Here is a 55,401-nt window from a genome sequence, read left to right as displayed (position 1 = left end):
GGTAGCCAGCACCACGCGCTTGGCGCGTACCCGGTGCATGCGCTGACGTACCTGGCCGATCGGCGCGCGATCGCCCAGATGGTCGGTCAGGCGCTCGTGAATGGTGAGGAAGTTATGGTCGTGGTAGCCATTGACCGTCGCCCGTGGCAACAGGGTAACTTCCGGCAGTTCCTTGAGCTCGGCGACGACTGCCGCGACCCAGTCGGCGGCCGGTTTGCCGTCGAGGGTTTCACGGCTGTCGAGCAGGCTGCCGCCAAACTCTTCCTGTTCATCGGCGAGGATCACCCGCGCGCCGCTGCGCCCGGCAGCAAGGGCTGCGGCCAGGCCGGCAGGGCCTGCGCCGACCACCAGCACGTCGCAGTGATGGCTCATGTAGTCGTAGCTGTCCGGGTCGTTCTGCAGCGGCGCACGGCCAAGGCCGGCAGCTTTGCGGATGTACTTCTCGTAAGTCATCCAGAACGACTGCGGGTACATGAACGTCTTGTAGTAGAAGCCCGGTGGCATCAGCTTGCCGCCGACCTTGCCGAGAATACCCATGACGTCGTTATTCACGTTCGGCCAGCCGTTGGTGCTGGTGGCCACCAGGCCGGCGTACAGCGCCTGCTGGGTGGCCCGTACGTTGGGCACCTGGGTGGCTTCGGTGGCGCCGATCTGCAGGATGGCGTTGGGCTCTTCGGAGCCTGCGGCGATGATCCCGCGGGGGCGCGAGTACTTGAAGCTGCGCCCGACGATGTCAACACCATTGGCTAGCAGCGCGGCGGCCAGAGTGTCACCGGCAAAGCCCTGGTAAGTCTGGCCGTTGAAGGTGAAGTTCAAGACTTTGCTGCGATCGATACGACCGCCGTTGGACAGGCGATAGACCTGGCTCATACCTTTTCTCCCTGACCACTGACTGCCAACTGCGGGCTGGTGCTTTTGCCGGTGACCTGCGGCTTGGCGCCGATCGGATAGGTTTCCAGAATTTCGTAGGTCAGCGTGTCACGCGTGGCGTTGAAGTACTGGCGGCAGCCCGCAGCGTGAATCCACAGCTCGTGGTGCAGGCCACGCGGGTTGTCGCGGAAGAACATGTAGTCGCCCCACTCCTCGTCGGAGCAGGCGTTGGGGTCCAGCGGCCGGGGAATGTGCGCCTGGCCTGCGGCGTGGAACTCCTCTTCGGAGCGCAGTTCGCCGCAGTGGGGACAGAAGATATGCAACATGGGGATTTCTCCTGTTAGTGGGCGACAGCGGCGGCGCCGTGTTCGTCGATCAGTGCACCGTTGTGGAAACGGTCGATGGAAAAGGGTTTGGCCAGCGGGTGCATTTCGCCCTTGGCCAGGCTTGCGGCGAAGACGTTGCCCGAGCCCGGGGTGGCCTTGAAGCCGCCGGTGCCCCAGCCGCAGTTGAAGAACATGTTCTTCACCGGGGTCTTGGAGATGATCGGGCAGGCATCTGGCGTGGTATCGACGATGCCGCCCCACTGGCGGTTCATGCGCACCCGCGAGAGGATCGGGAACATTTCGACGATGGCCTGCAGGGTGTGCTCGATCACCGGGTACGAGCCGCGCTGGCCGTAACCGACCCAGCCGTCGATGCCGGCGCCGATGACCAGGTCGCCCTTGTCCGACTGGCTGATGTAGCCGTGTACGGCGTTGGACATGATCACGCTGTCGATGATCGGCTTGAGCGGCTCGGACACCAGCGCCTGCAGCGGATGCGATTCGATCGGCAGGCGGAAACCGGCGAGCTTGGCCATGTGCCCGGAATTGCCGGCCGTGACCACGCCGACGCGCTTGGCGCCGATAAAGCCCTTGTTGGTCTCGACACCGATGACCACGCCGTTTTCCTTGCGAAAGCCGATCACTTCGGTCTGCTGGATCAGGTCCACGCCCAGGGCGTCGGCGGCGCGGGCAAAGCCCCAGGCCACGGCGTCGTGCCGGGCCACGCCGCCACGGCGTTGCACGGTGGCGCCGATGATCGGGTAGCGGGTGTTCTTCGAGCAGTCCAGGTAGGGAATCTCTTCGGCCACCTGCTGGGCATTGAGCAGCTCACCATCGACACCGTTGAGGCGGTTGGCGCTGACCCGGCGCTCGGAATCACGCATGTCCTGCAGGGTGTGGCAGAGGTTGTAGACGCCGCGCTGGGAGAACATCACGTTGTAGTTGATGTCTTGCGACAGCCCTTCCCAGAGCTTCATCGCGTGCTCATACAGGTGCGCCGACTCGTCCCACAGGTAGTTGGAGCGGACGATGGTGGTGTTGCGCGCGGTATTGCCGCCACCCAGCCAGCCTTTCTCGACCACGGCCACGTTGGTGATGCCGTGCTCCTTGGCCAGGTAGTAGGCGGTGGCCAGGCCATGCCCGCCACCGCCGACGATGACCACGTCGTAGACTTTTTTCGGGGTGGGCGTGCGCCACATGCGCTGCCAGTTTTCGTGGTGGCTGAGCGAGTGTTTGAAGAGGCCGAAGCCTGAGTAACGTTGCATAGTCTTTACTCCTGGACCACTCAGCGATAAACCGGGAAATCTGCACACAGTGCCGACACGTTCTTCGCAACATCGGCCTCGACATCGGCATCGCCGAGGTTATCGAGGATGTCGCAGATCCAGCCGGCCAGTTCCACGCACTGGCTGACCTTGAAGCCGCGGCTGGTGACCGCCGGGGTGCCGATGCGCAGGCCGGAGGTGACGAACGGCGACTGCGGGTCGTTGGGCACGGCGTTCTTGTTGACGGTGATGTGGGCGCGGCCCAGGGCGGCGTCGGCATCTTTGCCGGTCAGGCCCTGGCGGATCAGGCTGACCAGGAACAGGTGGTTGTCGGTGCCGCCGGAGACCACGTCATAACCGCGCTTGATGAACACCTCGGCCATGGCCTGGGCGTTGTCGATCACCTGCTGTTGATAAGTCTTGAAGCCAGGCTCCAGCGCCTCCTTGAAGCACACCGCCTTGGCGGCGATCACGTGCATCAGCGGGCCACCCTGAGCGCCGGGGAACACCGCGGCGTTGAGCTTTTTCTCGATTTCTTCGTTGCTGCGCGCCAGGATCAGGCCGCCACGCGGACCGCGCAGGGTTTTGTGGGTGGTGGTGGTGACTACGTCGGCGTAGGGCAGCGGGTTCGGGTACAGGCCAGCGGCAACCAGGCCGGCGACGTGGGCCATGTCGACGAACAGGTAGGCACCCACCTTGTCGGCAATCTGACGAAAACGTGGGAAATCGAGGGTTTTCGAGTAGGCCGAGAACCCGGCGACGATCATCTTCGGCTTGTTTTCCACCGCCAGGCGCTCGACTTCGTCGTAGTCGATCAGCCCGGTGTTGGTGTCGATACCGTACTGCACGGCGTTGTACAGCTTGCCCGAGGACGACACCTTGGCGCCGTGGGTCAGGTGACCGCCGTGGGCCAGGCTCATGCCCAGGATGGTGTCGCCGGCTTGCAGCAGAGCCAGGTACACGGCGCTGTTGGCCGAGGAGCCGGAGTGCGGCTGGACGTTGGCGTAATCGGCGCCGAACAGCTGCTTGGCGCGATCGATGGCCAGTTGCTCGACTTTATCCACATGCTCGCAACCGCCGTAATAGCGCTTGCCCGGATAGCCTTCGGCGTATTTGTTGGTCAGGCCGCTGCCCTGGGCCTGCATGACGCGCTTGCTGGTGTAGTTTTCCGAGGCGATCAGCTCGATGTGATCTTCCTGGCGTTGCTCTTCGGCATTGATCGCCGCCAGCAGTGCATCGTCATAACCCTGGATCTGGTCTTGCTTGCTGAACATCGCAGTCTCTCCCGGCAGCGGCATCGGTTCTTGTCAGGCAATTGCCCTTTTGCAGCGATGGTATGACCGACGCAGACAGCCCAGATGCCTACGGACGCCACGCAAAGGTGCGTTTACGACATGCAGCCTCATCGCGGGGCAAGCCCGCTCCCACTGGGCTCGGTAGGAGCGGGCTTGCCCCGTGATGCTTTGTATAGGCGACGCCACAATTCTTGGTTTAGAGTGCTCACCTGCGTCGTTCACAGGACCGTGTCATGCCAGATAAAAGCCAGCAATTCGCCAGCGACAACTACTCAGGTATCTGCCCGGAAGCCTGGGCCGCCATGGAAAAGGCCAACCAGGGCCATGAGCGCGCCTACGGCGACGACCAATGGACGGCTCGCGCCTCGGAGTATTTCCGCAAACTGTTCGAAACCGACTGCGAAGTGTTCTTCGCCTTCAACGGCACCGCGGCCAACTCCCTGGCGCTGTCGTCGCTGTGCCAGAGCTATCACAGCGTGATCTGCTCGGAGACCGCCCACGTCGAGACCGACGAGTGCGGCGCGCCGGAGTTCTTCTCCAACGGCTCCAAACTGCTTACCGCGCGCAGTGAAGCCGGCAAGCTGACCCCCGACTCGATCCGCGAAGTCGCTCTCAAGCGCCAGGACATCCACTACCCCAAGCCACGGGTGGTCACCATCACCCAGGCCACCGAAGTCGGCAGCGTCTACCGCCCGGAAGAACTCAAGGCCATCAGCGCCACCTGCAAGGAACTGGGCCTGAACCTGCACATGGACGGCGCCCGCTTCAGCAACGCCTGCGCGTTCCTCGGCTGCACCCCGGCCGAGCTGACCTGGAAAGCCGGGGTCGATGTGCTGTGCTTTGGCGGCACCAAAAACGGCATGGCGGTAGGTGAAGCGATCCTGTTCTTCAACCGCGAGCTGGCCGAAGACTTCGACTACCGCTGCAAGCAGGCCGGGCAGTTGGCGTCGAAGATGCGCTTTTTGTCCGCGCCGTGGGTCGGTTTGCTGGAAGACGGCGCCTGGCAGCGTCACGCTATCCACGCCAATCGCTGCGCGCAGCTGCTCAGCGAGCTGGTAGGCGATGTGCCGGGCGTTGAGCTGATGTTCCCGGTGGAAGCCAACGGGGTGTTCCTGCAGATGTCGGAACCGGCGCTGGAAGCCTTGCGCAACAAGGGCTGGCGCTTCTACACCTTTATCGGCAGCGGCGGCGCCCGGTTCATGTGCTCGTGGGATACCGAAGAGGCGCGGGTGCGTGAACTGGCGGCGGATATCCGGGCGGTGATGGGGGCTTGAGGGTCTTATCGCGGGGCCAGCCCGCTCCCACAGGGCTCAGTGGGAGCGGGCTTGCCCCGCGATAATTTCAAAGGCGAAACCCACCCATCTGCCGCGCCAGATCATCGGCCAAGCCGCGTAACGCCTGACACTCCTGCCGACAACCCTGCACATCCACCGCCGTCTCTCGCGCCAGGTCGGAAATCCCCTGCACCGTGCGGTTGATTGCCTCGGTGACCGCCGACTGCTCTTCAGTCGCCGTCGCCACCTGATGGTTCATATCGCTGATGTGCTCGACCTGATCGGTGATGGTGCCCAGCGAAGCGCCGGTCTGCTGGCTCGACTCCACGCCCGTCCCGGTTGCCGCCTGCCCGGCCTGCATCGACGCCACCGCACTGCCCGCGCCATGCTTGAGGCGCAGGATCATCTGCTGCACTTCATCGGTAGACACCTGGGTACGCCGCGCCAGAGTCCGTACTTCATCGGCGACCACGGCAAAACCGCGACCCATTTCACCGGCCCGCGCCGCCTCGATGGCGGCGTTGAGCGCCAGCAGGTTGGTTTGCTCGGAGATGCTGCGGATCACCGCCAACACTTCGTCAATCGACGCGACTTCCGTGGCCAGCTCACGGACCGCACTGGCCGCCTGGCCAATCTCCTCGGACATGCCCTCGATATGAGCGATCGAGCGGCGCACCACTTCGCGGGCCTGCAGCGCTTCGGTGCGCGCGGTTTCCGAGGCCACGGCAGCGTTGCCGGCATTCTGGGCAATGTCCTGCACGGTCAGGCCCATCTCATGCACGGCCGTAGCGACCATTTCGGTCATTTCCTGCTGGCGGCCGGAACGTTCGGCAGTGTTCGCTACCACGTGGGTCACTTGCTCCACCGACGCGTGCAGGCGTTCGCTGGTGCTCAACACTTCACCGATCAGGTCACGCTGGCTGTCGAGAAAACGGTTGAAGCCACGGGCCAGGTCACCCAGTTCGTCAGCGCGGTTTTCGTCCAGGCGCTGGGTCAGGTCGCCGCCGCCATTGCCAATAGCCATCAAGGCGCCGGTCACACGCCGGATCGGCCGCACGATACCGCGGGCCAGCAACACCACCAGCAGCAACGACACCAGCGCCACGGCGCCGCCGATCAGGCTGGTCAGCCAGACGGTCTCGCGCACCTGGGCGTAGATCTGTGCTTCTGGCACTTCGGCGACCAGCGTCCAGTTAAGGTCACGCAACGGCAGGCTGAGGGCCAGGTAGCTCTCGCCATCGCGCTCGAAACGGCTACTGTGCAGGCCCTGTTCACGACTGAGAACCCGCTTGGTAGCCTCGCCGCCAATCTGCTCGGCCAACTGGCGCTTGCCGCTGAACTCCGCTTGCGGATGCACCTGGATCAAACCGTCGCCGCGCACCAGCATGACCCGCCCACGCTCACCAAAACTGAAGTTGTGGATCAGCTCGGACAATTCGGTCATGCGCAGGCCAAGGCCGGCGATGCCCACCAGTTGCCCGGCTTTCTCCACCCGATAGTCGATGAACAGCGCCAGTTCGCCGGTACTGCCATCGGTGTCGATGTTCAGCAGGCGCGGGTTGCCACTGTCGATGAAGCCGAAGAACCACTTGTCTGCCGGGTTGCTGCGGCTGAGGGTACGGTCCAGGCCCTTCTCGTTGTAGTAGTGGTTGCTCGCGGTCGCGGCAAACAACGCGGTAAAGGCCTGATTGTGCTTGCGCAGGGCTTCGAGGTACTCGATGAATTGCGGTGCCTGGGCGCTGTCTTCACCCGCCGCCAGCCAATCGCGCAGCATCGTGTTGTTGGCGATATCGGCCGCCGCCGTCAACGGCCGGCCCAGCATGCGCTCGATGTCGTTACGAATCGCCTCAATGCTCGCCGGCAAGGCAGTGTCGACCAGGTAACGTTCGGTCAGGCGATTGACCGCCAGGCTGTAGATGCCGACCACGATCAGAATGCTCAGCAACAGCGCTGCCCCCATGCTTGCGATCAGTTGCCACTGGATACTGCGTCGCCAGAACTGCATGTATTTCCCCTCGGTAAATAAGCCCTGCGGTGCAAGAGATAGGCCAATTGTATACAACAGGAAATACAATTATTACAGTGATCCACAGCAATGCCGGCCCACCTTCCCGAAGGTGATGAGCTGGCAAAAAGTTGAAGCGAGGGAATCGGCGCGATCAGCTGTTGCTGATGGTCCGGGCAATCACATCGACCGTGGCGTTGACTTGCTCTTGGTAACGGTCGAGGGCCTGCTGGTGCTGCTGTTGCAGTTCGATCTGCTGCGAGCACAGGTTCAGGGCTGCCAGTACCAGCAGCTTGTCACCGATCAGAGTCGGGTATTTACGCTTGGTATCGGCCAATGAGGCATTGAGCATCTGCACCGCTTGCGCCAGCGCCTGCTCCTGGCCTTCGGGGGCCTTGATCGAATAATCGCTGCCGAGGATCGACACGACATTGATCGGCTGCGCTGAGGTTTTCATGCGTTCACGGCACCAGCGCTGGCACGCTCAACCAGGGCCTGAATGCGCGCGGCGGTAGCGCCCTGCTTTTCTTCCTGCTCCAGCAGGCTCAATTGCAGGCTGTCGTTTTCATCTTTGGCCTGGGCCAGTTCGGTACTGATTTGCGCGTTGCGCTCGGTCAGTTCCTGATTCTTCTGCACCAGGTCGCTGACCAGTTGCTCCAGTTGACTAAGGGAAGTTTCCAACATGATTGCCTTCTCGGGGTGTTTCAGGGGGCGCACACGATAAAGAAAAGTCCGCGTGCTCGCCAGGGATATCGGGTTTAGACGCTTCGGCCTGGTGCAGATTGACCCACCGATCCGGGTCCGGTTCCCCGTTATAAGCACCGCCCGTCAGGAAAAAAGATAGCTGCCTCACAATTTCATCTTCGCCCGCTCAAGTCTTTACCCGGCCGACCGATAGGCATGGCAGTCCTGACTTCGGCGCACGGATCGCGTGCCCTTTTCCCCCCTGGATACCACCATGTCCCTACGCAACATGAATATCGCCCCGCGCGCGCTTCTGGGTTTTGCTCTGATCGGTGCGCTGATGCTGGCCCTGGGTTTGTTCGCCCTGAACCAGATGAGCAAGATTCGCCAAGCCGGCGAAACCATCGAAACCTCGACGGTACCGAGCCTCACCAACCTCGACCAACTGACCCAATTGACCCTGCGCCTGCGCACCTTGTCGTATCGCCTGCTGCTCAACCGCGAAGCCGACACCCTGCAGGCCACCCTCAAGCTGATCGACCAGCGCAACCAGCAGATCGACGAAGCGCGCCGGGTTTACGAGCCGTTGATCTTCGGCAACCAGGAGCGCTCGGCGTACAACCAGTATGTGCAGTTGCTGGGCCAGTACCGCCAGCTGGAAAACCGCATGCGCCTGGCCTCGCAGAACAATGACCTGGACACCCTGCGCACCCTGATCAACCGCGACATGCTCGACAGCTCCGAGCAGATCAACAGCGTCATGGATCAACTGGTCAGCATCAACACCGAGCAAACCAGCGAGATCAACCGCACCGCTGCCGAGCAGTATTCCAATGCCGTCACCCTGGTGATCGGCCTGCTGCTGGCCGCCACCGCCCTGACCCTGATCTGCGCACTGCTGCTGACCCGCAGCATCGTCAAACCGATCGAGGAAGCCCTGCAGGCCGCCGAGCGCATTGCCGAAGGCGACCTGACGCGCACTATCGAAGCCGAAGGCCAGGACGAAGCCGCGCGCCTGCTCAAGGCCATGGCCAAGATGCAGAACAAGTTGCGCGATACCCTGCAGCAGATTTCCGGCTCGGCCACCCAGCTGGCGTCGGCGGCTGAAGAGCTCAACTGCGTCACCGACGAAAGCGCCCGTGGCCTGCAGCAGCAGAACAACGAAATCGAACAGGCCGCCACTGCCGTCACCGAGATGACCAGCGCCGTGGAAGAAGTCGCGCGCAACGCTGTGAGCACTTCAGAAGCCTCCAAGGAAGCCACCCGCTCGGCCGGTGACGGTCGTGACTTGGTCATGGAAACCGTCAGCGCCATCGAGCGTATGAGCACCGACGTGCAAGGCACTGCCGAGCTGATCGGTAACCTGGCAGAAGAATCGCGCGATATCGGTAAGGTGCTCGACGTGATTCGCGGCCTGGCCGACCAGACCAACCTGCTGGCGCTCAACGCCGCCATCGAAGCGGCGCGTGCCGGCGAAGCCGGTCGTGGCTTTGCCGTGGTGGCCGACGAAGTGCGTGCCCTGGCCCACCGTACCCAGCAGTCGACCAGCGAAATCGAACGGATGATCGGCAGCATCCAGGGCGGCACCGAGCAGGCGGTCAACTCCATGCGCAACAGCACCGAACGCGCCGAGTCGACCCTGAACATTGCCCGCGGCGCCGGCCTGGCGCTGGAAACCATCACCGGTGCGGTCGCCGAAATCAACGAGCGCAACCTGGTGATCGCCAGCGCCGCCGAAGAGCAGGCGCAGGTCGCCCGCGAAGTCGACCGCAACCTGGTCAACATCAACGACCTGTCGGTGCAGTCGGCCACCGGCGCCCACCAGACCAGCGCGGCCAGCGCCGAACTGTCGCGCCTGGCGGTGGACCTGAGCGGGCTGGTGGCGCGCTTCAGCGTGTAAACCATCGAGGGGCAAGTCGAGGCGTCGCACCGACTTGCCACGCGATTAGCGGCGGCTCAATATTCGATCCGCACATCCCCTTTCGGCACACTGCAGCACGAAAGGATGTACCCCTCGGCCTCATCCTCTTCGGTGATGCCGCCGTTGTGCTCCATCTCCACTTCGCCGCCCAGCTTTAGCACCTTGCAGGTGCCGCAGATGCCCATGCCGCAGGCCTTGGGGATCATCAGGCCGAGCTTGGCCGCTGCCGCGTGCACAGTCTCGCCCGGGGCTACGCGGATGCTCTTGCCGGTGGCGGTGAACTCCACCTGGTGCAGGTCGCTGGCGTCCACCTCGGCGGCTTCGGCAGCCTGTTCCGCGTGTTCTACAGCATCGGCCTTGACCTCGGCCGGGGTCGCACCGAACGACTCCTCATGGTAGCGGCTCATGTCGTAGCCGCTGCTTTCCAGCAGGCGCTTGACCGCATTCATGTAGGGCGTCGGGCCACAACAGAAGATTTCCCGCTCCATGTAGTCCGGGGCGATCAACTCCATCAGCTTCTGGTTCAGGTAGCCCCGGTAGCCTGCCCAGGGCTCGCCCAGGCCGTGCTTCTCGCAAATGATGTGCAGGCTGAAGTTGTCGATCCGCGAGGCCATGTGCTCCAGTTCGCGGTGATAGATGATGTCTTTCGGTGAGCGCGCACTGTGCACGAAGACCATGTCGACATTGCCGTTGGTGTCGTAGAACCAGCGGGCCATGGACATCACCGGGGTGATGCCGACGCCGCCGCTCAGGTACAGCACCTTGGGACTGGGGAAGTCCATGGCGTTGAATAACCCGACCGGCCCGTGCACTGCCAGCTCCTGGCCCTCGTGCAGGGTGTCGTGCAGCCAGTTGGACACTTTGCCACCCGGTACCCGTTTGATGGTCACAGAGAAGCTGTAAGGCACCGACGGCGAGCTGGAAATAGTGTAGGAGCGCATGATCGGCACGCCGTCGATCTCAAGCTCCAGGGTGACGAACTGCCCGGGCTTGAAGAAGAACATGATCGGCTGGTCGGCCATGAAGCAGAAGGTGCGCACGTCCCAGGTTTCCTGGATCACCTTGACGCAACGGACGATGTGGCGGCCGTTGGCCCAGGTCTGGGTGCTGACCGGATTGAGGAAGCTGTTGGACATGCTCGTCTCCACGGCCGACTGCGGCCTGATGGCTGCGATTCTGCTTAAGCCGCGCAGGCAACACTTACCCATCCGCGACATTGGCGTGCTTATCGCGACCAGCCCCCGGCTACAGGGGCTGGCGCGTCGGAAACGGATCTGATCATGTCGCCCATGGATATGGTTCGCGCGCACTTCGAACGCACACTCCATCGCAAATGATCCTGCTGTATTTGAGCCTTGCGTCGCCATAACAACGATTAGCCACTTTCACCGGCCACAAGCACTGGCCATGAGGACCTACACGATGGACGTCACCGCAACTTTGAGTCTGGGCGATCCACTGGAACCTGCACGCAAGGCCACCGCCGAAATGCTGCAGAGCCGCGAGCGGACCTACTCGCTGTCACAGCCGTTCTACTGCGACGAGCGCCTGTTCCAGATCGATATGGAAGAGATCTTCCAGAAGGAATGGCTGATCGCCGGGATGACCTGCGAAATCCCGACCAAGGGCAACTTCATCACCTTGCAGATCGGCAAGAACCCGATCCTGGTGGTGCGCGGAGCCGAAGGCCAGGTGCATGCCTTCCATAACGTCTGCCGCCATCGCGGTTCGCGCCTGTGCACCAGCGACAAGGGCAAGGTCGCCAAGCTGGTCTGCCATTACCACCAGTGGACCTACGAGCTGGACGGCCGTCTGCTGTTCGCCGGCACCGAGATGGGCGCCGATTTCGACATGAAGCAGTACGGGCTCAAGCCGGTCAACATCAAGACCGCCGGTGGCTACATCTTCATCAGCCTGGCCGAGAACCCGCCGGCGATCGATGACTTCCTCGCCACCCTGACCCACTACATGGAACCCTATGACATGGAGAACACCAAGGTGGCGGTGCAAACCACCTTGATGGAAAAGGCCAACTGGAAACTGGTGCTGGAAAACAACCGCGAGTGCTACCACTGCAGCGGCTCGCACCCTGAACTGCTGAAAACCCTGCTGGAATGGGACGACGTCACCGACCCGCGCGCCGACCAAGCGTTCAAGGACCATGTCGCCGCCTCGGCCGCCGCCTGGGATGCCGAGAAGATCCCCTACGCTCACGCAAGCTTCGGCCTGCGCAACCGCATCGTACGCATGCCGCTGCTCAAAGGCACGGTATCGATGACCCTGGACGGCAAGCAGGGCTGCCAGAAGCTCATGGGCCGGATCAAGAACCCTGACCTGGGCTCGATGCGCATCCTGCACCTGCCGCACTCGTGGAACCACTGCATGGGCGATCACATCATCGTCTTCACCGTGTGGCCAATCAGTGCGCAAGAGACCATGGTCACGACCAAGTGGCTGGTGCACAAGGATGCGGTTGAAGGCGTGGATTACGACCCGGCGCGCATGCGCCAGGTGTGGGATGCCACCAACGATCAGGACCGCCGCCTGGCGGAAGAGAACCAGCGCGGGATCAACTCCACGGCGTACCAGCCAGGGCCTTATTCGAAGACCTATGAGTTTGGTGTGGTCAACTTTGTCGATTGGTACAGCGAGCGGATGCTGAGCAACCTGGGGGCGGCGCCGGCGCCTTATCTCAAGGGTGTGGCTGCGCAGTAGGCCCTACCGCGGGGCAAGCCCGCTCCCACCGGGATGGTGAACCGGTGGGAGCGGCGGTGCGACGCCTCGACTTGCCTCGCGATGCTGTACAAATTTTGACCACCCGCCGCAATCCCCCGGCCCCATTGGGCCCGTCCACACAGCAAACACTTTATCCACAGGACAGCCCACAGCTAATGTGGGCAAGTCCTTGTTTTTTCCGCTAATTTTTATTGGTCAATATTTGATCAAATCTCTGAAAGCCTTTAAATACAAGGCTCATAGCGGAAGGCGAACACCTTATCCACAGAGACGCCAACAGACTTTGTGTGCAAAAGTCTAAGCGGTAGAAAACCGTTGTGGATAACGCCCTGAGCAACCGAAATACCGGGCTTGGGCAGGCACAAACAAGGCAATTGGCTAGTTTTTGATCAATACTGCGCAGCCCTTGCCACACGGGCCTCTCAGCCATGGGCGAACATATTATCCACAGACCCGCCAACAGCGATTGTGGGCAAACTCAGCAGTGCCTGGGGAAGAAAACCTCGAAAAATCCGCAACTTAGCCTGATCATTTTTTGATCATAACGCCGAAGGGCACGCAATGCGTGCCCTCCAGCCATACACAAACACTTTATCCACAGATCGGCCAACAGACTTTGTGAGCAACTCTCAGCGCAATACGCCCTCTTCCAGCAACAGCTTGAGGATGGCTTGCGCACCGTCCTGCGGGCTGAGGTCCTTGAGCACTTGTCCACCGCCGCCACTGGCCTTGGCGGTGGCGGCTTTCATGCGGTCGGCGCCGCTCTTGGCCTTGATCACTTTCAGGCGCTTGGGCCGTGGCTTGGCCGGTTGCAGTTCGGCACTTGTGAATAACTCGTCTTCGACGATAGCCACCTGGCGCGCCGCCAATACCCCACGCCGCGCCGGGCCAAACGCGCTCTGGCGCGGCTTGGGCGCGGCGTTGTCCACAGTAGCGAGCAACGGCAGGCGCACCTTCAAGCGGCGCCGCTGGCCCCGTGGCAGGGCCTGCAGGACCTGGGCCACGCCGTTGTGGATAGACTCCACTTCGGCAAGGCCCACCACCAGCGGCCAGCCCAGGCGTTCGGCCAGCAGGAACGGCAGCATCCCCGAGCCTTCACCGGTTTCTGCCTGGCTGCCGGTCAGCACCAGTTGGGCCCCGGCGTCGCGCAGATAGTCGCCAAGCACCCCCAGGGCATCGGCGCCTTGCGGTTGTTCGAGTACGTCGATGTGTTCCAGGCCCATGCCCAGGTAGGCACGCAAGGCCGGCTCCCGCGGGTCGCCGGCATGCAGCACTTGCAAGTTATCCCCAGCCAGCTGCAGGCCCAGTTCCACTGCCCGGGCATCCTGCTCGGCACGGCGGGTGCGGCCGGAGCTGGGGTGGGCACCGATTGAAACCAGACTGATGACCTTGGTGTGCATAGTTATCCCCTGCCCTTAGGCCGCATCGCGCTTGGCGTCGTTGCGGTAGTTTTCCACAGCCTCGATCAGCGCCTGGAGAATCGCCGCGCTGTCGCCGATCACCGACAGGTCGGCACGCTTGATCATGTCGCAGCCCGGGTCCATGTTGATCGCCACCACCTTGTCGCAGGCCCCGATGCCCTGCAGGTGCTGGATCGCCCCGGAAATACCCACAGCCACATAAACCCGCGCGGTCACCCAGGTACCGGTAGCACCGACCTGGCGATTGCGCGGCATGAAGCCGTCGTCCACGGCCACCCGCGAAGCGCCTTCGGTAGCGCCCAGCGCAACGGTGGCGCGGTGGAACAGGTCCCAGTCCTTGACGCCGTTGCCGCCCGAGACGATGAACTCGGCCTCGGCCATGGCAATGGCGGCCGGGTCGACGGCCACAGGGCCGAGGTCTTCAATTCGCGACAAGCTGCGCACAGCGCTTGTGGATAACTGCACCGGCAAGGCTTCGTGGCGAGTTTCGCTGACCGGTTCCGCGCATTCGGCAGCCGCCAGGATCAACCGTGGCAGGCCGCGGATCAGGTCCTGCTGGCCAGCGCCGGCGCGGCCGCTGCATTGCCCGTCCTTGACCTGCCAGACGCGCGTAGCCGGGCGTTCGCCAATGGCCGCGGCAAAGCGCCGGCCCAGCTCACCGCCACCGGTACGACTGTCCGGCAGCAGCCAATGGCGTGGGCTGTACTGGTTATCCACAGCGCGCAGACCCTGCACCAGTTGCTCCGGCGCATAACCTGCGAACTCGTCACCTTCGATCACCAGTAAGCGATCGACGCCGGCTGTGGAAAAGTTGCTTTCCTTGTGTTCGCCAAACACCATCGCCAGCACCGCACCGTCACTGCCGGCCAGGCTGCGGGCCAGGCCCAGCAGATCGCGGTCGTGGCTGCCCAGGCGGCCGCCGACCATGTCCGGGACCACGGCGATGTAGAACGCCGGCTGCGCCACCTGGTGCAGCGGCAATTGCACCACGGCTGCTGCAGTGCGCTTGCTGCTGCCGCCCTGCTGGGCGCCGCTACGATCGATGCGCTTGATACCGTTGGGGCCAATGAAACCGACCCCGTGCGGATTCTTGCGGATGATGCCGTTGGGCCCCATCCAGCTGTGCTGCTGAGTCTGCTGCATGGCCGCGTGCAGCGGGTGCAGGCGGTTGCGGGCGATCCACTCGGCGCGCGGATCACGGCGAATAATGTCGCTCATCAGTGCACCTCCGCAGGTTCACGCTTTGCCGGGGCGGGTTTGCTCGCCTGGGCCTGTTCTTCGAGAATGGCGTCGGCGACCAGCTCCGCCAGGTCCTTGATCAACGGACGCGGTTCGACCACGCCTTCGAGCATCGCCGTGCACTGTGGACAACCCACGGCCACCAGCTCGGCAGCGGTTTCGCGGATGTCGTCCATGCGCATGTCGGGGATCCGTTGCTTGCCAGGAATATCGGTAATCGGCGCACCGCCGCCACCGCCGCAGCAGCGCGAGCGGAAGCCCGAACGCTGCATCTCCTTGACCTCGATACCGAGGGCGCGCAGCACTTCACGCGGCGCCTCGTACTCGCCGTTGTAACGACCCAGGTAGCACGGGTCGTGATAGGTCACGCTGCCGCCCTTGTGCTGGCCGAGGTTGAGCGCGCCAGCGGCGATCAGTTCGGCGATATAGGTGCTGTGGTGCTGCACCAGGTAGTTGCCGCCGAAGGCACCGTACTCGTTCTTGAGCACATGGAAGCTGTGCGGGTCGCAGGTAACGATGCGCTTGAAGCTGTACTTGGCCATGGTCTGGATATTGCGCCTGGCCAGTTGCTGGAAGGTCGCTTCGTCGCCCAGGCGCCGGGCCACGTCGCCGCTGTCGCGCTCTTCCAGGCCGAGCACGGCAAAGTCTACTTGCGCAGCTTTCAGCACTTTGACAAAAGCCCGCAGGGTGCGCTGGTTGCGCATGTCAAAGGCACCATCGCCGACCCAGAACAGTACTTCGGCGGTCTTGATGTCGCCGAGCAGGTTGAGGTTGAGGTCCGCCGCCCAGTTCATCCGCCCGCCCGGGGCAAAACCGCCGGGGTTGTCGGTGGCGATCAGGTTGTCCAGCACCTCGGCGCCCTTGTTCGGCGTCGCGCCTTTTTCCAGGGTCAGGTGACGGCGCATGTCGACGATGGCATCGACGTGCTCGATCATCATCGGGCACTCCTCGACGCAGGCGCGGCAGGTGGTGCACGACCACAGGGTCTCGGCGTCGACCAGGCCGTTGACGATCGGCTGGTGCGGGTTGCCGCCATGCTCGCCGATCGGTTTGCCAGGGTACGGGCTGCCAGCGAACTTGGCATCGGTGCCGCCGGCCAGGCCGACGACCATGTCCTGGATAAGTTTTTTCGGGTTCAACGGCTGACCGGCAGCAAAGGCCGGGCACACCGCTTCACATTTGCCGCACTGCACGCAGGCGTCAAAGCCGAGCAGTTGGTTCCAGGTGAAATCCTTGGGTTTTTCCACCCCCAGCAACGCTTGCGGGTCTTCCAGGTCGATGGGCGTGAGCCCGGTCGAACGGCCACCGCCAAAACGCTCGGCACGGCGGTGCCAGGCCAGGTGCAGGGCACCGGCAAAGGCGTGCTTCATCGGCCCGCCCCAGGTCATGCCGAAGAACAGCTCGGACACGCCCCACAGCACGCCAATACCCAGCAGCGCCACCAGCAGCCAGCCGCCGAAGCCCTCAGGGAGAATCCCGGCCACCGGCAAGGTGGCGATGAAGAAGCTCACGGCAAACACCAGCAGACTTTTCGGCAGGCGCATCCACGGGCCCTTCGACAACCGTGAAGGCGGGTTGAGGCGACGTTTGTAGACGAACAGCGCACCGGCAAACATCAGTACGGTGGCGAACAGCAAGGCATAGCCAAGAATCTTGTTATGCAGGCCAAAGCCATGCACCAGGATCGCCAGTACCGCTGCCAGGACGAAGCCGCCAGCCGTGGCCACGTGGGTGTTGGCCATGTACTTGTCGCGGGCGACCACGTGGTGCAGGTCGACCATATAGCGCCGTGGCATGGCCAGCAAGCCGCCCAGCAGATCGACCTTCGACGGCCGACCCTGGCGCCACATCCGCACGCGCCGCAGCGCGCCAAGGACGGCAAGGCCCAGGGCGGCGAACAGAAGGATGGGGATAAGGGTGTTCAACATCAGAGGCACCTTTCAGGTGCAAGCCTCAAGCCTCAAGCCGCAAGCAAGGGCAACACCGCGTTGCTCTTGCTTACCGCTTGAAGCTTGCCGCTTGCAGCTGCCTTAGAAATCCTTACAAAGCCGAAGTGCGTCGTAAATGGCCGCGTGTGTATTGCGCTGCGCCACGCAGTCACCGATGCGATACAGCAGGTAACCTTCGCCCGGCTGGCTGAGGATCGGCTGCGGCTTGATCGCGAACAGCGCCTCAATGTCGATCTGGCCCTTGTTGCGCGAACCTTCCTTGAGGCCGTAGTACAGCGCCTCGTCCGGCCGCACGCCGTTCTCGATCACCACCTGGTCGACCACCCGCTCCTCTTTGGCGCCGGTGTATTCGTTCTCCAGCACCGCCACCAGCTTGTCGCCCTCGCGGTAGACCTTTTCCAGCATCAGGTCGCCGGTCATGATCACTTCCTTGGGGTACATGCTGCGGTAGTAGGTCGGGAACGACGTACCGCCGATGGCCACGCCCGGCTTGATGTCGTCGGTGACGATCTCGACCTGGCTGCCCTTGTCGGCGATATAGTCGGCCACCGACATGCCGGTGAATTCGCAGATGGTGTCGTACACCAGCACGTTCTTGCCCGGCGCCACCTTGCCGTCGAGCACGTCCCAGCTGCTGACCACCAGCCCTTCGGCGGCGCCCCAGTGTTCGTTCTGCTCGATGAACGGATGGCCGCCCACCGCCAGCACGATGATGTCCGGGCGCAGGTCCTGAATGGTGTCGATATCGGCCGCCGTACCCACGCGCAGGTCGACCTTCAGCCGCGCCAGCTCCAGCTGGTACCAACGGGTGATACCGGCGATCTGGTCACGTTGCGGCGCCTTGGCGGCAATGCTGATCTGCCCGCCGATGGCGTCTTTCTTCTCGAACAGGGTAACGTCATGACCGCGTTCGGCGGCCACGCGCGCAGCTTCCATGCCCGCAGGCCCGGCGCCAACCACCACCACCTTGCGCTTGGGCCCGGTGCTTTTCTCGATGATGTGCGGTACGCCCATGTACTCACGGGAAGTCGCAGCGTTCTGGATGCACAGCACATCCAGGCCCTGGTACTGGCGGTCGATGCAGTAGTTGGCACCGACGCACTGCTTGATCTGGTCGATCTGGCCCATCTTGATCTTGGCGATCAGGTGCGGATCGGCAATGTGCGCGCGGGTCATGCCGACCATGTCGACATAGCCGCCTTCAAGGATGCGTGTGGCCTGGTTCGGGTCCTTGATGTTCTGTGCATGCAGCACCGGAACCTTGACCACTTCCTTGATGCCGGCCGCCAGGTGCAGGAACGGCTCGGGCGGGAAGCTCATGTTGGGAATAACGTTGGCCAGGGTGTTGTGGGTGTCGCACCCCGAGCCGATCACGCCGAAGAAATCCAGCATGCCGGTGGCATCGTAGTACTTGGCGATCTCCTTCATGTCCTCGTGGCTGAGGCCATCGGGATGGAATTCGTCACCGCAGATCCGCATGCCCACGCAAAAATCCGGGCCGACTTCGGCGCGCACGGCCTTGAGCACTTCCAGGCCGAACTTCATCCGGCCTTCAAAGGTGCCGCCCCATTCGTCGGTACGCTTGTTGACCCGCGGGCTCCAGAACTGGTCGATCATGTGCTGGTGCACTGCCGACAGCTCGACCCCGTCCAGACCGCCTTCTTTGGCCCGGCGCGCGGCTTGCGCATAGTTGCCGATCACCCGCCAGATTTCTTCCGGCTCGATAGTCTTGCAAGTGGCGCGGTGCACCGGTTCACGCACGCCTGATGGTGACATCAGGGTCGGCCAGTTGAAGCCGTCCCAGCGCGAGCGACGGCCCATGTGGGTAATCTGGATCATGATCTTGGCGCCATGTTTGTGCATGGCATCTGCCAGGTTCTGAAAGTGCGGGATGATGCGGTCGGTCGAGAGGTTCACCGAAGCCCACCATTCCTGCGGGCTGTCGATGGCCACCACCGAGGACCCCCCGCAGATGGCCAGGCCGATACCGCCCTTGGCTTTTTCTTCGTAGTACTTCACGTAGCGGTCGGTGGTCATGCCGCCATCGGTGGCATAGACCTCGGCGTGCGCGGTGCTCAGTACCCGGTTGCGGATGGTCAGTTTGCCGATCTGGATCGGCTGGAACATTGCTTCGAAAGCCATGGCGGGATCCTCGACTTACAACGGCTTGACGATGAACAGGCCGTCGTCGTGGCCTTCTTCCGAACCGCCGTAGACCTGCTCGGCGACCGTGCGAATGTTGCTGCCGCGGGCCGCCAGGATCTGGTCCATGGCCCCGGCGAACCAGCCGGTGAACATGTAGTCGACCTTGCGCCCGACCTTGCCGTACACATACACGAACGCCGAATGCTCGAGCTTGACGCTGGCGGTGCCCTTGTCGAGGTCGATGTCCTGAATCTTGAACAGGCCCCAGCCTCGCTGGGACAGGCGCTTCATGTAGTGTTCGAACACCGCCACGCCTTCCAGGCCGTGGCATTCAGCTTCTTTCTCGCACCAGTGCCAGGCGGACTTGTAGCCGGCCTTGTAGAGAATCTCGGCATAAGCGTCGGCGCCCAGCACTTCCTCGATGCCCATGTGGTTGTTGACGAAGAAATGCCGCGGTACATACAGCATCGGCAGGGCATCGCTGGTCCAGACACCGGTTTCGCTGTCGACTTCGATAGGCAATTGCGGGGCGATCTTGGCCATGGAAACTGAACTCCAGAAATTTTGGTTGGCTGCCCCTGCGCCGGTGGCAGGGGTCGGAAGACGGTTACTGGCGGCTTATTCGCCCCAGACATCCTTGAGCACGTTGACCCAGTTCTCGCCCATGATCTTGCGCACCACGCGCTCGGAATGGCCGCGCTTGAGCAGGGTCTCGGTGAGGTTGGGGAACTCGCCCACGGTGCGGATGCCCAGCGGGTTGATGATCTTGCCGAAGCTGGTCAGACGCCGGGCGTAGCCCTTGTCGTGGGTCAGGTATTCGAAGAAGTCCTGGCCGTGGCCCTGGGTGAAGTCGGTGCCGATACCGATGGAGTCTTCACCGACGATGTTCATGGTGTATTCGATGGCTTCGGCGTAGTCGTCGATGGTCGAATCGATACCCTTGGCCAGGAACGGCGCGAACATGGTCACGCCGACGAAACCGCCGTGGTCGGCAATGAACTTGAGCTCTTCGTCGGACTTGTTGCGCGGGTGCTCCTTGAGCCCGGAAGGCAGGCAGTGGGAGTAGCACACCGGCTTTTTCGATTCGAGGATGACTTCTTCGGAGGTCTTGGAACCGACATGGGACAGGTCGCACATGACCCCGACGCGGTTCATCTCGGCGACGATCTCGCGGCCAAAGCCCGACAGCCCGCCGTCACGCTCGTAGCAGCCGGTACCGACCAGGTTCTGGGTGTTGTAGCACATCTGCACGATGCCCACGCCGAGCTGCTTGAACACCTCGACATAGCCGATCTGGTCTTCGAAAGCATGGGCGTTCTGGAAGCCGAAGAGGATGCCGGTCTTGCCCACTTCCTTGGCCTTGCGGATGTCGGCGGTGCTGCGCACCGGCATCACCAGGTCGCTGTTCTCACGGATCAGCTTCTGGCTGGCGGCGATGTTGTTGACCGTGGCCTGGAAGCCTTCCCAGACCGACACCGTACAGTTGGCCGCGGTCAGGCCGCCCTTGCGCATGTCTTCGAACAGCTCGCGGTTCCATTTGGCAATGATCAGCCCGTCGATAACGATGCTGTCTGCGTGTAATTCGGCTGGGCTCATCAGGCTGTCCCCTTTATTGGTAAAACCTGCGCCGAATCGTCTGCCGGCGCTTTGGAGCCAGCATATGCCTAGGGGCAATGTCGCCCAGATGCAAAAACGACAGGGGAATTGCCGAAAGCGTCAAAGAGCGACAAAGGGCTGCTTTGACCGCCTGCGCCACAGTCTTTAACAGTTTTCCGACAATCCGCTCAAAGATTGCCGACCGCCTCTGCCCTAGCATGAACTGCCCCCCATTGCGCCCAGGTGCCCCATGCTTCGCCTTGCCTTTCTGTTCAGCCTGCTGCTCGTCAACTCCGGCTGCAGCGAACGGGCACCCGCAAGCCTGCCGCCGATCCGCCAGGGTGACTATCAAGCGGTGATCGAACAGTTGCGCCAGAGCATCCCCGAGCAGATGCGCAAGAACCATGTGCCGGGCCTGTCCCTGGCGCTGATCGACGGCCAGACGCTGGTCTGGGCCGAAGGTTTCGGCCTGGCTGACGAGGCGCTGCAAATACCCGTGACCCCCGCCACGGCGTTCCGCGCCGGCTCGCTGTCTACGCTGTTCACCGCCAGCGCCACTTTGCAACTGGTCGAACAACAGCGCCTGAACCTGGATGCCCCGCTGTCGCAGACCCTGCCGGAGTTTCGCGTGCGTTCGCGCTTTCATGCCGATGCCCGCAGTGCTGACCGGGCTATCACCCTGCGCCGTTTGCTCAGCCACCAGGCTGGGCTACCCAGCGAATTTTTGCCGAACCTGCACAGCGCTGATCCATTGATGCACCTGCCGCAAAAAGCCGGCGAGCTGTGGCTTAACCATCCCCCCGGCATGCAGATGGCCTATTCCAACCTGGGCTTCACCCTGCTCGGCGCCGCCATCGAGCGCAGCAGCGGGCAACCCTTCGAAACCCGCCTGCAGCAGCACTTGTTGAAACCCCTGGGCATGGCGCACTCAAGTTTCATCGGCACCAGCAGCCTGCAGCCCTACCGCGCCCGCGGCTACCTGCAGGGCCAGCGCAGTAAGGACCCGGAAATTAGCGACCTGCCGGCTAGCGGCTTGTGGACCACGCCTCGGGATGTCGGCCAGTTCGTGCAAATGCTGTTCTCCCAGGGGCGCTTCGACGGTCGGCAAGTGCTCAATCGCCAGTCGATCGAACAGATGTTCCGCCAGCACAATCGCGCTAATGGGCCGGACGTCGATTGCCCGATTGGCCTGGCCTGGTACCTGGGCCCTTGCGGTGATCCACGTATAGGGCCGCAACTGCAGCAATGGCAACACAGCGGTTCGACCGGAGATTTTGCTGCGCAACTGAGCGTGCTGCCCGAGCCGAAACTGGCAGTGGTGGTGATGGCCAATGCCGATACCGCCGAAGCGCTGGTCAGCGACCTGGCCACCCAGGCCCTGCGCCTGATGCTGCAGGCCCACGGTAGCCAGCTGGCTTGCCCGCGCGACTGTCAGCCGAGCTTGCCGCCGCTGCGGCTCTGAACCTCAGGCCTCGTTGTGCGGCCAACTCAAGACGAACAAGGCGCCACCACTGACGGAGTCTCGTACCTGGGCATGCCCCTCATGCCATTGCGACACTCGGCGCACCAGGGCCAGTCCGAGCCCGTAGCCACCGGTCCGGCGGTCGCGACTGGTGTCCAGCCGGGTAAACGGCTCGAAGATTTTCTCCCGGGCGACCAACGGCACGCCCGGGCCGTCGTCCTCAACAAACACCTGATACAGGTTGCCTTCACGCACCAGGCTTACCCGCACTTCGCGCTCGGCATAACGGATGGCATTACGCAGCAGGTTGATCACCGCCCGCGCCATGAACCGCGGCTCGATGCGAATGCTCTCGACGGCACAGACGCTCAGTGTCAGCGCCACACCTGCGGCTTCCGCTTCCAGGGCGAGGCTGCCGAGCACACTGTCGATCCACTCGGCAGCCTGGATGGTTTCGCGTTTGATCTGCGCAGCGCCATGCTCAAGGCTGGCGTAGGTCAGCAGCTCCGAGACCATCTCTTCAAGGTCGCCCAGGTCGGCATGCATGTCGTCCAACAGCGGGCCACAGGCATTCTGGTCGGCCAGGCGGCGTAACTGCTCCAGTTCGAAGGTCAGCCGCGCAATCGGCGTACGCAGTTCATGGGAAACCGCATTGGTCAGTTCGCGCTGGTTGGCGATCAGGCCTTCGATACGCCCGGCCATCTGGTTGAAATGCTCGGCGAGTTGGCGAATGTTCGAGCGGCGCGACAAGTGGATGCGCGAACTCAGGTCGTTGGCGCCAAAGCGCTGTGCCGCCAGACGCAATCGCTCCAGGTCGCGCCAATGCGGCCAGACCCAGCAAAACACGGCAATGCCAAGCAGGCTGGCGAACATGCCGTAGGCAATGACAACAAAGCCAGTGGACATCCTCAGATCAGGCGGCAAGCTGACACTCAGCAGCTGGTGGCCTTCATCAATGGGAATGATGAAGCGGCTGACATCATCGAGAATCAGCATCTGGTTACTGGCCAACAGCTCACGATCGTGCTGACTGAGCGGCAACGACTGGGCCTCAACCAGCTTGAGGGTCATCCCGTAGTGCGGCTGAAGCTCGTCCAGACGTTGTTGGCGCGCGGTAGCTGAAAGTGGACGCAATTGCTCCAGCAAGCTGTAGGCCGGCCCACGCATCGATTCGCGGTAATAAACATCGTCGCTGGTCTTCAGGTACCAGTCAAAAAACGTGTTGATCGACGGCACCGCCAAAGCAAAGGCAATGACCATGGTGGTGAACAAGCCGAGAAACAGCCGCAGCATCTACAGCTCCCAGGCGAAAGGATTGAACAGGTAGCCTTTGCCCCAGACCGTCTTTATGCACACCGGCTCGCGAGGGTTGTCGCGCAGCTTGCTGCGCAGCTTGCTGACATAGACATCGACGCTACGGTTGAAGCCGTCAAAGGCAATGCCGCGCAAGCGATTGAGGATGTCATCGCGCGACAGGGTCTGCCCCGCAGCACTTGCCAACAGCCAGAGCAGTTCGAACTCCATGGTGCTCAGCTCGATGGGCTCATCACCCAGATGCGCTTCACGGCTGGCCCGATCAATGTTCAATTGTCCAAAGCGCAAGCTGTCGCGCCCGATCGGCTCGCTCCCTTGGCGACGCTGCAAAGCGCGCAGCCGAGCCAGTAATACCGGGGGCTTGATGGGTTTGATCACATAGTCGTCGGCCCCGGACTCAAGGCCAAGAATATGGTCGAGATCGTCTTCGCGGGCCGTCAGAATCACGATCGGCGTGGCCGCCTGGCTACGGATTGCCCGGCACACCTGCAGGCCGCTCAGCCCCGGAAGCATCAGGTCGAGGACCACCAGCGCCGGCTTGTAGCTCAGAAAGGCTTCCAGCGCCTGGTCGCCCCGGTGCACGCAGTGCACCTCGAAGCCATGCTCGGCTAGATAATGCGCAACCAGGCCGGCCAGTTTGAGGTCGTCTTCGACCAGCAGTACCTTGATCAGTCCGGGGCTTTCCATCGCGTTTCCACAGGCTAAAAAGACTGGATTAGTGGGAAAACGCCGAGTTTATGTGCGCTTTTATGAAACGTCTGTGAATAAGTGTTCACGCCGCCCGCACGCTTTTTCACAGGAGCACCGACTACCCTGTTCTTTGCTGCGGCGCTGAGCGAGAATCGGCGCCCATGTTCGCGCAAGCTTTCGGAGGATGTCGCAGATGAGAACGATGGTAGGGCTGGCCCTGGTATTGCTGGCATTCGGCGCCCATGCCGAGGACGACGAGAGCACCCCGTGCGACAACGTCGAGAGCGACCAGCAAACTTATGAATGCGCTCAATACAGCCGCACTACCGCCGAACGCGAACTTAACGCCGCTTTCGATGACTTGCTGCAACGCATCGGCGAACAATACGACGGCCAGCCGGCCAAGGTCGCCGAACTGAGCAAGCGCCTGCGTGACGCCGAAGCCATCTGGAAGCAATTACGCGACGCCGACTGCAAGGTCGAAACCTTTGACGAAAAACCCGGAAAGGCCTTCGACGCTGCATTGAACACCTGCCTTGCCCAACGTAGCGATGATCGCTCCGAATACTTGCAGTCCCTGGGTCTGCAAAACTCCGATTGAGAACAGCATGAAAATCTGCGGAATTGAAATCAAAGGCAGCGAAGCGCTGCTCGCCGTTGCCACCCTGGACGGCGCCAGCCCTGTGCATCTTGCCCTGGCCACGAAAAAAATCGCCCTGGAAGACGATGAGCTGGCGAACAACGTCAAAGCCTTTGCCAGCCAGGCCCGGCAATTTATCGCTGAACATGGCATCAGCCACCTGGCGATCAAGAAACGCAGCAAGAAAGGCGACTTCGCGGGTGGCCCGACCACTTTCAAGATCGAAGGCGTATTGCAGCTGCTGGATAATTGCGAGGTGGAGCTGGTTTCACCGCAGACCGTCAGCGCCCAGGCCAAGAAACACAACATTGAACTGCCAGCTTCGCTGAACAAGTACCAGCACGAAGCCTACAAGAGCGCCTGCGCGCTGTTGCTCAAGCGCCGCTGAGGCTGACAGCCCCGACCTTGCGGTCTTCTCGCGGGCAACGCGCGAATCGCCCCCGGTAGCAGCGGGTGAAGTACGAGGCTGACTCAAAGCCGCAGGCGATGCCCACCTCCAGCACGCTCAGATCGGTCTGGCGCAGCAGTTGCCGGGCCTTGTCCAGGCGCAGGCGCAGGTAAAAGCCACTGGGCGTGTCGTGCAGGTAAAGCTTGAACAAGCGCTCCAGCTGGCGCCGGGTGACCTGCACCGACTCGGCCAGCACCAGGGTGTTGAGCGGTTGCTCGGTGTTGCGCTCCATCTCGCCGATCACCTGCACCAGTTTCTTGTTGCTGATGCCATAGCGTGAGGCGATCTGCATGCGCTGGTGATCCTGGCGCGGGCGGATGCGGCCCAGCACGAATTGCTCCGACACCTGGATCGCCAGCTCCGGGCCGTGGGCCTGGGCGATCAGGTCGAGCATCAGGTCGATCGAGGCAGTGCCCCCCGCCGAGGTGATACGGCGCCGATCCACTTCGAACAGCTCCTGGGTTGCCTGCAACTGCGGGTAACTTTCCTTGAAGGCCTCCAGCGCTTCCCAGTGCAGGGTCACCCGGTGACCGTCGAGCAACCCGGCCTCGGCCAGCACCACGGTGCCGGTGTCGATACCGCCCAACACCACGCCTTCGTGATCGAGCTTGCGCAGCCAGTGCTGCAAGGCCGGGCCAAAGCTGCGCAGCGGCTCGAAACCGGCCACCAACAACAGCGTCGCGCCCTTGCCAAGCGGCTGCAGCGCGGCGTCGGCATTCACCGACATGCCGTTGCTGGCCTGCACTGCACCGCCATCTATGCTCAGCACCTGCCAGCGATACAGCTCGCCACGAAAGCGGTTGGCCACCCGCAGCGGCTCTATCGCGGAAATAAAGCCAATGGCGGAGAACCCGGGCAACAGCAAGAAATGGAAATCCTGGGGCATAGCGATAACTCGACGGCCACCGATGCTCGGTTAATAGCGCGCTGGTCGCCACTGTGCAAGTGCCGGTCGCCACAGTGCGATTTTTAGCCAGGGCACCGGCGTAGTTTGGTCACACGGCACGCAGAGGCCGCCCCCTATAACAATTAGAACTGCCGTTGGAGGAGCCACCATGAACAGAATGATCAGCCGTAGCCTGCTGATGCTCGTCGGCACCGCAATCCTCAGCACCAACGTGATGGCCGCAGAACCGGCCACCTGCAAGAACGTGCGCCTTGGCGTGGTGAACTGGACCGACGTGATGGCTACCAGCGCCATGACCCAGGTCCTGCTCGATGGCCTGGGCTACAAGACCAAGCAGACCAGCGCCTCGCAACAGATCATTTTCGCCGGCATCCGCGACCAGCGCCTGGACATGTTCCTGGGCTACTGGAACCCGATCATGACCCAGACCATCACCCCGTTCATCGATGCCAAACAGGTCAAGGTCCTCGACCAGCCGAGCCTCGACGACGCCCGCGCGACCCTCGCGGTACCCAAGTACCTGGCCGACAAGGGCCTGAAAACCTTCGCCGACATCGCCAAGTTCGAAAAAGAGCTGGGCGCCAAGATCTACGGCATCGAGCCCGGCTCGGGTGCCAACACCCAGATCAAGGCGATGATGAGCAAGAACCAGTTCGGCCTGGGCAAGTTCCAGCTGGTCGAGTCCAGTGAAGCCGGCATGCTCGCCGCCGTCGACCGCGCGGTGCGCCGCAAGGAGGCGGTGGTGTTCTTCGGCTGGGCGCCGCACCCGATGAACGTCAACATCGACATGGCCTATCTCAGCGGCAGCAACGGCGCCCTGGGCCCGGACGAGGGCCGCGCCACAGTGTGGACCGTCACTGCCCCGGACTACGCCCAGCGTTGCCCGAACGTCAACCGCCTGCTGACCAACCTGACCTTCAGCGCCGAGGACGAGAGCCGCATGATGCAACCGCTGCTCGAGCATAAAGACGCACTGGAATCCGCCCGCCAGTGGCTCAAGGACCATCCGCAAGACCAGAAGCGCTGGCTTGAAGGGGTGACCACCTTTGACGGCAAGACCGCCGCCGACAACCTTCAGCTCACTGCCAACTGACAGACCCTGTGGGAGCGGGCTTGACCCGCGATGGCCCCAACTCGCCCGAAGGAAACCACACATGAACCACGACGTCATCATCACCTGCGCCCTGACCGGCGCCGGCGACACCGCCAGCAAGAGCCACCTGGTCCCGGTAACCCCGAAACAGATCGCCGCAGCCGCCGTGGAGGCCGCCAAAGCCGGCGCCACGGTGGTCCACTGCCATGTTCGCGACCCGCAAACCGGTCGCTTCAGCCGCGACGTCAACTTGTACCGGGAAGTGATGGAGCGCATCCGCGAGGCGGATGTCGACATCATCGTCAACCTCACCGCCGGCATGGGTGGCGACCTGGAGATCGGCCCGGGCGAAACCCCGCTGGAATTCGGCGTCGGCACCGACCTGATCGGCCCGCTGGAGCGCCTGGCCCACGTCGAGGCGCTGCTGCCGGAAATCTGCACCCTGGACTGCGGCACCCTCAACTTTGGTGACGGCAACAGCATCTACGTCTCGACCCCGGCGCAATTGCGCGCTGGGGCCAAACGCATCACTGAACTGGGCGTTAAAGCCGAGCTGGAAATCTTCGACACCGGCCACCTGTGGTTCGCCAAGCAGATGATCAAGGAAGGCCTGCTCGACAACCCCTTGTTCCAACTGTGCCTGGGCATTCCCTGGGGTGCGCCGGCCGATACCACCACCATGAAAGCCATGGTCGACAACCTGCCGCCAGGCGTGACCTGGGCCGGCTTCGGCATCGGCCGCATGCAAATGCCGATGGCCGCACAAGCGGTGCTACTGGGCGGCAACGTGCGGGTGGGCCTGGAAGACAACCTGTACCTGGACAAAGGCGTGCTGGCCAGCAATGGCCAACTGGTGGAACGCGCCGGCGAGATTCTCAGCCGCCTTGGCGCACGGGTGCTCAGCCCTGCCGAAGGCCGCGCAAAAATGAACCTGACCCGTCGCTGATTGCTGGAGAAACCGATGAGCTTTATCACCGAGATCAAGACCTTTGCAGCCCTGGGCAGCGGCGTAATCGGCAGCGGCTGGGTGGCCCGCGCCCTGGCCCATGGCTTGGATGTAGTCGCCTGGGACCCCGCCCCCGGCGCCGAAGCGGGCTTGCGCAAGCGCATCGCCAATGCTTGGCCAGCCCTGGAAAAACAAGGCCTGACCCCCGGCGCCTCGCAGCAGCGCCTGCGCTTTGTGGCGACCATCGAGGAATGCGTACGCGATGCCGATTTCATCCAGGAAAGCGCCCCCGAACGTCTGGACCTCAAGCTTGACCTGCACAGCAAGATCAGCGCCGCAGCCAAGCCCAATGCGTTGATCGGCTCCAGCACTTCAGGCCTGTTGCCCAGTGAATTCTACGAGTCCTCGACCCACCCCGAACGCTGCGTGGTCGGCCACCCGTTCAACCCGGTGTACCTGCTGCCGCTGGTGGAAATCGTCGGCAGCAACAAGACCGCGCCCGAGGCCATCGAAGCGGCCAAAACCGTCTACACCAACCTCGGCATGCGCCCTCTGCATGTGCGCAAGGAAGTGCCCGGGTTTATTGCCGACCGCCTGCTCGAAGCGTTGTGGCGCGAGGCGTTGCACCTGGTCAACGACGGCGTGGCAACCACAGGCGAAATCGACGACGCGATTCGTTTTGGCGCCGGTTTGCGCTGGTCGTTCATGGGCACCTTCCTCACCTATACCCTAGCCGGTGGCGATGCCGGCATGCGCCACTTCATGGCCCAGTTCGGCCCTGCCCTGCAACTGCCCTGGACCTACCTGCCCGCCCCAGAGCTGACCGACGGTTTGATCGATGCCGTGGTCGAGGGCACGGGTGAACAACTGGGCGAACGCAGCATCAGCTCGCTGGAGCGCTATCGTGATGATTGCCTGCTCGCCGTGCTGGATGCGGTAAAAACCACCAAGGCCAAGCACGGCATGGCTTTCAGCGACTGACCGGAGTGCAGCGATGCCCGCATTGATCACCTACCAAACCCCAGTCCAGGCGGACTGGGTCGACTACAACGGGCATCTGCGCGATGCCTTCTACCTGCTGATCTTCAGCTATGCCACCGATGCCTTCATGGACCGCATGGGCCTTGACAGCGACAACCGCAGCGCCAGCGGCAATTCGTTGTTTACCCTGGAGTGCCACCTGAACTACCTGCATGAGGTCAAGCTTGGTACCCAGGTATGGGTGCAGACTCAGGTCATCGGTTTTGACCGAAAGCGCCTGCAGCTGTATCACAGCCTGCATCGCGAGGGGTTCGACGAGGCGTTGGCGGCCAGTGAACAGATGCTGCTGCATGTGGACCTGGCCGGGCCAAGCTCGACGCCGTTTACGCCTGCAGTGGTTGAACGCTTGCAGGGGATTGTCGATGAGCAGGTGGATCTGCCGGCGCCCGAGTTTGCTGGCCGGGTGATCGGCTTGCCAACGATTCAAAAGCAAAAAAATAACCCCGGCAAGCCGTGAAGCAACCGGGGCCAAGAGCGAGCATGAACATGCTTCAAGCGGAGGGTGACCAAACCTTCCTTTTCTGTGCATGGCCCCAGTGTGCAGCCTCCCTTCCCCGTGGATTTGCCCGAAAACGACCTGTGCTTAGGTAAAGCGGCCATTGCGACATTCTGCCCTTGCCGCAGTGGCTCGACGCCCACAGAATCGAATGACGATCACACCTGCAAACAAGGACAACAACCATGATGCATGCGGATTTGATTGATCAGGACGACCTGCTGGGCCAGCTGCGCGCGCTGGGTTTCGAGATGCCGCCTGGGGCCAGTGCCGAGCAGGCCTGCGAGTGTGCGGTACGGGGCTTGAGTGAGCCGCGGGCAAAAGCCCTGAAGGGCATGGTCGAGCAGATGTACACCGGCAATGCGACCATCCTGCCGGCCGTGCGCCAGGCCATCGAAAAGCAGCTATTGCCGGCGTTGGCGCAGTTCCAGAATCGCTAAAAGCATCGCGGGGCAAGCCCGCTCCCACAGGTGTAGGAGCGGGCTTGCCCCGCGATGAATGCAACTCGGTCTAGAGCCTCACACTGGCAAACGTCGACTCATTGCGCGCCTGGCTCAACGCCGACATCGGCCCGGCCAGCGGCGACAGCACCAGCGCCTGCGGGATCGGCATCATCGCCACCTGCTGCGCGGTGTTGGAGCCAACACGCTCGTCACGCGGCGGAATGCCGAAGTATTCGCGGTAGCACTTGGAGAAATGCGGCGTCGAGACAAAGCCGCACACCGAAGCCACTTCGATGATCGACATCGGCGTTTGCTTGAGCAACTGCCGGGCGCGGATCAGGCGCAGCTTCAGGTAGTAGCGCGACGGCGAGCAGTGCAGGTATTTCTGGAACAAGCGCTCAAGTTGGCGCCGCGAGACCGCTACGTACACCGCCAGTTCGTCCAGGTCGATCGGCTCTTCGAGGTTGGCCTCCATCAGCGCGACGATTTCCTGCAGTTTCGGCTGGTTGGTGCCGAGCATGTGCTTGAGCGGCACGCGCTGGTGATCCTGTTCGTTGCGGATGCGCTCGTAGACGAACATCTCGGAGATCGCCGCCGACAGCTCGCGACCGTGATCACGGCTGATCAGGTGCAGCATCATGTCCAGTGGCGCAGTGCCGCCGGAACTGGTGAAGCGGTTGCGGTCGAGGGTGAACAGACGGGTACTCATGCTCACCCGCGGAAAGGCTTCCTGCATCGCCGCCAGGCATTCCCAATGCACGCTGCAATCAAAGCCATCGAGCAGGCCAGCACAGGCCAGGGCCCAGCTGCCGGTGCACACCGCACCTAGGCGGCGGGATTGGCGCGCCTGGCTCTGCAACCAGGTGACGTGCTCGCGGGTGACGGTGCGCTGGATACCAATACCGCCACAGACAATCACGGTGTCCATGGCCGGTGCCTTGTGCATGGCCGCATCGGGGGTGATCTGCAAGCCGTCGCTGGCCCATACCTGGCCACCATCCACGCTCAGGGTGCTCCAGCGGTACAGCTCGCGGCCGGACAGCTGGTTGGCCATGCGCAGCGGCTCAACAGCGGAAGCCAGGGAAATCAGCGTGAAATTGTCCAGCAGCAGAAAGCCGATGGATTGGGGCGTGCGGTTCTGGGTTGGGGTCCCGGAGTTGTACGACGTCATCGCGGTATCTCCTCACACAATGCAGGTTGCGCCTCAGGCAGGCACGGGCTTTTTTTGTCACGGCCCCGATTCGGATGCAGGGGCTTTGCCAATCACAACGCAAATGCCATGCCTGAAATTGAATGGCCATTCAATAAAACCCAAAAACGACGTCGCGCAGCGTCTATATAGCCCTTGTTCCAAGGCGCGGTTATAAACGCAAACGACCGGCCTAGTGCCGGTCTGTAGGACGCGTGAGCAATTCGGTAGCACTTGTGTGAAGGATGCCCAGAAACGACATGGGCAACTGTCACCCAAGGCGCCAGGCGCCGGGGTAACAGCTGATGATTCGCGGTGGGATCGGCCTGCGCGCCAAAAGGCAGCGCGCAGGCCAAAGGTGAACAAAAACGGCGCAGGCGACTTACCGTTTCAACATTCGATGGCGCTGACCGCCAGGCCACCGCGCGAGGTTTCCTTGTACTTGTCGTGCATGTCGGCGCCGGTATCGCGCATGGTGCGGATCACCCGGTCGAGGGAAATAAAGTGCTCGCCGTCGCCACGCAAGGCCATTTGCGCGGCGTTGATGGCCTTGACTGCGGCAATCGCGTTGCGCTCGATACACGGCACCTGCACCAGGCCGCCGACCGGGTCGCAGGTCAGCCCCAGGTTGTGCTCAAGACCAATCTCGGCGGCGTTTTCCAATTGCCCGGGGGTAGCCCCGAGCACTTCGGCAAGGCCGGCGGCGGCCATGGCACAGGCCGAACCGACTTCACCCTGGCAACCCACTTCAGCGCCAGAGATCGAAGCGTTCTTCTTGCACAAGATGCCCACTGCGGCGGCGCCAAGGAAGAAGTCGACAACGTTGGCTTCGCTGACTTCGTCGCTAAAGCGCATGTAGTAGTGCAGCACCGCCGGAATGATCCCGGCCGCGCCATTGGTCGGTGCGGTGACCATGCGCCCGCCGGCGGCGTTTTCTTCATTGACCGCCAGGGCATAGAGGTTGACCCACTCCATCGCGCTCAGGGTCGAGCCGATCACATTGGGCTTGCCCAGCTCCTGCAGGCTGCGGTGCAGCTTGGCCGCACGGCGCTTCACATTGAGCCCGCCGGGCAAAATGCCTTCGTATTTGAGGCCGTTTTCGACACAGGCCTGCATGGCGTGCCACAACTTCAGAAGCCCGGCGCGAATTTCAGCTTCGCTGCGCCAGACCTTTTCGTTTTCCATCATCAATTGCGACACGCGCAGGTCGTTTTGCTTGCACAGCTCAAGCAGCTCGACGGCACTGTCGAAATCGTAAGGCAGCACGGTGTTGTCGGCGTCAAGGACGCCGCTTGCAGCCTGGGCCGCATCGACGACAAAGCCGCCGCCCACCGAGTAATAGGTGTCGCGATGCAGCTCGCCAGCAGCACCTTCAGCGATCAGGGTCATGGCGTTGGGGTGATACGGCAGGTTCTCGTCGAGCAACAGCATGTCGCGGGCCCAAACGAAGCCGACCTCGAGCCGGCCGTCGAGCAGCAAGGTGTCTGTTTCGCGCAGGGCGGCGATACGCGGGCCAATCTGCGCGGGGTCGATGGCGTCCGGCCATTCGCCCATCAGGCCCATGATCACTGCGTTATCGCTGCCATGGCCGATGCCGGTGGCCGACAGTGAGCCATACAGGCGAACTTCGACGCGCCGAACCTGCGCAAGCTCGCCGCGCTCGCGCAGGCCCTGGACGAACAATGCCGCGGCGCGCATGGGCCCAACGGTATGGGAACTGGATGGACCAACGCCGATCTTGAACAGGTCGAACACACTGATGGCCATGCCATCTACCTCCTGAATGTACAGCCCCGCAGCCCAAGCCAAGGACGGCGCAACTGCTACGCTAAATAGGCGGCAATCCGCCGATTCCGCGCATCATCAGGCTTTTACCAGGACCTCTGACGTCTGCAACCGACGCGTTCTTGCCCAGCAACGCCGCCAGCTGTCAGCCGTGCTTGTGCGCCGTTTTTTTGCGGTGCACAAGTACCGAAACTGCGTTTACAGGGTGGGATAAATCTGTAAACGACCTCATCGACACTGGATGCGACCCTGTCTGTACTGGATACGACGCACCCTGTAGGCGTTTGATTTTCGCTGTTAGATGATCGGTATCGACTCGATTGCACGGCAGCCGTCCCGCTATCGCCCGATAGTCAGGCCCGACCGAATGCAAACCATAAAGCACGGCGGTCCCGTGGGACATCCGAGAAAAAAACCCAGGAGTCCATCGAATGAAAGGTTCACCCTCGCTATTGCTGGCCGCAGTGCTGAGTCTGCCGGTGCTGGCCCAGGCCGCCGAGCCCGAGCAGTGTCACACCGTCAACTTCTCCGATGTCGGCTGGACCGACATCACCGTGACCACCGCGGTCACCAGCGTCGTGCTCCAGTCGCTGGGCTACAAGACCAAGACCACGATGATTTCGGTACCGGTGACCTACAAGTCGCTGGCCGATGGCAAGAACATGGACGTGTTCCTCGGCAACTGGATGCCGACCATGGAAAACGACATCAAGCAGTACCGTGATGCCGGTACCGTGGAAACCGTACGGGCCAACCTTGAGAACGCCAAGTACACCCTGGCCGTGCCCCAGGCGCTGTACGACAAGGGCCTGAAAAACTTCGCCGACATTGCCAAGTTCAAGAAGGAGCTGGACGGCAAGATCTATGGCATCGAACCGGGCAACGACGGCAACCGCACCATCCAGAGCATGATCGACAAGAACGCCTTCGGCCTGAAAGACGCCGGCTTCAAGGTGGTCGAGTCCAGCGAGGCTGGCATGCTCTCGCAGGTTGATCGCGCCGCTCGCCGCGGCACCGATGTGGTGTTCCTGGGCTGGGAACCACACCCGATGAACACCCGCTTCAAAATGAAATACCTGGACGGCGGCGATGACTTCTTCGGCCCCGAATACGGCAAGGCCACCGTCCTCACCAACACCCGCAAGGGCTATGTGCAGGAATGCAGCAACGTCGGCCAGTTGCTGAAAAACCTGTCCTTTACCCTCGACATGGAAAGCACCCTGATGGGCAACGTCCTGGACGACAAGATGAAACCCGACGTTGCAGCCAAGGCCTGGCTGAAAAACAACCCGCAGGTGCTCGACACCTGGCTGGCCGGGGTCACCACTGTTGACGGCAAGCCTGGCCTGGAGGCAGCCAAAGCCAAACTCACGCAGTAAGCACTGCCTGCGGCGGGCTGGCCCCGCCGCAGGCTGTCTTCAAACTTTTGCAGGTGGACGCTCGCTATCATGCTGATCGATGAAAAACTCCCTCTGGGCCAGTACATCGCAGGCTTCGTTGAATGGTTGACGCAACACGGCGCCAACTACTTCGATGCCTTCGCGGCAGCACTGGAATACATGATTCATGGTGTGACCGGGGCACTGACCTGGTTCAATCCCTTCGTCCTGATCGGCCTGATTGCAGTGATCGCGCACCTGATCCAGCGCAAATGGGCGCTGACCGCATTCTGCGTGCTGTCATTCCTGCTGATCTTCAACCTCGGTTACTGGCAAGAAACCATGGAGACCCTGGCCCAGGTGCTGTTTGCCACCCTGGTCTGCGTGGCCATCGGCGTGCCGCTGGGCATCCTCGCCGCACACAAGCCGATGTTCTATACCGCCATGCGCCCGGTCCTCGACCTGATGCAGACGGTGCCCACCTTCGTTTACCTGATCCCGACCCTGACCCTGTTCGGTCTGGGGGTAGTCCCCGGGTTGATCTCGACGGTGGTGTTCGCCATCGCCGCGCCGATCCGCCTGACCTACCTGGGTATCTGCGACGTGCCCCAGGAACTGCTCGACGCCGGCAAGGCCTTTGGCTGCTCACGCCGCCAGCTGCTGTCGCGCATCGAGTTGCCCCACGCCATGCCGAGCATCGCCGCCGGTGTCACCCAATGCATCATGCTGTCGCTGTCGATGGTGGTGATTGCCGCGCTGGTGGGGGCCGACGGCCTGGGCAAACCTGTGGTCAACGCATTGAACACTGCCGATATCGCCTTGGGCTTCGAAGCGGGACTGGCGATCGTGTTGCTGGCGATCATGCTCGACCGTATCTGCAAACAACCCGACGCGCCGGTAAGGAGTGAAGCATGAGCATTATTCGCTTCGAAGACGTAGACGTTATTTTCTCCAGCCGACCGCGCGAGGCCCTGAGCCTGCTCGACCAGGGCATGACCCGGGAACAGATCCTGAAGAAAACCGGCCTGGTGGTCGGCGTCGAAAAAGCCAACCTGGACATCAACAAGGGCGAGATCTGCGTGTTGATGGGCCTGTCCGGTTCGGGCAAATCCAGCCTGCTGCGTTGCATCAACGGCCTCAACACCGTCAGCCGCGGCAAGCTGTTCGTCGAACACGAAGGCTCGCATATCGACATTGCCCACTGCACTCCGGCGGAACTGAAGATGATGCGCACCAAGCGCATCGCCATGGTGTTCCAGAAGTTCGCCCTGATGCCCTGGCTGACGGTGCGCGAGAACATCAGCTTCGGCCTGGAAATGCAGGGCCGCCCGGAGAAGGAACGGCGCAAGCTGGTCGATGAGAAGCTCGAACTGGTGGGCCTGACCCAGTGGCGCAACAAGAAGCCCGACGAACTCTCTGGTGGCATGCAGCAGCGGGTCGGCCTGGCCCGGGCGCTGGCCATGGACGCCGATATCCTGCTGATGGACGAACCCTTCTCGGCCCTTGACCCGCTGATCCGCCAGGGCCTGCAGGACGAACTGCTGGAACTGCAACGCAAGCTGAACAAGACCATCGTCTTCGTCAGCCACGACCTGGACGAAGCCCTGAAGCTCGGCAGCCGTATTGCGATCATGAAAGACGGGCGGATCATCCAGTACAGCAAGCCGGAAGAAATCGTCCTCAACCCGGCCGACGACTACGTGCGCACCTTTGTCGCCCACACCAACCCGCTCAATGTGCTGTGCGGCCGCAGCCTGATGCGCACCCTGGACAAGTGCAAGCGCATCAATGGCTCGGTATGCCTGGACCCGGGCGGTGATTCCTGGCTGGACCTGGCCGAAGGCAACACCATCAAGGGTGCGCGCCAGGGCGCCAATGGCATGGACCTGCAGAACTGGGCACCGGGTGAAGCCGTGGAAGGCTTGGCTCGCAGACCGACCCTGGTGAATGCCAATATCGGCATGCGCGAAGCCCTGCAGATCCGTTACCAGACCGGCAACAAGCTGGTGCTTCAGGAAGGCAATACAGTGGTGGGGATTCTTGGCGACAGCGAGCTGTATCACGCGCTGCTGGGCAAGAACCTGGGTTGACAGCTATCGCGGGGCAGCCCGCTCCCACAGGGTCTAGATGATCTCTGTGGGAGCGGCGGTGCGGCGACCCGACTTGCCCCGCGATAGAGGACCGTCAGCGAACGACGATACCCTGCTTGGCCATGAACGCCTTGGCCTCAGGCACGGTGTACTCACCGAAGTGGAAGATGCTCGCCGCCAGCACTGCGCTGGCATGGCCTTCGATGATCCCGTCGGCCAGGTGCTGCAGGTTGCCCACACCACCGGAAGCGATCACCGGAATGCCCAGGGCATCGCTGATGGCCCGGGTCACGCCCAGGTCAAAGCCGTTCTTCATGCCGTCCTGATCCATGCTGGTCAGGAGGATCTCACCGGCGCCCAGGCCTTCCATCTTCTTTGCCCACTCCACCGCGTCCAGGCCGGTCGGCTTGCGCCCGCCATGGGTGAAGATCTCCCAGCGCGGGGTTTCGCCCGGGCCCGAGACTTTCTTGGCATCGATGGCCACCACGATGCACTGCGAGCCGAAATGCGCGGCTGCTTCGCCGACGAACTCCGGGTTGAACACCGCAGCAGTGTTGATCGAAACCTTGTCGGCACCGGCGTTGAGCAGGTTGCGGATGTCCTGCACAGTACGCACGCCACCGCCCACGGTCAGCGGGATGAACACCTGGCTGGCCATGCGCTCGACGGTATGCAGGGTGGTGTCACGGCCATCGACGCTGGCGGTGATGTCGAGGAAGGTGATCTCGTCAGCGCCCTGTTCATCGTAGCGCCGGGCGATTTCCACCGGGTCGCCGGCATCGCGGATATTCTCGAACTTGACGCCCTTGACCACCCGGCCGTTGTCCACGTCCAGGCAAGGGATGATGCGCTTGGCCAGTGCCATGTGGGAGTCCTCAGCCTTTGTAGCTGTCGCAGAAGGCTTGCGCCTCGGCGACATCCAGGGTGCCTTCGTAGATGGCGCGGCCAGTGATCGCACCGATGATGCCCGGCGCCTTGGCGTCGAGCAGGGCCTTGATGTCACCGAGGTTGTGGATACCGCCGGAGGCGATTACCGGGATCTTGGTGGCAGCGGCCAGGGCGGCGGTGAACGGCACGTTGCAGCCCTGCATCATGCCGTCTTTGGCGATGTCGGTGTAGACGATGGCCGAGACGCCGTCGGCTTCGAAACGCTTGGCCAGGTCGATGACCTGCACCGAACTGACTTCTGCCCAGCCGTCAGTGGCGACGAAACCGTCTTTGGCATCCAGGCCAACGATCACTTTGCCCGGGAAGGCGCGGCAGGCCTGGGCAACGAACTCAGGCTCCTTGACCGCCTTGGTGCCGATGATCACGTAGCTGACGCCGGCCTTGACGTAGTGTTCGATGGTTTCCAGCGAGCGGATACCGCCACCGATCTGGATCGGCAAGTTCGGGTAGCGCTTGGCGATCGCGGTGACCACTTCACCGTTGACCGGCTGGCCTTCGAAGGCGCCATTGAGGTCAACCAGATGCAGCCGGCGGCAGCCCCCGTCAACCCATTTGGCGGCCATGCTCACCGGGTCGTCGGAGAATACCGTGGAGTCTTCCATGCGGCCCTGGCGCAGGCGTACGCAAGCACCGTCCTTGAGATCGATAGCGGGGATAATCAGCATCTGCAAAACCTGTCTATTCGGTAAACAGTGATGCTCGAAAAGTCAGTTCTTCTCGAGCGCCCACAGGTCGCTTTCAATGCTCTCGAACCGTTCCTTGAGGTGGTTCTGCACATCGAAAATCGCCCTGTTGTAGTAGTGCGGGGCAATCTCTTTGGTGAACAGCTCCAGGACCTCGGCCACCTCGAACGACCCCAGCTGCAGCTCGAAACGGTCTTCGAGAAAGCGCTTGAGGGTATCGAGCGCTTCGCGTTCCTGTTCCGGCGCCAGCGTGAGGATCGGCGGCTTGGCCCTGGACTTGCCCATTACCAGCGCCCGTCCCAGGCGGCGAAATTCTGCAGCAGCTGCAGGCCATGGGTATGGCTCTTCTCCGGGTGGAACTGCACGGCAAAGCGCGAGCCTTCGGCCAGCGCTGCGGCGAAGTCGACGCCGTAGTGGCCGCTACCGACCACCTGGCCCGGCTTGCCGGCGGTGATGTAGTAGCTGTGCACGAAGTAGAAGCGCGCACGCTCGGGGATGTTGTGCCACAGCGGGTGATCGATGCTCTGGGCGACTTCGTTCCAGCCCATGTGCGGCACCTTCAGGTGCTCGCCGTCTTCATGCAGATCTTTGCCGAAGAAGCGCACATTGCCCGGGAACAGGCCGATGCAGTCGACGCCGTCGTTCTCTTCACTGTGATCGAGCAGCGCTTGCATGCCGACACAGATGCCGAGGAACGGCCGGTCCTGGCTGACTTCGCGCACCAGGCTGTCAAAGCCCAGGCGGCGGATTTCGGCCATGCAGTCGCGGATCGCACCGACGCCCGGGAACACCACGCGGTCGGCTTCGCGAATCACATCGGCGTCGCTGGTGATCAGGACCTTGCCGGCGCCCACATGCTCGAGGGCCTTGGCCACCGAGTGCAGGTTACCCATGCCATAGTCGATAACGGCAACCGTCTGCATTACAGGCAACCCTTGGTCGATGGCATCTGCCCGGCCATACGCTCATCCAGCTCGATGGCCATGCGCAGTGCGCGGCCGAAGGCCTTGAACACGGTTTCGATCTGGTGGTGGGTGTTGTGCCCACGCAGGTTGTCGATGTGCAGGGTGACGTTGGCGTGGTTGACGAAGCCCTGGAAGAACTCCTGGAACAGGTCGACATCGAAGCCGCCCACCGACGCACGGGTGTACGGCACGTGCATCTGCAGGCCCGGGCGGCCGGAGAAGTCGATGACCACCCGCGACAGCGCTTCGTCCAGCGGCACATAGGCATGGCCGTAGCGGCGGATGCCCTTCTTGTCGCCGATGGCCTGGTTGAAGGCCTGGCCCAGGGTGATACCGACGTCTTCGACGGTATGGTGATCGTCGATATGCAGGTCGCCCTTGCATTCGATATCGAGGTCGATCAGCCCATGTCGGGCGATCTGGTCGAGCATATGTTCAAGGAAAGGCACACCGATATCGAATCGGGCCTTGCCGCTGCCATCCAGGTTGATCGAGGCCTTGATCTGGGTCTCCAGAGTATTGCGCTCGACGGAAGCCTTACGTTCGACCATCACCAGCTCCGCAAAATCATTGGGCGAAAAAGGTGATCATTATAGGCCCAGAAGCGCGCGGCTTGAAACGCAGATGACGCGTGACAGGGAATTTACCTGCGACCCGGCAATTTTCAGCTATTTCTGTAGGAGCGGGCTTGCCCCACGATGAGGTCTACACTCAATCGCGGGGCAAGCCCGCTCCTACAGGGCAGGCCTAATTGAACAACACCGCAGTCTTCTGCAATGTCACCCATATCCCCCAGGCCAGCGGCACCCCGACCACCAGCCAGGCCGCCAGCACCAGCGGCTTGCTGGCCGGATCTGCCTTCCACTCCAGCACCCGCTCGCTAACGCTGCCCTGGTCGTGGCTCAGGGCCCGCTCGGCGGCAAGCTCGGCATCGGTCATGAAGTACTTGTCGGCCACCGGCCGCACCAGCGCATTGCAGACAAAGCCCAGCACCAGCAAACCGGCAAGGATGTACAAGGTGATGTCATAAGCCGCCGCCCGCGGCACGCCCAGCGCCAGTTGGTACTCGCGCAGGTAGGTGATCAGCACCGGCCCCAGCACCCCGGCCGCAGCCCAGGCGGTCAGCAGGCGACCGTGAATGGCGCCGACCATCTGTGTGCCGAACAGGTCGGCCAGATAGGCCGGCACCGTGGCAAAGCCGCCGCCGTACATCGACAGGATGATGCAGAACGCCGCCACGAACAGGGCGATGTTGCCCAGGTGGCCCATGTTCGGCACCAGCGCATACAGGGCCACGCCCAGGGCAAAGAAGGCGAAATAGGTGTTCTTGCGCCCGATATAGTCGGAGAACGACGCCCAGAAGAAGCGCCCGCCAATGTTGAACAGGCTGAGCAAACCGGTAAAGCCTGCGGCAATCGCCGCGATCTGGCCCAGTTGCGTGGCATTGAGCTGGCTGAAGCTCAGGTCATTGCCCAGCAATTTGCCGGCGAAAACTTCCTGCAACAGCGGCGAAGCCATGCCGAGAATGCCGATGCCCGCCGACACGTTCAGGCACAAAACCAGCCAGATCAACACAAATTGCGGGGTTTTCCACGCCACACTGACGTGCACATGGCGATGGGTGATCATCGCATTGTTGGCTTTTTTTAGCGGTGCGCTCCAGCCCTCAGGCTTCCAGCCGGTGGGTGGTACCCGATAGGCCAAGGCGCCGCCGAGCATGAACACGAAGTAGATCACCGCCATCACCACGAAACTCTGCCAGACGCCGACGTCTTCAGGAGTGGCGAAGTGGTTCATCAGCGCTGCCGCCAGTGGCGCACCCACCATGGCACCACCGCCAAAGCCCATGATCGCCATGCCGGTGGCCATGCCGCGTTTGTCCGGGAACCATTTGATCAGGGTCGAGACCGGCGAAATATAGCCAAGCCCCAGGCCAATACCGCCAATCACCCCGGAGCCCAACCACATCAGCCACAGCTGGTGGGTATAGACGCCGGAGGCGGAAATCAGCAGGCCGCCGCACCAGCACAGGGTCGACACCACCCCGGCCTTGCGCGGCCCGGCGTGCTCCAGCCAGCCGCCCCAGATCGCCGCCGAGCAACCGAGGAAGACAAAGAACAGCGTGTAGATCCAGCTGAGCATCGAGATCGGCCAGTCACACTCAGTGGTGAACATGCGCATCAGGAAGTTGGTCTGTTCCGAGCAAACGACCGGGGCACTGATGCCAATGGCCTGCGACAGCGGCAACCAGAACACCGAAAAGCCATACGCCATGCCGATGCACAGGTGAATGGCCAAGGCCGCAGGCGGTACCAGCCAGCGGTTGAAGCCCGGACGGGCGATGATCCGCTCCTTGGACAGAAAGCCTGGCGCGCTGGCGATGCCTCCAGCCGTGATGCTGCTGTTCATTGTGGTGTTCCCCTCGTAGGTATGAAGCGCTCACCGCCCTCGGCCTTGGCTCATAGGCAACTGGTCGTTTTTATTGGCGAACGGCCCTTTTGCGCGACAAATAGCCGCAGCAGGGCCTGAGAGCGGCGAGAGAGTAGCATTTGCCGTGGCCGCTGAGCGCAAACTGATACTGTCGTTTGCTCAGCAACTGCTCCCCCCGGCAAGGAACTGTCATGCCCGCTGTTGTCGAATCCGACACCTTTGCAGGACTAAACCTTCGCCCCATATCACACAGCGGTGATAACCGCAGCGCTATACTCTGCGGCTGAATTTAGAAATCGGACTACAAGGACTCGCCCATGAAAGCGTTCGGCAAAATCCTGGGGCTGGTGCTTCTCGGGTTGTTGCTGATCATTGTGGCTCTAGGCTTCGCCCTGACCCACCTCTTCGATCCCAACGACTATAAAGACGAGATTCGCCAGCTGGCACGCGACAAGGCCCACGTCGAGCTGACGCTCAATGGCGACATCGGCTGGAGCCTGTTCCCGTGGCTGGGGCTGGAGCTGCATGAAGCCAGCATCGCCACCCTGAACAACCCGAAAGTGCCGTTTGCCGACCTGCAGATGCTCGGCTTGTCGGTACGCGTGCTGCCCTTGCTGCGCCGTGAAGTGCAGATGAGCGATGTACGCGTCGAGGGTCTGAACCTGACCCTGAGCCGTGACGAAAACGGCCACGGCAACTGGGAAGACATCGGTAAGCCCCTGCCCGCCGCCAACCCGGCCCCGGCCGAAGGCGCCAGCAGCGCGCCAGCCGACGCCGCCGCACAAGCCAGCAGCGCCAGCGCCAGCGAGCGCCCAGTCAAGCTCGACATCGACAGCCTGACCGTCAACAACGCCCGCGTGCAGTACAACGATGCCCGCAGCGGCCAGAGCTTCAGCGCCGAAAGCATCCAGCTGAGCACTGGCGCGGTGCATGAAGGGGTGAACATCCCGCTGAAGATGACCGCCTTCCTCAGCTCCGGCCAGCCGGTGGTCAAGGCACGCACCGAGCTGAACGGCGAGCTGCGCTTCGATCGTCGGCTCAAACGCTACCAGTTCGAAGACATGAAACTCAGCGGCGAAGCCTCGGGCGAACCACTGCAAGGCAAGACCATGACCTTCGCAGCCCAGGGCCAATTGCTGGTTGATCTGGCGGCGAACGTTGCCGAATGGAACGGCCTCAAGCTCTCGGCCAACCAGTTGCGGGCCCTTGGCGAGCTGAACCTGCGCGACCTCGACAAAACCCCGCAACTGAGCGGCGGCCTGTCGATTGCCCAGTTCGACCTGCGCAACTTCCTCGACAGCATTGGCCACCCGCTGCCGGCCTCGGCCGACGCCAGCACCCTGGGCAAGGTCGAGCTGGTCACCCGCCTGCAAGGCTCGCCGAACAGCCTGGCCCTGGAAGACCTGGCGATCAAGCTCGATGACAGCACCTTCAGCGGCCGCCTGGCCGTCGAAGACTTCGCCAAGCAAGCCCTGCGCGTGCAACTCAAGGCCGACAAGTTCGACGCCGACCGCTACTTGCTGGCCAAGAGCGACGCGGCCAAAGGCGCCAAGGCTGCGCGCCAGGCCGAAGTGCAGAGCAAAGAGGCCGGGGCCCTGGCCGGTGCCGGCACCACGCCGCTGCCCGACGCGCCGACCCAGGTGGCCTGGAGCAGCGACAAGCTGCTGCCGGTTGATCGCCTGCGCAAAGTCGATCTGCAAGCCGATCTGACCTTTGGCCAGCTGACCCTGGACAAACTGCCGATCGAAAACGCCCACCTCAAAGCCCAGGGCCAGGATGGCCTGATCACCCTGGAAACCTTGCGTGGCGGCCTGTACAACGGCGACTTCGAAAGCAAGGGCACCCTCGACGTGCGCCCGGCCGTGCCGCAGATCGGCCTCAACACCCGCATCAACCGGGTGCCGGTCGAGCACTTCATCAAGAGCGAAACCGGCACCCCACCGGTCAAGGGCCTGCTGACCCTCAACAGCGACCTGACCGCCACCGGCAACAGCCAGAAAGCCCTGGTCGACACCCTCAACGGCAACGCCAGCTTCGTCATCAACGACGGCATCCTGGTCAACGCCAACCTCGAGCAGCAGTTGTGCCAGGCCATCGCCACCCTCAACCGCAAGGCCCTGAGCGGCGAACCTCGCGGCAAGGACACCCCGTTCCAGGAGCTCAAGGGCACCCTGGTCATGCGCAACGGCGTGGCCAGCAACCCTGACCTCAAGGCGCGCATTCCCGGCCTTACCGTCAACGGCCATGGCGACCTCGACCTGCGCGTACTGGGCATGGACTACCGCATTGGCGTGATCGTCGAGGGCGACAAGCGCGACATGCCCGACCCGGCCTGCCAGGTGGGTGAGCGCTATGTCGGCCTCGAACTGCCACTGCGTTGCCGTGGCCCGCTGGAGCTCGGCGCCAAGGCCTGCCGCCTGGATAAAGATGGCCTGGGCAAGGTCGCGGCCAAGCTTGCCGGCGACAAGGTCAGCGAAAAACTCAGCGAGAAAATCGACGAGAAGCTCGGTGACAAGGTCAGCCCGGAACTCAAAGACGCGCTCAAGGGGTTGTTCAAACGATGAGCCCCGAGCAGTTTTCCAGTGCCGTGCTGGATTGGTACGACCGTAACGGCCGCCACGACCTGCCCTGGCAACAGGGCATCACCCCGTACCGGGTGTGGGTCTCGGAGATCATGTTGCAGCAGACCCAGGTGAGCACCGTGCTCAACTACTTCGACCGCTTCATGCAGGCGCTGCCGACGGTCCAGGCCCTGGCCAAAGCGCCCGAGGACGAAGTGCTGCACCTGTGGACGGGCCTGGGTTACTACACCCGGGCCCGCAACCTGCAAAAGACCGCGAAGATCGTTGTCGAGCAATATGGCGGCGAATTCCCCCGCGATGTCGAGAAGCTCATCGACCTGCCGGGCATTGGCCTGTCCACCGCCGGCGCCATTGCCAGTATCAGCATGGGCCTGCGCGCGCCGATCCTCGACGGCAACGTCAAGCGCGTGCTGGCCCGCTACACCGCGCAAGAGGGTTACCCCGGCGAGCCGAAAGTGGCCAAGGCGCTGTGGGCCAACGCCGAGCGCTATACCCCGCACAGCCGGGTGAACCATTACACCCAGGCGATGATGGACCTGGGTGCCACCCTGTGCACCCGCAGCAAGCCCAGTTGCCTGCTGTGCCCGCTCAAGGTCGGCTGCGAGGCGCACATGCTCGGCCAGGAAATCCGCTATCCGGTGCCCAAGCCGCGCAAGGAACTGCCGCAAAAGCGCACGCTGATGCCACTGCTGGCCAACCACCAAGGCGCCATCCTTCTGTACCGGCGCCCTTCCACGGGCCTGTGGGGAGGGCTGTGGAGCCTGCCGGAGCTGGACAACCTCGAACAGATCGACGACCTGGCCGACCAGCACGGCCTGAGCCTGGCCGGTAGCCAGGCGCTGGACGGCCTGACCCACACCTTCAGCCATTTCCAGCTGGCCATCGAGCCCTGGCTGGTGCGCGTCGACAGCGCCACCGACCACGTGGCCGAGGCCGACTGGCTCTGGTATAACCTCGCCACCCCGCCGCGCCTGGGCCTTGCCGCCCCGGTGAAAAAACTGCTTAAACGCGCGGCCGACGTATTGCTTACAGGAGAGTCGCGATGACCCGCACCGTAATGTGCCGCAAGTACAACGAAGAACTGCCAGGCCTTGAACGTCCACCCTACCCGGGCGCCAAGGGCCAGGACATCTTCGATCACATCTCGCAGAAGGCCTGGGCCGACTGGCAAAAAGAGCAGACCATGCTGATCAATGAGAAGCGCCTGAACATGATGAACGCCGAGGACCGTAAATTCCTCCAGGGCGAGATGGACAAGTTCTTCTCCGGTCAGGATTACGAGAAGGCCGAAGGCTACGTTCCGCCTAGCGAATAACCCCGGAAGATCGTAAGCGACGGAATTAATTTAAAAAATTTTCAAAAAGTCGTTGACGTAAATCCGAAAAACCCTTTTAATGCGCCCCGTTGCCCAGATAGCTCAGTCGGTAGAGCAGGGGATTGAAAATCCCCGTGTCGGCGGTTCGATTCCGTCTCTGGGCACCACTAATACCGAAAAGCCCCAAGCGAAGTGATTCCTTGGGGCTTTTTTCATGCCTGCGATTTATCAGCGAACGCAGGCTTTCTCGCGCACGGAAATGCCGCGAGCACATCGGAGCCAGGGATGAAATCGATTGCCGTTGTCGTCGCCATACTTCTGAGCCTGACCGGCTGTGTCGGCGCCACCGTCGTGCTGCCGGAAAAACAGACCTATCCCACCTCGGCCCATCGCATCCTGCGCCTGAAGAACATCACCCCCAAGGTCAGCAAATCGGAGAAATCCGACGTCACCCGCGAATGGTGCGGCTTCACCCTCTGGGCAGTGGTCGTGCCGGTGCCTTTGCTACTGCCGGTGTGCAAGACCTACAGCGAAGTGGCCTACGGCCCGGACATCGATGGCGACCAGGTCGTGCTGTTCAACGCCAGGCAGACCATCAGCTCGCCCATGTACGCCTGCGGCCCGATGATGATCCTCGCGCCGATCATCCATGGTTACGAAGGCAATCAGATCTGCGGGATGCTGCGCTAGGCCAGCGCAGCCACCATCGACCGCGCCGCCTCGAACAGCGGCACCTGCACCCCGCCGACCTGCGACGCCACGATCAACCCCTCGCCGATCAGAAACAGCTGCCCCGCCGCAGCCGGCTGCTTGCACCCAGCCTCCCGGCAGGCCTGTTCAAGTGCGGCCATGACCTTGTGCTTGTGCAACCTGGCCAGCACATGGGGCGGTTCGGCCGACCCGGCGTATTCGGCTGACGCGTTGATGAAGGCACAACCGTGGAAGTCTTCAGAGCGCGCCCAGGCCTCAATAAAGTCGATATAGGCCAACGGCCGCGCTTTTGCCTCAACGGCCGCCAGAGCGCTTTCCAGGCGCGCCATGAAATCGTGATCGCGCCGCTCCAGTGCTGCCTCGATCAACAGCTCCTTGCTGGGGAAATGCCGGTACAGGGTCTTCTTGGTTACCCCGGCCTCCTGGCTCAACTGCTCGACCCCGGTGCCGTGGTAACCCTGGCGGTAGAACAGTTGCAGCGCCGACTCGGCGATTTTCTCGGACGTACTCATGCCACACCTTCGATCAGGACAATTACGAGCAGTGTATACCGATCGGTTGACTTACAGGTAAACCGATCGGTATCCTCGGCGCAAATTGCCCACCTGGAGACTGTGCCCATGCCGTTCAAATCCAAGGCGCCCGCCGCCCCCTCCCTGCACTTCAGCCTGTTGTCACTGATTGGCGCGGCCCTGGCGATCGGCGCCACCGGCTGGCTCAGCCAGGTGTCCGGTGCCTTGTGGTTGATGGCGCCGTTTGGCGCCAGCTGCGTGCTGGCCTTCGGCATGCCCGACTCGCCGCTGGCGCAGCCGCGCAACATTATCGGCGGGCACGTGATTGCCACCCTGGTGGGCCTGGCAGTGCTGCATACCCTCGGCGACAGCTGGTGGAGCGCAGCCCTGGCCGTCGGCCTGGCACTGGCCGCCATGCAGCAGACCCGCACCCTGCACGCGCCAGCCGGGGCCAACCCGCTGGTAGTGATCGCCAGCCATGCACCACTGAGCTTCGTGGTGACCCCGGTGCTTGCAGGCTCGCTGGTGATCGTCGCCGTGGCCTGGTGCCTGAACAATGCGCGCCAGGCCAACAGCTACCCGAAATACTGGTACTGATGGCGCTATGCCAAGGGCTGTTGACCACCGTCAATATGCCCCTGGCCTGCCCCGATAAAATGCTCTGAGGATATTAGAAGGAACCAACAGGCCTCCCCATGAGCGAAGAATCCACTGCCCTGCCCCTGCCCTCACCTACCGCTGAAACATCTGCGAGCACCAGCCCAAGCCCGGCACGCAAAGTTGCCAGCACCCGCCCACGCCGTCCACGTACCCCACGCAAGCCTGCAGCAAGCGCCGCTGCCGAAGCCGAAATCAGCGCCATCAGCCAACAACCAGCCGCTTTGAAAGTCGCCTCGGCGCCACGTGGCTCCAACGAAGACAGCGCCTCGGCCAAGCTGCCGGCCAGCTATCCGTACCGCAACCGCATGCGCCGCGCCGAGTACGAAAAGGCCAAGCATGAACTGCAGATCGAGTTGCTCAAGGTGCAAAGCTGGGTCAAGGAAACCGGCCAGCGCATCGTCGTGCTGTTCGAGGGCCGTGACGCCGCCGGCAAGGGCGGCACCATCAAGCGCTTCATGGAGCACCTGAACCCGCGCGGCGCGCGAATCGTCGCCCTGGAGAAGCCTTCCGAGCAGGAGAAAGGCCAGTGGTACTTCCAGCGCTATGTCCAGCACCTGCCCACGGCCGGTGAAATGGTCTTCTTCGACCGCTCCTGGTACAACCGCGCCGGGGTCGAGCGGGTCATGGACTTCTGCTCGCCGCTGCAATACCTGGAGTTCATGCGCCAGGCGCCGGAGCTCGAGCGCATGTTGTGCAACAGCGGCATCCTGTTGTTCAAGTACTGGTTCTCGGTGAACCGCGAAGAGCAGTTGCGCCGTTTCATCTCCCGTCGCGACGACCCGCTCAAACACTGGAAGCTGTCGCCGATCGACATCAAGTCGCTGGACAAGTGGGACGAATACACCGCCGCCAAGGAGGCGATGTTCTTCCACACCGACACCGCCGATGCCCCGTGGACGGTAATCAAGTCCGACGACAAGAAGCGCGCGCGGATCAACTGCATCCGCCACTTCCTGCACTCGCTGGACTACCCCGGCAAGGACCTGAGCGTCGCCCACCAGCCTGACCCGCTGCTGGTAGACCGCGCCGCGCGCGTGCTGGAAGAGGAAGACCGCGGCGAGCTGGCCCAACCGGCCTGAGCGTGCTCCAGGCCGTCGGCGGCACTTGGGTTTCCCGGCCAACTGCGATTCAATACGCAGAATTTATCCGGCTCAGCACAAGGGTTCACCGATGGCCTCCAGCAGCAAACAACAGAAACGCGCCAAGCGCGCCGCCAGCAAGGCTCGCGAGAACCGCATGGTGCGTAGCGGCCAGGCGGTCAAGAGCTCGGGCGAAAGCTCCAGCGCCAGCGTCGAGCAGGTATTCAACAAGGCGATGGAATCGGGCAGCTATACCGCCCTGTTCGAAAAAATGAAGCAAGCCCAGGACACCGGCCTGGTCGCGCTGATCTCGGTGTTCCTGGTCGACCCGCTGCTGACCCTGGTGCTCAAGGGCCACAAGGAAGAACACGCCACCGACTACATCGTCATGGTCTTCAGTGCCTATCGCAAATGGCTGGACGGCGCCGACGAGGCCACTTCCATGGCCTGGCTCGAGAGCGACGAGTTCCAGGAAGCCTACATTGCAGCTTCCGAAGCGGTGTCCAAACAGCAGAAGAAGTTCGGCTGACAGCTTGCCTGGCTCCTGATCCCCTCAATGGCGATAGCCGGATGGGGCTGCGCTGCAGCCCATCGCCGGCAAGACCGGCTCCCACCACAGTCCCTGTGGGAGCTGGCTTGCCAGCGATGGGGCCAACCAGAACACCACACCACTTCCTGCTTGAACAAAAAAGGCCGCGATCCTCACAGATCGCGGCCTTTGTCATTGCACCCGCATCAAATCAGTTGTTCAGCACCGCCCGCCCGGCCGCCTCGGCCTTGCGCTTGCGCGCCACCAGCAGCCCGGCGGCGACCACGGCAATCGACAACAAGCCGGTCGCGACGATCTCGATACGATGATCCGGACGGATCAGCATCACCGTCAGAATGCCGACAATGAAAGCGATCGTCGCCCAGGTCAGCCCCGGGAACAGCCACATCTTGAAGGCGATCTTCTCACCACGCTGCATACGCTGACGGCGCATGCGCAGTTGCGACACGGCAATCACCAGGTACACCAGCAAGGCGATGGCGCCGGAGCTGGCCAGCAGGAACTCGAACACCTGGGCAGGCGCCAGGTAGTTGGCGATCACGGTGAGGAACGCCGCCGCAGTCGACAGCACCACCGCCACATACGGGGTCCCGCTGGAGGTGGTGCGCTGGGCCATGGCCGGCGCATCGCCACGCTTGCTCAGGGAGAAGAGCATCCGCGAGGAGGTGTACAGCGCCGAGTTCAGGCAACTGGTCACGGCGATCAGCACGACGATGTCGACGATCAGCTTGGCGTTGGGGATGCCCATCAGGTTGAGCACGGTCTGGTACGAGCCGACTTCGGCCAGATCACTGTTGGTCCACGGCACCAGGGCCACGACCACGAAGATCGACACGAGGTAGAACAGGAAAATCCGCCAGATCACTGAGTTGGTGGCCTTGGTGATCTGCTTACCCGGGTCTTTCGACTCGGCGGCCGCGATGGTGACGATCTCGGTACCCATGAACGAGAACATGGTGGTGAGCATCGCCGCCAGCACCGCGCCCATGCCGTTGGGCATAAAGCCCTGGGTGTCGAACAGGTGGCTGACGCCGCTGACCTGGCTGTTGGGCAGCAGGCCGAAGATCGCTGCCACACCAAGGATGATAAAGCCGATGATCGCCACCACCTTGAGCAAGGCGAACCAGAACTCGAATTCACCGTAGTTCTTCACACTGAACAGGTTGGTCGCGGTCAGCAGCAAGGTAATCACCAGGGTAAACACCCAGACGCCGATATCGGGGAACCAGGCATGCAGGATGGTTGCTGCGGCGTTGGCCTCCAGCGGAATCACCAGCACCCAGAACCACCAGTACAACCAGCCGATGGTAAAGCCGGCCCAGTGGCCAATAGCCTTGTCGGCGTATGTCGAGAACGAACCGGTATCCGGCGAGGCGACGGCCATCTCGGCCAGCATGCGCATCACCAGCACCACCAGGGTTCCGGCCGCGGCGTAGGCCAGCAACACCGCAGGGCCGGCTTCGGCGATGGCGTGGCCGGAGCCGACGAACAGGCCGGCGCCGATGACACCGGCAATCGACAGCATGGTCACATGCCGCTGTTTGAGCCCCTGAGCGAGGTCGTTGGAATTGTGCGTACCGCTCATAAAACTACCTTTGCGAGAAATGGCGTTTTGATCCTGCTACTCGAGTCGCACTCTTCAAAAAGAGTGCTACATCCTGTTGCCGATCGATAACGCAATTACCGCGCCAGGCTGATGACCGTTCGTTCGAAAATTCTCACAGCCCCGTTTAACAAGGCTTACAGGTCTTTCGGCCAAGACTTGACCGAAAGCCCCTGAAAAACCGGCGGAATTGGCCAATTACTGAAATACCCACTTACAAATACCCTAGGTGCACCACAATCCGTCACCGGTAACACCTCATGCACTTCCTACGAACACAAAGGTACAACCCCGAGGTACAACCAAAGCCGTAAATAAAGGCCCGAACCTGTGCACAAGGTCAGAAACGACTTCCCAGAAACGGCCAAAACTGGCACCATCGCGCCTTTTTTCATCAAGGCTCCGGCCCTGGAAACGAGGGTAGGCGGACATCTGCGCGACAGTCCACTGCAGCGATGCGACACCCGCCCTCCCACCAACCGATTGCCTCTCCCGACGTTATTGGCTGTCTTCGGACCGCTATGCTAGCTTGGCGCCTCGCCAGGAAGGCCGCTAACAGCAGGAGCGCACCAGAACACATGAGGACCGCACATGGCTGAGGCCACGCCCGCGCTGGAAATCCGCAACCTGCACAAACGCTACGGCGACCAGGAAATCCTCAAGGGAATTTCGCTGACCGCGCGTGATGGCGACGTGATCTCGATCCTGGGATCCTCCGGCTCCGGCAAGTCCACTCTGCTGCGCTGCATCAACCTGCTGGAAAACCCGCACCAGGGCCAGATCCTGGTGGCTGGCGAAGAGCTCAGGCTCAAGGCGGCAAAAAACGGCGAACTGGTCGCCGCCGACAACAAGCAGATCAATCGCCTGCGCAGCGAGATCGGCTTCGTCTTCCAGAATTTCAACCTGTGGCCGCACATGAGCATCCTCGACAACATCATCGAGGCGCCGCGCCGGGTGCTGGGCCAGAGCAAGGCCGAGGCCATCGAGCATGCCGAAGCGCTGCTGAACAAGGTCGGTATCCACAACAAGCGTCACAGCTACCCGGCCGAACTGTCCGGTGGTCAGCAACAGCGTGCGGCCATCGCCCGCACCCTGGCAATGAAGCCCAAAGTCATTCTGTTCGATGAGCCGACTTCGGCCCTGGACCCGGAAATGGTCCAGGAAGTGCTCAACGTTATCCGTGCCCTCGCCGAAGAAGGCCGTACCATGCTACTGGTTACCCACGAAATGGGCTTTGCCCGCCAGGTGTCCAGCGAAGTCGTCTTCCTGCACCAGGGGCTGGTCGAAGAGCAAGGAACGCCGCAGCAGGTTTTCGAAAACCCGACCTCGGCGCGTTGTAAACAATTCATGTCCAGCAACCGCTAACGGAGCAACACGCATGCAGACCTATAAGAAATTCCTCCTGGCCGCTGCCGCCACGCTGGTGTTCTCGGCCAATGCCATGGCTGCCGAGAAACTGAAAATGGGCATCGAGGCGGCCTACCCGCCGTTCAACAACAAGGATGCCAGCGGCCAGGTGGTCGGCTTCGACAAAGACATCGGCGACGCCCTGTGCGCCAAGATGAAGGTCGAGTGTGAAGTCGTGGTCTCCGACTGGGACGGTATCATTCCAGCCCTGAACGCGAAGAAGTCCGACTTCATCGTCTCGTCCCTGTCGATTACCGACGAGCGCAAGCAGGCCGTGGACTTCACCGACCCGTACTACTCGAACAAGCAGCAGTTCATTGCCCCGAAGAACGTCGACTTCAAGACCGATGATGCTTCGCTCGCAGGCAAGACACTGGGCACCCAGCGCGCAACCCAGGCCGCTATCTGGCTGGACGATCACGGCGGTATGGACGGCAAGTTCAAAGTCAGCCTGTACGACACCCAGGAAAACGCCTACCTGGACCTGACTTCTGGCCGCGTCGATGCCCTGCTGGCTGACAAATACGCCAACTACGACTGGCTCAAGTCCGACGCCGGTAAAAACTACGAGTTCAAAGGCGAGCCGGTGAACGAAAGCGACAAGGTCGGTATCGCCGTGCGCAAAGGTGACAATGAACTGCGCAACAAGCTGAACGCCGCTCTGAAGGAAATTGTTGCCGACGGCACCTACGAGAAGATCAACAACAAATACTTCCCGTTCAGCATCTATTGATTCGCCCCGACCGGCATTGCCCTGGAGGCGATGCCGGTCCCTTGAACAAACCTGCCCATGAATATTGATCTCTACGGATTCGGTCCGGCCTTGTTGGCCGGGACGCTGATGACCGTCAAACTCGCGTTGTCGGCCCTGTTTCTGGGGCTGGTACTGGGACTGCTTGGTGCCCTGGCCAAGACCTCGCCGTACAAACCCCTGCAATGGCTGGGTGGCTTCTACTCCACGCTGGTTCGCGGCGTGCCCGAACTGCTCTGGGTGTTGTTGATTTACTTCGGCACCGTCAGCCTGATGAACCGGCTTGGCGAACTTCTGAATATTCCTGGCCTGGAGCTCAATGCCTTCGCCGCAGGTGTCATTGCCCTGGGCCTGTGCTTCGGCGCCTATGCCACGGAAGTGTTCCGTGGTGCGATCCTGGCCATTCCCAAGGGTCACCGTGAAGCCGGCCTGGCCCTCGGCCTGTCCAAAGGGCGGATCTTCTCCAAGCTGATCCTGCCGCAAATGTGGCGGATCGCGCTGCCGGGGCTGGGCAACCTGTTCATGATCCTGATGAAAGATACCGCGCTGGTCTCGGTGATCGGCCTGGAAGAAATCATGCGTCACTCGCAAATCGCCGTGACCGTGAGCAAGCAGCCCTTCACCTTCTACATGGTCGCCGCCATCATCTACCTGGGCCTGACCGTCCTTGCCATGACCGGCATGCACTTCATGGAAAAACGCGCCGCTCGCGGCTTCGTGAGGGCCAATCAATGAACTGGGAAGTCATCATCAAGTGGCTGCCACGCTTGGCCCAAGGTGCCACGCTGACGCTGGAGCTGGTAGCCATCGCGGTCATTGCCGGCCTGATCCTCGCCATTCCACTGGGCATCGCCCGCTCCTCGCGGCACTGGTACGTGCGCGCCATGCCGTACGGTTACATTTTCTTCTTCCGTGGCACACCGCTGCTAGTTCAGCTGTTCCTGGTGTACTACGGGCTGGCCCAGTTCGATGCCGTGCGTAACAGCGCCTTGTGGCCGTATCTGCGCGATCCGTTCTGGTGCACGGTGCTGACTATGACCTTGCACACTGCCGCCTACATCGCAGAAATCCTGCGTGGCGCGCTGCAGGCCATCCCCCGTGGCGAAATTGAAGCGGCGCGGGCCCTGGGCATGTCCCGGGCCAAGGCTATGATCTACATCATGCTGCCACGCGCAGCGCGCATCGGCCTGCCGGCCTACAGCAACGAAGTGATCCTGATGCTCAAGGCCAGCGCCCTGGCCAGTACCGTCACCCTGCTGGAGCTGACCGGCATGGCGCGGACCATCATCGCCCGCACCTACCTGCCGGTAGAGATCTTCTTCGCTGCGGGCCTGTTCTACCTGCTGATTTCCTTCCTGCTGGTGCAAGCCTTCAAGCAGCTGGAACGCTGGCTGCGCGTCGACGCCTGCCAGGGTCGATAAACCTGTATAACGGGGCTGATCTCAGCCCCGTTGTCGTATCCGCTCATGACCACTGCCTTTCCTCTTTCCGGTGACCAACTGCTCAGCCGCTTCCAGGCGCTGGATGGTTTTCTACGCGAGCACCAGGCACTCTGGCGGCCACGGCCTTTCACCCAGCTGGAACTGCCGTGGGAAGCCGAGCACCCGGCCCTTGCCCACTGGTTGCGCGAGCGTTCGTTGAGCGAGGCTGAGGCGGCGCACAATCACCCCGAGCAGCTAGACGCCCCCGCACCTTTTCCACAACTGGCGCGCCGGGCGGCAGAGCTGTCTGCCATCGGTGAGTTATCCAGCGTTGCTCTGCCCGCGGCAGGCCCTCGCCTGAATGTCGATGTGCCGGGGCGCAAATGGCAGCAGATCGAAGCCTTCGCCAGCCATCTGGGCTTTATCCACAACCCGCGACACTGGCTGGACTGGTGTGCAGGCAAGGGCCATCTGGGCCGGCGCTTGTTGCAGCCGCACAGCCAGCAACTGACCTGCCTGGAATACGACCCGGCGCTGGTCGAAGCCGGAATCGCCCTCAGCCAGCATCATCAGCTGCCCGCCGAACACCGCCTGCAGGATGTACTGGCCAATGACGCCGCCTTGCAACTGAATGCCGAGCACACGGCAGTCGCCCTGCACGCCTGTGGCGACCTGCATGTACGCCTGATGCAACTGGCCAGCCAGCAGGGCTGCCGCCAACTGGCCATCGCACCGTGCTGCTACAACCGCATCCAGGCGCCGCAGTACCAGCCGTTATCCACAGCCGCCAAGGCTTCTGGCTTGCAGTTGTCGATCGAAGATCTTGGCTTGCCGCTGAGCGAAACGGTTACCGCTGGTGCGCGCGTGCGCCGCCAGCGTGACCAATCCATGGCCAGGCGCCTGGGTTTCGATCTGTGGCAACGTCAGGTGCGTGGGGTGGATGAGTACCTGCCAACGCCTTCGCTACCGGTCAGTTGGCTGCACAAGCCGTTCGCCGACTACTGCCGGGGCCTTGCTGAACTCAAAGAGTTGCAGGCAGGTGCCGAGCCCGATTGGCCCGCGCTGGAAGCCGCCGGCTGGCAGCGCCTGGCCCAGGTGCGCAACCTGGAATTGCTGCGCAATCTGTTCCGCCGCC

The 55,401-nt window shown here is 62.3% G+C and carries 53 protein-coding genes, 1 tRNA gene and 2 pseudogenes (2 of these 56 only partly in view); 28 read left to right on the top strand and 28 right to left on the bottom strand.

The window, feature by feature from the left end; genetic code table 11:
* The 4 genes in view from F8N82_RS26835 to glyA are tightly spaced (at most 20 nt apart) and all read right to left on the bottom strand, a layout consistent with a single transcriptional unit that may run on beyond the window.
* Positions 1-870, bottom strand: partial view of a sarcosine oxidase subunit alpha gene (locus F8N82_RS26835; protein WP_038998328.1) — the start only. 2,148 nt of this gene lie to the left of the window's left edge; only the first 870 of its 3,018 coding nucleotides appear in the window; it begins with the start codon at positions 868-870; its stop codon lies beyond the left edge, outside the window.
* The gene (locus tag F8N82_RS26830) at positions 867-1,196 is read right to left on the bottom strand and encodes a sarcosine oxidase subunit delta (protein WP_038998327.1); all 330 of its coding nucleotides are present in this window, start codon (positions 1,194-1,196) and stop codon (positions 867-869) included. Before F8N82_RS26830 ends, F8N82_RS26835 begins: the two co-directional genes overlap by 4 nt.
* A gap of 14 nt (positions 1,197-1,210) precedes the next feature.
* Positions 1,211-2,461 carry a sarcosine oxidase subunit beta family protein gene (locus F8N82_RS26825; protein WP_038998326.1) on the bottom strand — a complete coding sequence of 417 codons (1,251 nt, stop codon included), beginning with the start codon at positions 2,459-2,461 and terminating at the stop codon, positions 1,211-1,213.
* A gap of 20 nt (positions 2,462-2,481) precedes the next feature.
* Positions 2,482-3,735, bottom strand: a complete 1,254-nt coding sequence (gene glyA, locus F8N82_RS26820) for a serine hydroxymethyltransferase (RefSeq protein WP_038998325.1) — start codon at positions 3,733-3,735, stop codon at positions 2,482-2,484.
* Between the two features lie 254 nt (positions 3,736-3,989).
* On the opposite strand from glyA, the gene F8N82_RS26815 reads away from it, so the two are divergent.
* Positions 3,990-5,030: a low specificity L-threonine aldolase gene (locus F8N82_RS26815; protein WP_038998324.1), complete on the top strand. Its 1,041-nt coding sequence runs from the start codon at positions 3,990-3,992 to the stop codon at positions 5,028-5,030.
* A gap of 67 nt (positions 5,031-5,097) precedes the next feature.
* On the opposite strand, the gene F8N82_RS27760 is transcribed toward F8N82_RS26815, so the two are convergent.
* From F8N82_RS27760 to F8N82_RS26800, 4 genes and pseudogenes are all read right to left on the bottom strand, one after another.
* Entirely contained in the window at positions 5,098-5,826 is a 729-nt protein-coding gene (locus F8N82_RS27760; protein ID WP_414602505.1) for a methyl-accepting chemotaxis protein, read from the bottom strand.
* A 132-nt stretch (positions 5,827-5,958) separates the two neighbouring features.
* Positions 5,959-6,990: pseudogene (locus tag F8N82_RS27755) on the bottom strand (HAMP domain-containing protein); the annotation flags it as partial.
* Between the two features lie 199 nt (positions 6,991-7,189).
* Complete coding sequence (locus tag F8N82_RS26805; protein WP_038998322.1) at positions 7,190-7,492, bottom strand: cell division protein ZapA; 303 nt, start codon at positions 7,490-7,492, stop codon at positions 7,190-7,192.
* Entirely contained in the window at positions 7,489-7,719 is a 231-nt protein-coding gene (locus F8N82_RS26800; RefSeq protein WP_038998320.1) for a hypothetical protein, read from the bottom strand. The genes F8N82_RS26805 and F8N82_RS26800 overlap by 4 nt, the downstream gene beginning before the upstream one ends.
* 274 nt (positions 7,720-7,993) lie before the next feature.
* Between F8N82_RS26800 and F8N82_RS27750 the strand changes: the two are divergent.
* Positions 7,994-8,764, top strand: a pseudogene (locus F8N82_RS27750) (MCP four helix bundle domain-containing protein); the annotation flags it as partial.
* The gene (locus F8N82_RS27745; protein ID WP_414602504.1) at positions 8,747-9,619 is read left to right on the top strand and encodes a methyl-accepting chemotaxis protein; all 873 of its coding nucleotides are present in this window, start codon (positions 8,747-8,749) and stop codon (positions 9,617-9,619) included. The pseudogene F8N82_RS27750 and the gene F8N82_RS27745, both read left to right, overlap by 18 nt.
* A 56-nt stretch (positions 9,620-9,675) precedes the next feature.
* Here the strand turns inward: F8N82_RS27745 and gbcB are convergent, their stop codons facing one another.
* On the bottom strand, positions 9,676-10,776 hold the full coding sequence (gbcB, locus tag F8N82_RS26790) for a glycine-betaine demethylase subunit GbcB (protein ID WP_038998318.1): 1,101 nt from the start codon (positions 10,774-10,776) through the stop codon (positions 9,676-9,678).
* 286 nt (positions 10,777-11,062) lie between these two features.
* Here gbcB and gbcA point away from each other — a divergent pair, with 286 nt between their 5' ends.
* Complete coding sequence (gene gbcA / locus F8N82_RS26785; protein WP_038998316.1) at positions 11,063-12,355, top strand: glycine-betaine demethylase subunit GbcA; 1,293 nt, start codon at positions 11,063-11,065, stop codon at positions 12,353-12,355.
* 650 nt (positions 12,356-13,005) lie between these two features.
* On the opposite strand, the gene F8N82_RS26780 is transcribed toward gbcA, so the two are convergent.
* From F8N82_RS26780 to F8N82_RS26755, 6 genes are all read right to left on the bottom strand, one after another.
* A complete protein-coding gene (locus tag F8N82_RS26780) occupies positions 13,006-13,776 on the bottom strand; it encodes an electron transfer flavoprotein subunit beta (RefSeq protein ID WP_038998315.1) in 771 nt (256 codons plus the stop codon).
* A 15-nt stretch (positions 13,777-13,791) separates the two neighbouring features.
* On the bottom strand, positions 13,792-15,015 hold the full coding sequence (locus F8N82_RS26775) for an electron transfer flavoprotein subunit alpha/FixB family protein (RefSeq protein ID WP_038998314.1): 1,224 nt from the start codon (positions 15,013-15,015) through the stop codon (positions 13,792-13,794).
* A complete protein-coding gene (gene dgcB / locus F8N82_RS26770) occupies positions 15,015-16,964 on the bottom strand; it encodes a dimethylglycine demethylation protein DgcB (RefSeq protein WP_038998312.1) in 1,950 nt (649 codons plus the stop codon). Before dgcB ends, F8N82_RS26775 begins: the two co-directional genes overlap by 1 nt.
* 102 nt (positions 16,965-17,066) lie before the next feature.
* Positions 17,067-19,127 (bottom strand): dimethylglycine demethylation protein DgcA, encoded by a 2,061-nt coding sequence (dgcA, locus tag F8N82_RS26765; protein WP_038998311.1) that lies wholly within the window; start codon positions 19,125-19,127, stop codon positions 17,067-17,069.
* Between the two features lie 15 nt (positions 19,128-19,142).
* A complete protein-coding gene (locus tag F8N82_RS26760) occupies positions 19,143-19,673 on the bottom strand; it encodes a 4-vinyl reductase (protein ID WP_010221341.1) in 531 nt (176 codons plus the stop codon).
* A gap of 75 nt (positions 19,674-19,748) precedes the next feature.
* Positions 19,749-20,726: a dipeptidase gene (locus tag F8N82_RS26755; RefSeq protein WP_038998310.1), complete on the bottom strand. Its 978-nt coding sequence runs from the start codon at positions 20,724-20,726 to the stop codon at positions 19,749-19,751.
* 250 nt (positions 20,727-20,976) lie between these two features.
* On the opposite strand from F8N82_RS26755, the gene F8N82_RS26750 reads away from it, so the two are divergent.
* Positions 20,977-22,188: a serine hydrolase domain-containing protein gene (locus tag F8N82_RS26750; RefSeq protein ID WP_224793838.1), complete on the top strand. Its 1,212-nt coding sequence runs from the start codon at positions 20,977-20,979 to the stop codon at positions 22,186-22,188.
* Positions 22,189-22,191: 3 nt separating this feature from the next.
* Here the strand turns inward: F8N82_RS26750 and F8N82_RS26745 are convergent, their stop codons facing one another.
* Both F8N82_RS26745 and F8N82_RS26740 read right to left on the bottom strand, forming a co-directional pair.
* Positions 22,192-23,481 carry an ATP-binding protein gene (locus F8N82_RS26745; RefSeq protein WP_038998309.1) on the bottom strand — a complete coding sequence of 430 codons (1,290 nt, stop codon included), beginning with the start codon at positions 23,479-23,481 and terminating at the stop codon, positions 22,192-22,194.
* Positions 23,482-24,189, bottom strand: coding sequence for a winged helix-turn-helix domain-containing protein (locus tag F8N82_RS26740; RefSeq protein ID WP_038998307.1), 708 nt, complete (start codon positions 24,187-24,189; stop codon positions 23,482-23,484).
* A 196-nt stretch (positions 24,190-24,385) separates the two neighbouring features.
* Between F8N82_RS26740 and F8N82_RS26735 the strand changes: the two genes are divergently transcribed.
* Positions 24,386-24,793: a lysozyme inhibitor LprI family protein gene (locus tag F8N82_RS26735; RefSeq protein ID WP_038998306.1), complete on the top strand. Its 408-nt coding sequence runs from the start codon at positions 24,386-24,388 to the stop codon at positions 24,791-24,793.
* A gap of 7 nt (positions 24,794-24,800) precedes the next feature.
* Positions 24,801-25,220, top strand: coding sequence for a DUF3010 family protein (locus F8N82_RS26730; protein WP_038998305.1), 420 nt, complete (start codon positions 24,801-24,803; stop codon positions 25,218-25,220).
* Here F8N82_RS26730 and F8N82_RS26725 read toward each other — a convergent pair.
* The gene (locus F8N82_RS26725) at positions 25,207-26,166 is read right to left on the bottom strand and encodes a GlxA family transcriptional regulator (protein ID WP_038998304.1); all 960 of its coding nucleotides are present in this window, start codon (positions 26,164-26,166) and stop codon (positions 25,207-25,209) included. The genes F8N82_RS26730 and F8N82_RS26725 overlap by 14 nt on opposite strands.
* Before the next feature lie 169 nt (positions 26,167-26,335).
* Here F8N82_RS26725 and choX point away from each other — a divergent pair, with 169 nt between their 5' ends.
* The 5 genes from choX to F8N82_RS26700 all read left to right on the top strand — a co-directional run bounded on the left by choX (position 26,336) and on the right by F8N82_RS26700 (position 30,203).
* The gene (choX, locus tag F8N82_RS26720; protein WP_038998303.1) at positions 26,336-27,280 is read left to right on the top strand and encodes a choline ABC transporter substrate-binding protein; all 945 of its coding nucleotides are present in this window, start codon (positions 26,336-26,338) and stop codon (positions 27,278-27,280) included.
* A gap of 61 nt (positions 27,281-27,341) precedes the next feature.
* Entirely contained in the window at positions 27,342-28,226 is an 885-nt protein-coding gene (locus F8N82_RS26715) for a 3-keto-5-aminohexanoate cleavage protein (protein WP_038998302.1), read from the top strand.
* 15 nt (positions 28,227-28,241) lie between these two features.
* Positions 28,242-29,207 carry an L-carnitine dehydrogenase gene (locus F8N82_RS26710; protein WP_038998301.1) on the top strand — a complete coding sequence of 322 codons (966 nt, stop codon included), beginning with the start codon at positions 28,242-28,244 and terminating at the stop codon, positions 29,205-29,207.
* A gap of 13 nt (positions 29,208-29,220) precedes the next feature.
* Positions 29,221-29,724 (top strand): thioesterase family protein, encoded by a 504-nt coding sequence (locus F8N82_RS26705; RefSeq protein WP_052251616.1) that lies wholly within the window; start codon positions 29,221-29,223, stop codon positions 29,722-29,724.
* A gap of 224 nt (positions 29,725-29,948) precedes the next feature.
* A complete protein-coding gene (locus tag F8N82_RS26700) occupies positions 29,949-30,203 on the top strand; it encodes a hypothetical protein (protein WP_038998300.1) in 255 nt (84 codons plus the stop codon).
* Between the two features lie 70 nt (positions 30,204-30,273).
* Here the strand turns inward: F8N82_RS26700 and F8N82_RS26695 are convergent, their stop codons facing one another.
* Together F8N82_RS26695 and F8N82_RS26690 are read right to left on the bottom strand one after the other, a co-directional pair.
* Positions 30,274-31,377 carry a GlxA family transcriptional regulator gene (locus F8N82_RS26695; RefSeq protein ID WP_028942254.1) on the bottom strand — a complete coding sequence of 368 codons (1,104 nt, stop codon included), beginning with the start codon at positions 31,375-31,377 and terminating at the stop codon, positions 30,274-30,276.
* A gap of 408 nt (positions 31,378-31,785) precedes the next feature.
* Positions 31,786-33,162 carry an L-serine ammonia-lyase gene (locus F8N82_RS26690; protein WP_038998299.1) on the bottom strand — a complete coding sequence of 459 codons (1,377 nt, stop codon included), beginning with the start codon at positions 33,160-33,162 and terminating at the stop codon, positions 31,786-31,788.
* A 449-nt stretch (positions 33,163-33,611) separates the two neighbouring features.
* Here F8N82_RS26690 and F8N82_RS26685 point away from each other — a divergent pair, with 449 nt between their 5' ends.
* The 3 genes from F8N82_RS26685 (at position 33,612) to choV (ending at position 36,649) form a co-directional block, all read left to right on the top strand.
* Positions 33,612-34,559: a choline ABC transporter substrate-binding protein gene (locus F8N82_RS26685; RefSeq protein ID WP_038998298.1), complete on the top strand. Its 948-nt coding sequence runs from the start codon at positions 33,612-33,614 to the stop codon at positions 34,557-34,559.
* 66 nt (positions 34,560-34,625) lie between these two features.
* Entirely contained in the window at positions 34,626-35,474 is an 849-nt protein-coding gene (gene choW, locus F8N82_RS26680; protein ID WP_176470473.1) for a choline ABC transporter permease subunit, read from the top strand.
* The gene (choV, locus tag F8N82_RS26675) at positions 35,471-36,649 is read left to right on the top strand and encodes a choline ABC transporter ATP-binding protein (RefSeq protein ID WP_038998296.1); all 1,179 of its coding nucleotides are present in this window, start codon (positions 35,471-35,473) and stop codon (positions 36,647-36,649) included. The genes choW and choV overlap by 4 nt, the downstream gene beginning before the upstream one ends.
* 94 nt (positions 36,650-36,743) lie before the next feature.
* Here the strand turns inward: choV and hisF are convergent, their stop codons facing one another.
* The 6 genes from hisF to F8N82_RS26645 all read right to left on the bottom strand — a co-directional run bounded on the left by hisF (position 36,744) and on the right by F8N82_RS26645 (position 41,654).
* Positions 36,744-37,514, bottom strand: coding sequence for an imidazole glycerol phosphate synthase subunit HisF (gene hisF, locus F8N82_RS26670; RefSeq protein WP_010221324.1), 771 nt, complete (start codon positions 37,512-37,514; stop codon positions 36,744-36,746).
* 10 nt (positions 37,515-37,524) lie between these two features.
* A complete protein-coding gene (gene hisA, locus F8N82_RS26665) occupies positions 37,525-38,262 on the bottom strand; it encodes a 1-(5-phosphoribosyl)-5-[(5-phosphoribosylamino)methylideneamino]imidazole-4-carboxamide isomerase (RefSeq protein WP_038998295.1) in 738 nt (245 codons plus the stop codon).
* A gap of 42 nt (positions 38,263-38,304) precedes the next feature.
* Complete coding sequence (locus tag F8N82_RS26660) at positions 38,305-38,565, bottom strand: DUF2164 domain-containing protein (protein WP_010221322.1); 261 nt, start codon at positions 38,563-38,565, stop codon at positions 38,305-38,307.
* A complete protein-coding gene (gene hisH, locus F8N82_RS26655; RefSeq protein ID WP_038998294.1) occupies positions 38,565-39,203 on the bottom strand; it encodes an imidazole glycerol phosphate synthase subunit HisH in 639 nt (212 codons plus the stop codon). The genes F8N82_RS26660 and hisH overlap by 1 nt, the downstream gene beginning before the upstream one ends.
* Positions 39,203-39,796: an imidazoleglycerol-phosphate dehydratase HisB gene (gene hisB / locus F8N82_RS26650; protein WP_028942262.1), complete on the bottom strand. Its 594-nt coding sequence runs from the start codon at positions 39,794-39,796 to the stop codon at positions 39,203-39,205. The genes hisH and hisB overlap by 1 nt, the downstream gene beginning before the upstream one ends.
* Before the next feature lie 196 nt (positions 39,797-39,992).
* Positions 39,993-41,654, bottom strand: a complete 1,662-nt coding sequence (locus tag F8N82_RS26645; RefSeq protein ID WP_038998293.1) for an OFA family MFS transporter — start codon at positions 41,652-41,654, stop codon at positions 39,993-39,995.
* Between the two features lie 338 nt (positions 41,655-41,992).
* Between F8N82_RS26645 and F8N82_RS26640 the strand changes: the two genes are divergently transcribed.
* From F8N82_RS26640 to F8N82_RS26620, 5 genes are all read left to right on the top strand, one after another.
* Entirely contained in the window at positions 41,993-44,239 is a 2,247-nt protein-coding gene (locus tag F8N82_RS26640; protein WP_338918960.1) for an AsmA family protein, read from the top strand.
* The gene (mutY, locus tag F8N82_RS26635; protein ID WP_038998291.1) at positions 44,236-45,303 is read left to right on the top strand and encodes an A/G-specific adenine glycosylase; all 1,068 of its coding nucleotides are present in this window, start codon (positions 44,236-44,238) and stop codon (positions 45,301-45,303) included. The genes F8N82_RS26640 and mutY overlap by 4 nt, the downstream gene beginning before the upstream one ends.
* Entirely contained in the window at positions 45,300-45,572 is a 273-nt protein-coding gene (locus tag F8N82_RS26630; protein ID WP_010221316.1) for an oxidative damage protection protein, read from the top strand. Before mutY ends, F8N82_RS26630 begins: the two co-directional genes overlap by 4 nt.
* Before the next feature lie 91 nt (positions 45,573-45,663).
* Positions 45,664-45,739 (top strand) — tRNA-Phe (locus F8N82_RS26625).
* 118 nt (positions 45,740-45,857) lie between these two features.
* The gene (locus F8N82_RS26620; protein ID WP_038998289.1) at positions 45,858-46,262 is read left to right on the top strand and encodes a hypothetical protein; all 405 of its coding nucleotides are present in this window, start codon (positions 45,858-45,860) and stop codon (positions 46,260-46,262) included.
* On the opposite strand, the gene F8N82_RS26615 is transcribed toward F8N82_RS26620, so the two are convergent.
* A complete protein-coding gene (locus tag F8N82_RS26615; RefSeq protein ID WP_038998288.1) occupies positions 46,259-46,795 on the bottom strand; it encodes a TetR/AcrR family transcriptional regulator in 537 nt (178 codons plus the stop codon). The two genes, F8N82_RS26620 and F8N82_RS26615, sit on opposite strands and share 4 nt — an antisense overlap.
* Before the next feature lie 108 nt (positions 46,796-46,903).
* Here F8N82_RS26615 and F8N82_RS26610 point away from each other — a divergent pair, with 108 nt between their 5' ends.
* From F8N82_RS26610 to F8N82_RS26600, 3 genes are all read left to right on the top strand, one after another.
* Positions 46,904-47,392 carry an HPP family protein gene (locus tag F8N82_RS26610; RefSeq protein ID WP_038998287.1) on the top strand — a complete coding sequence of 163 codons (489 nt, stop codon included), beginning with the start codon at positions 46,904-46,906 and terminating at the stop codon, positions 47,390-47,392.
* 98 nt (positions 47,393-47,490) lie between these two features.
* A complete protein-coding gene (gene ppk2, locus F8N82_RS26605; protein WP_038998286.1) occupies positions 47,491-48,534 on the top strand; it encodes a polyphosphate kinase 2 in 1,044 nt (347 codons plus the stop codon).
* Between the two features lie 91 nt (positions 48,535-48,625).
* Positions 48,626-49,063: a hypothetical protein gene (locus tag F8N82_RS26600; protein WP_038998284.1), complete on the top strand. Its 438-nt coding sequence runs from the start codon at positions 48,626-48,628 to the stop codon at positions 49,061-49,063.
* A gap of 211 nt (positions 49,064-49,274) precedes the next feature.
* Here F8N82_RS26600 and gabP read toward each other — a convergent pair whose 3' ends face one another.
* On the bottom strand, positions 49,275-50,669 hold the full coding sequence (gene gabP / locus F8N82_RS26595; protein ID WP_038998283.1) for a GABA permease: 1,395 nt from the start codon (positions 50,667-50,669) through the stop codon (positions 49,275-49,277).
* Positions 50,670-51,278: 609 nt separating this feature from the next.
* Between gabP and F8N82_RS26590 the strand changes: the two genes are divergently transcribed.
* The 5 genes in view from F8N82_RS26590 to F8N82_RS26570 are tightly spaced (at most 57 nt apart) and all read left to right on the top strand, a layout consistent with a single transcriptional unit that may run on beyond the window.
* Positions 51,279-52,052: an ABC transporter ATP-binding protein gene (locus F8N82_RS26590; RefSeq protein ID WP_038998282.1), complete on the top strand. Its 774-nt coding sequence runs from the start codon at positions 51,279-51,281 to the stop codon at positions 52,050-52,052.
* A 13-nt stretch (positions 52,053-52,065) separates the two neighbouring features.
* Positions 52,066-52,827 carry an ABC transporter substrate-binding protein gene (locus tag F8N82_RS26585; RefSeq protein ID WP_038998280.1) on the top strand — a complete coding sequence of 254 codons (762 nt, stop codon included), beginning with the start codon at positions 52,066-52,068 and terminating at the stop codon, positions 52,825-52,827.
* Between the two features lie 57 nt (positions 52,828-52,884).
* The gene (locus F8N82_RS26580; RefSeq protein ID WP_038998279.1) at positions 52,885-53,580 is read left to right on the top strand and encodes an ABC transporter permease; all 696 of its coding nucleotides are present in this window, start codon (positions 52,885-52,887) and stop codon (positions 53,578-53,580) included.
* Entirely contained in the window at positions 53,577-54,266 is a 690-nt protein-coding gene (locus tag F8N82_RS26575) for an ABC transporter permease (RefSeq protein WP_038998277.1), read from the top strand. The genes F8N82_RS26580 and F8N82_RS26575 overlap by 4 nt, the downstream gene beginning before the upstream one ends.
* A 45-nt stretch (positions 54,267-54,311) precedes the next feature.
* Positions 54,312-55,401: the 5' portion of a methyltransferase gene (locus F8N82_RS26570; RefSeq protein WP_038998275.1), read on the top strand. The gene runs 131 nt beyond the window's last position; only the first 1,090 of its 1,221 coding nucleotides appear in the window; it begins with the start codon at positions 54,312-54,314; the stop codon falls past the right edge of the window.

The organism is Pseudomonas fluorescens (assembly GCF_902497775.2).
GTDB classification, from domain to species: domain Bacteria; phylum Pseudomonadota; class Gammaproteobacteria; order Pseudomonadales; family Pseudomonadaceae; genus Aquipseudomonas; species Aquipseudomonas putida_F.
This window is presented reverse-complemented; position numbering and strand designations above follow the sequence as displayed.

Excerpts from the sequence above, each read along its gene's own strand:
- F8N82_RS26830 (WP_038998327.1), bottom strand. The coding sequence starts at position 1,196 with ATGTTGCATATCTTCTGTCCCCACTGCGGCGAACTGCGCTCCGAAGAG.
- F8N82_RS26825 (WP_038998326.1), bottom strand. The coding sequence starts at position 2,461 with ATGCAACGTTACTCAGGCTTCGGCCTCTTCAAACACTCGCTCAGCCAC.
- glyA (WP_038998325.1), bottom strand. The coding sequence starts at position 3,735 with ATGTTCAGCAAGCAAGACCAGATCCAGGGTTATGACGATGCACTGCTG.
- F8N82_RS26815 (WP_038998324.1), top strand. The coding sequence starts at position 3,990 with ATGCCAGATAAAAGCCAGCAATTCGCCAGCGACAACTACTCAGGTATC.
- F8N82_RS27760 (WP_414602505.1), bottom strand. The coding sequence starts at position 5,826 with ATGGTCGCTACGGCCGTGCATGAGATGGGCCTGACCGTGCAGGACATT.
- F8N82_RS26805 (WP_038998322.1), bottom strand. The coding sequence starts at position 7,492 with ATGAAAACCTCAGCGCAGCCGATCAATGTCGTGTCGATCCTCGGCAGC.
- F8N82_RS26800 (WP_038998320.1), bottom strand. The coding sequence starts at position 7,719 with ATGTTGGAAACTTCCCTTAGTCAACTGGAGCAACTGGTCAGCGACCTG.
- F8N82_RS27745 (WP_414602504.1), top strand. The coding sequence starts at position 8,747 with ATGGCCAAGATGCAGAACAAGTTGCGCGATACCCTGCAGCAGATTTCC.
- gbcB (WP_038998318.1), bottom strand. The coding sequence starts at position 10,776 with ATGTCCAACAGCTTCCTCAATCCGGTCAGCACCCAGACCTGGGCCAAC.
- gbcA (WP_038998316.1), top strand. The coding sequence starts at position 11,063 with ATGGACGTCACCGCAACTTTGAGTCTGGGCGATCCACTGGAACCTGCA.
- F8N82_RS26780 (WP_038998315.1), bottom strand. The coding sequence starts at position 13,776 with ATGCACACCAAGGTCATCAGTCTGGTTTCAATCGGTGCCCACCCCAGC.
- F8N82_RS26775 (WP_038998314.1), bottom strand. The coding sequence starts at position 15,015 with ATGAGCGACATTATTCGCCGTGATCCGCGCGCCGAGTGGATCGCCCGC.
- dgcB (WP_038998312.1), bottom strand. The coding sequence starts at position 16,964 with ATGTTGAACACCCTTATCCCCATCCTTCTGTTCGCCGCCCTGGGCCTT.
- dgcA (WP_038998311.1), bottom strand. The coding sequence starts at position 19,127 with ATGGCTTTCGAAGCAATGTTCCAGCCGATCCAGATCGGCAAACTGACC.
- F8N82_RS26760 (WP_010221341.1), bottom strand. The coding sequence starts at position 19,673 with ATGGCCAAGATCGCCCCGCAATTGCCTATCGAAGTCGACAGCGAAACC.
- F8N82_RS26755 (WP_038998310.1), bottom strand. The coding sequence starts at position 20,726 with ATGAGCCCAGCCGAATTACACGCAGACAGCATCGTTATCGACGGGCTG.
- F8N82_RS26750 (WP_224793838.1), top strand. The coding sequence starts at position 20,977 with ATGCTTCGCCTTGCCTTTCTGTTCAGCCTGCTGCTCGTCAACTCCGGC.
- F8N82_RS26745 (WP_038998309.1), bottom strand. The coding sequence starts at position 23,481 with ATGCTGCGGCTGTTTCTCGGCTTGTTCACCACCATGGTCATTGCCTTT.
- F8N82_RS26740 (WP_038998307.1), bottom strand. The coding sequence starts at position 24,189 with ATGGAAAGCCCCGGACTGATCAAGGTACTGCTGGTCGAAGACGACCTC.
- F8N82_RS26735 (WP_038998306.1), top strand. The coding sequence starts at position 24,386 with ATGAGAACGATGGTAGGGCTGGCCCTGGTATTGCTGGCATTCGGCGCC.
- F8N82_RS26730 (WP_038998305.1), top strand. The coding sequence starts at position 24,801 with ATGAAAATCTGCGGAATTGAAATCAAAGGCAGCGAAGCGCTGCTCGCC.
- F8N82_RS26725 (WP_038998304.1), bottom strand. The coding sequence starts at position 26,166 with ATGCCCCAGGATTTCCATTTCTTGCTGTTGCCCGGGTTCTCCGCCATT.
- choX (WP_038998303.1), top strand. The coding sequence starts at position 26,336 with ATGAACAGAATGATCAGCCGTAGCCTGCTGATGCTCGTCGGCACCGCA.
- F8N82_RS26715 (WP_038998302.1), top strand. The coding sequence starts at position 27,342 with ATGAACCACGACGTCATCATCACCTGCGCCCTGACCGGCGCCGGCGAC.
- F8N82_RS26710 (WP_038998301.1), top strand. The coding sequence starts at position 28,242 with ATGAGCTTTATCACCGAGATCAAGACCTTTGCAGCCCTGGGCAGCGGC.
- F8N82_RS26705 (WP_052251616.1), top strand. The coding sequence starts at position 29,221 with ATGCCCGCATTGATCACCTACCAAACCCCAGTCCAGGCGGACTGGGTC.
- F8N82_RS26700 (WP_038998300.1), top strand. The coding sequence starts at position 29,949 with ATGATGCATGCGGATTTGATTGATCAGGACGACCTGCTGGGCCAGCTG.
- F8N82_RS26695 (WP_028942254.1), bottom strand. The coding sequence starts at position 31,377 with ATGACGTCGTACAACTCCGGGACCCCAACCCAGAACCGCACGCCCCAA.
- F8N82_RS26690 (WP_038998299.1), bottom strand. The coding sequence starts at position 33,162 with ATGGCCATCAGTGTGTTCGACCTGTTCAAGATCGGCGTTGGTCCATCC.
- F8N82_RS26685 (WP_038998298.1), top strand. The coding sequence starts at position 33,612 with ATGAAAGGTTCACCCTCGCTATTGCTGGCCGCAGTGCTGAGTCTGCCG.
- choV (WP_038998296.1), top strand. The coding sequence starts at position 35,471 with ATGAGCATTATTCGCTTCGAAGACGTAGACGTTATTTTCTCCAGCCGA.
- hisF (WP_010221324.1), bottom strand. The coding sequence starts at position 37,514 with ATGGCACTGGCCAAGCGCATCATCCCTTGCCTGGACGTGGACAACGGC.
- hisA (WP_038998295.1), bottom strand. The coding sequence starts at position 38,262 with ATGCTGATTATCCCCGCTATCGATCTCAAGGACGGTGCTTGCGTACGC.
- F8N82_RS26660 (WP_010221322.1), bottom strand. The coding sequence starts at position 38,565 with ATGGGCAAGTCCAGGGCCAAGCCGCCGATCCTCACGCTGGCGCCGGAA.
- hisH (WP_038998294.1), bottom strand. The coding sequence starts at position 39,203 with ATGCAGACGGTTGCCGTTATCGACTATGGCATGGGTAACCTGCACTCG.
- hisB (WP_028942262.1), bottom strand. The coding sequence starts at position 39,796 with ATGGTCGAACGTAAGGCTTCCGTCGAGCGCAATACTCTGGAGACCCAG.
- F8N82_RS26645 (WP_038998293.1), bottom strand. The coding sequence starts at position 41,654 with ATGAACAGCAGCATCACGGCTGGAGGCATCGCCAGCGCGCCAGGCTTT.
- F8N82_RS26640 (WP_338918960.1), top strand. The coding sequence starts at position 41,993 with ATGAAAGCGTTCGGCAAAATCCTGGGGCTGGTGCTTCTCGGGTTGTTG.
- mutY (WP_038998291.1), top strand. The coding sequence starts at position 44,236 with ATGAGCCCCGAGCAGTTTTCCAGTGCCGTGCTGGATTGGTACGACCGT.
- F8N82_RS26630 (WP_010221316.1), top strand. The coding sequence starts at position 45,300 with ATGACCCGCACCGTAATGTGCCGCAAGTACAACGAAGAACTGCCAGGC.
- F8N82_RS26620 (WP_038998289.1), top strand. The coding sequence starts at position 45,858 with ATGAAATCGATTGCCGTTGTCGTCGCCATACTTCTGAGCCTGACCGGC.
- F8N82_RS26615 (WP_038998288.1), bottom strand. The coding sequence starts at position 46,795 with ATGAGTACGTCCGAGAAAATCGCCGAGTCGGCGCTGCAACTGTTCTAC.
- F8N82_RS26610 (WP_038998287.1), top strand. The coding sequence starts at position 46,904 with ATGCCGTTCAAATCCAAGGCGCCCGCCGCCCCCTCCCTGCACTTCAGC.
- ppk2 (WP_038998286.1), top strand. The coding sequence starts at position 47,491 with ATGAGCGAAGAATCCACTGCCCTGCCCCTGCCCTCACCTACCGCTGAA.
- F8N82_RS26600 (WP_038998284.1), top strand. The coding sequence starts at position 48,626 with ATGGCCTCCAGCAGCAAACAACAGAAACGCGCCAAGCGCGCCGCCAGC.
- gabP (WP_038998283.1), bottom strand. The coding sequence starts at position 50,669 with ATGAGCGGTACGCACAATTCCAACGACCTCGCTCAGGGGCTCAAACAG.
- F8N82_RS26590 (WP_038998282.1), top strand. The coding sequence starts at position 51,279 with ATGGCTGAGGCCACGCCCGCGCTGGAAATCCGCAACCTGCACAAACGC.
- F8N82_RS26585 (WP_038998280.1), top strand. The coding sequence starts at position 52,066 with ATGCAGACCTATAAGAAATTCCTCCTGGCCGCTGCCGCCACGCTGGTG.
- F8N82_RS26580 (WP_038998279.1), top strand. The coding sequence starts at position 52,885 with ATGAATATTGATCTCTACGGATTCGGTCCGGCCTTGTTGGCCGGGACG.
- F8N82_RS26575 (WP_038998277.1), top strand. The coding sequence starts at position 53,577 with ATGAACTGGGAAGTCATCATCAAGTGGCTGCCACGCTTGGCCCAAGGT.